45 protein-coding genes, 3 rRNA genes and 1 pseudogene are annotated in these 57,671 nt (G+C 65.5%); 12 read left to right on the top strand and 37 right to left on the bottom strand.

All coding sequences use genetic code 11. The features are described from left to right. The 20 genes and pseudogenes from rrf to infC all read right to left on the bottom strand — a co-directional run bounded on the left by rrf (nt 1) and on the right by infC (nt 25,325). Nucleotides 1-108: ribosomal RNA gene (gene rrf / locus OVA31_RS00005) — 5S ribosomal RNA — on the bottom strand. A 102-nt stretch (nt 109-210) separates the two neighbouring features. Continuing rightward, a 23S ribosomal RNA gene (locus OVA31_RS00010) occupies nt 211-3,340 on the bottom strand. A 440-nt stretch (nt 3,341-3,780) separates the two neighbouring features. Continuing rightward, nucleotides 3,781-5,299 (bottom strand): 16S ribosomal RNA (locus OVA31_RS00015). Together the 16S, 23S and 5S rRNA genes form the textbook arrangement of a ribosomal RNA operon. 445 nt (nt 5,300-5,744) lie before the next feature. Beyond that, nucleotides 5,745-7,040, bottom strand: a complete 1,296-nt coding sequence (gene tyrS, locus OVA31_RS00020; protein WP_267629131.1) for a tyrosine--tRNA ligase — start codon at nt 7,038-7,040, stop codon at nt 5,745-5,747. Nucleotides 7,041-7,094: 54 nt separating this feature from the next. Further along, the gene (locus OVA31_RS00025; RefSeq protein WP_267629132.1) at nt 7,095-7,322 is read right to left on the bottom strand and encodes a Trm112 family protein; all 228 of its coding nucleotides are present in this window, start codon (nt 7,320-7,322) and stop codon (nt 7,095-7,097) included. Between the two features lie 113 nt (nt 7,323-7,435). Further along, entirely contained in the window at nt 7,436-10,405 is a 2,970-nt protein-coding gene (locus OVA31_RS00030; protein ID WP_267629133.1) for an AMP-binding protein, read from the bottom strand. Between the two features lie 113 nt (nt 10,406-10,518). After that, on the bottom strand, nt 10,519-11,961 hold the full coding sequence (gene argH / locus OVA31_RS00035; RefSeq protein ID WP_267629134.1) for an argininosuccinate lyase: 1,443 nt from the start codon (nt 11,959-11,961) through the stop codon (nt 10,519-10,521). Beyond that, entirely contained in the window at nt 11,958-13,157 is a 1,200-nt protein-coding gene (locus tag OVA31_RS00040) for an argininosuccinate synthase (protein ID WP_267629135.1), read from the bottom strand. The genes argH and OVA31_RS00040 overlap by 4 nt, the downstream gene beginning before the upstream one ends. A 104-nt stretch (nt 13,158-13,261) precedes the next feature. Beyond that, on the bottom strand, nt 13,262-13,789 hold the full coding sequence (locus tag OVA31_RS00045) for an arginine repressor (RefSeq protein ID WP_267629136.1): 528 nt from the start codon (nt 13,787-13,789) through the stop codon (nt 13,262-13,264). Continuing rightward, nucleotides 13,786-14,709 carry an ornithine carbamoyltransferase gene (argF, locus tag OVA31_RS00050; protein WP_267629137.1) on the bottom strand — a complete coding sequence of 308 codons (924 nt, stop codon included), beginning with the start codon at nt 14,707-14,709 and terminating at the stop codon, nt 13,786-13,788. Before argF ends, OVA31_RS00045 begins: the two co-directional genes overlap by 4 nt. Continuing rightward, nucleotides 14,706-15,984 (bottom strand): annotated as a pseudogene (locus OVA31_RS00055) (aspartate aminotransferase family protein). The gene argF and the pseudogene OVA31_RS00055 overlap by 4 nt, the downstream one beginning before the upstream one ends. Then, nucleotides 15,981-16,850 (bottom strand): acetylglutamate kinase, encoded by an 870-nt coding sequence (argB, locus tag OVA31_RS00060; RefSeq protein ID WP_267631337.1) that lies wholly within the window; start codon nt 16,848-16,850, stop codon nt 15,981-15,983. The pseudogene OVA31_RS00055 and the gene argB overlap by 4 nt, the downstream one beginning before the upstream one ends. Before the next feature lie 92 nt (nt 16,851-16,942). Beyond that, nucleotides 16,943-18,208, bottom strand: coding sequence for a bifunctional glutamate N-acetyltransferase/amino-acid acetyltransferase ArgJ (gene argJ / locus OVA31_RS00065; protein WP_267629138.1), 1,266 nt, complete (start codon nt 18,206-18,208; stop codon nt 16,943-16,945). Continuing rightward, nucleotides 18,205-19,242: an N-acetyl-gamma-glutamyl-phosphate reductase gene (gene argC / locus OVA31_RS00070; protein ID WP_267629139.1), complete on the bottom strand. Its 1,038-nt coding sequence runs from the start codon at nt 19,240-19,242 to the stop codon at nt 18,205-18,207. Before argC ends, argJ begins: the two co-directional genes overlap by 4 nt. A gap of 48 nt (nt 19,243-19,290) precedes the next feature. After that, on the bottom strand, nt 19,291-21,765 hold the full coding sequence (gene pheT, locus OVA31_RS00075) for a phenylalanine--tRNA ligase subunit beta (RefSeq protein WP_267629140.1): 2,475 nt from the start codon (nt 21,763-21,765) through the stop codon (nt 19,291-19,293). A gap of 75 nt (nt 21,766-21,840) precedes the next feature. After that, nucleotides 21,841-22,872 carry a phenylalanine--tRNA ligase subunit alpha gene (gene pheS, locus OVA31_RS00080; protein WP_267631338.1) on the bottom strand — a complete coding sequence of 344 codons (1,032 nt, stop codon included), beginning with the start codon at nt 22,870-22,872 and terminating at the stop codon, nt 21,841-21,843. 186 nt (nt 22,873-23,058) lie between these two features. Next, the gene (locus OVA31_RS00085; protein WP_267629141.1) at nt 23,059-23,874 is read right to left on the bottom strand and encodes a TrmH family RNA methyltransferase; all 816 of its coding nucleotides are present in this window, start codon (nt 23,872-23,874) and stop codon (nt 23,059-23,061) included. A 34-nt stretch (nt 23,875-23,908) separates the two neighbouring features. Then, on the bottom strand, nt 23,909-24,289 hold the full coding sequence (rplT, locus tag OVA31_RS00090) for a 50S ribosomal protein L20 (RefSeq protein WP_164309435.1): 381 nt from the start codon (nt 24,287-24,289) through the stop codon (nt 23,909-23,911). Between the two features lie 74 nt (nt 24,290-24,363). After that, nucleotides 24,364-24,558 (bottom strand): 50S ribosomal protein L35, encoded by a 195-nt coding sequence (gene rpmI, locus OVA31_RS00095; protein ID WP_161058883.1) that lies wholly within the window; start codon nt 24,556-24,558, stop codon nt 24,364-24,366. 107 nt (nt 24,559-24,665) lie between these two features. Beyond that, nucleotides 24,666-25,325: a translation initiation factor IF-3 gene (infC, locus tag OVA31_RS00100; RefSeq protein ID WP_164309508.1), complete on the bottom strand. Its 660-nt coding sequence runs from the start codon at nt 25,323-25,325 to the stop codon at nt 24,666-24,668. Nucleotides 25,326-25,561: 236 nt separating this feature from the next. On the opposite strand from infC, the gene OVA31_RS00105 reads away from it, so the two are divergent. Both OVA31_RS00105 and OVA31_RS00110 read left to right on the top strand, forming a co-directional pair. After that, nucleotides 25,562-25,987 carry a DUF1844 domain-containing protein gene (locus OVA31_RS00105; RefSeq protein WP_267629142.1) on the top strand — a complete coding sequence of 142 codons (426 nt, stop codon included), beginning with the start codon at nt 25,562-25,564 and terminating at the stop codon, nt 25,985-25,987. Nucleotides 25,988-26,020: 33 nt separating this feature from the next. Then, nucleotides 26,021-26,353 (top strand): PspA domain-containing protein, encoded by a 333-nt coding sequence (locus OVA31_RS00110; RefSeq protein WP_420714119.1) that lies wholly within the window; start codon nt 26,021-26,023, stop codon nt 26,351-26,353. Nucleotides 26,354-26,410: 57 nt separating this feature from the next. On the opposite strand, the gene uvrA is transcribed toward OVA31_RS00110, so the two are convergent. After that, the gene (gene uvrA, locus OVA31_RS00115; RefSeq protein ID WP_267629143.1) at nt 26,411-29,293 is read right to left on the bottom strand and encodes an excinuclease ABC subunit UvrA; all 2,883 of its coding nucleotides are present in this window, start codon (nt 29,291-29,293) and stop codon (nt 26,411-26,413) included. Between the two features lie 271 nt (nt 29,294-29,564). Here uvrA and OVA31_RS00120 point away from each other — a divergent pair, with 271 nt between their 5' ends. From OVA31_RS00120 to OVA31_RS00135, 4 genes are all read left to right on the top strand, one after another. Then, nucleotides 29,565-30,248 carry an MBL fold metallo-hydrolase gene (locus OVA31_RS00120; protein ID WP_267629144.1) on the top strand — a complete coding sequence of 228 codons (684 nt, stop codon included), beginning with the start codon at nt 29,565-29,567 and terminating at the stop codon, nt 30,246-30,248. 130 nt (nt 30,249-30,378) lie between these two features. After that, entirely contained in the window at nt 30,379-31,443 is a 1,065-nt protein-coding gene (locus tag OVA31_RS00125; protein WP_267629145.1) for a DoxX family protein, read from the top strand. A gap of 176 nt (nt 31,444-31,619) precedes the next feature. Continuing rightward, a complete protein-coding gene (locus OVA31_RS00130) occupies nt 31,620-32,168 on the top strand; it encodes a hypothetical protein (protein ID WP_267629146.1) in 549 nt (182 codons plus the stop codon). Next, nucleotides 32,165-34,483, top strand: a complete 2,319-nt coding sequence (locus tag OVA31_RS00135; RefSeq protein WP_267629147.1) for a HelD family protein — start codon at nt 32,165-32,167, stop codon at nt 34,481-34,483. Before OVA31_RS00130 ends, OVA31_RS00135 begins: the two co-directional genes overlap by 4 nt. Nucleotides 34,484-34,526: 43 nt before the next feature. Here OVA31_RS00135 and OVA31_RS00140 read toward each other — a convergent pair whose 3' ends face one another. Then, a complete protein-coding gene (locus OVA31_RS00140; protein WP_267629148.1) occupies nt 34,527-34,970 on the bottom strand; it encodes a universal stress protein in 444 nt (147 codons plus the stop codon). 168 nt (nt 34,971-35,138) lie between these two features. Then, a complete protein-coding gene (uvrB, locus tag OVA31_RS00145; RefSeq protein ID WP_267629149.1) occupies nt 35,139-37,301 on the bottom strand; it encodes an excinuclease ABC subunit UvrB in 2,163 nt (720 codons plus the stop codon). 76 nt (nt 37,302-37,377) lie between these two features. On the opposite strand from uvrB, the gene OVA31_RS00150 reads away from it, so the two are divergent. Continuing rightward, complete coding sequence (locus OVA31_RS00150; protein ID WP_267629150.1) at nt 37,378-37,911, top strand: DUF402 domain-containing protein; 534 nt, start codon at nt 37,378-37,380, stop codon at nt 37,909-37,911. Nucleotides 37,912-37,939: 28 nt separating this feature from the next. Here the strand turns inward: OVA31_RS00150 and OVA31_RS00155 are convergent, their stop codons facing one another. The 6 genes from OVA31_RS00155 to OVA31_RS00180 all read right to left on the bottom strand — a co-directional run bounded on the left by OVA31_RS00155 (nt 37,940) and on the right by OVA31_RS00180 (nt 43,175). Continuing rightward, nucleotides 37,940-38,401 (bottom strand): hypothetical protein, encoded by a 462-nt coding sequence (locus OVA31_RS00155; protein WP_267629151.1) that lies wholly within the window; start codon nt 38,399-38,401, stop codon nt 37,940-37,942. Nucleotides 38,402-38,632: 231 nt separating this feature from the next. Then, complete coding sequence (locus OVA31_RS00160; RefSeq protein WP_267629152.1) at nt 38,633-39,112, bottom strand: hypothetical protein; 480 nt, start codon at nt 39,110-39,112, stop codon at nt 38,633-38,635. 189 nt (nt 39,113-39,301) lie between these two features. Then, on the bottom strand, nt 39,302-39,709 hold the full coding sequence (locus OVA31_RS00165) for a hypothetical protein (protein WP_267629153.1): 408 nt from the start codon (nt 39,707-39,709) through the stop codon (nt 39,302-39,304). A gap of 145 nt (nt 39,710-39,854) precedes the next feature. Beyond that, the gene (gene coaE, locus OVA31_RS00170) at nt 39,855-41,048 is read right to left on the bottom strand and encodes a dephospho-CoA kinase (protein WP_267629154.1); all 1,194 of its coding nucleotides are present in this window, start codon (nt 41,046-41,048) and stop codon (nt 39,855-39,857) included. Between the two features lie 53 nt (nt 41,049-41,101). Then, nucleotides 41,102-42,301, bottom strand: a complete 1,200-nt coding sequence (gene aztD / locus OVA31_RS00175; protein ID WP_420714180.1) for a zinc metallochaperone AztD — start codon at nt 42,299-42,301, stop codon at nt 41,102-41,104. A gap of 79 nt (nt 42,302-42,380) precedes the next feature. Next, nucleotides 42,381-43,175: a TetR/AcrR family transcriptional regulator gene (locus OVA31_RS00180; protein WP_267629156.1), complete on the bottom strand. Its 795-nt coding sequence runs from the start codon at nt 43,173-43,175 to the stop codon at nt 42,381-42,383. A 24-nt stretch (nt 43,176-43,199) separates the two neighbouring features. On the opposite strand from OVA31_RS00180, the gene OVA31_RS00185 reads away from it, so the two are divergent. Then, the gene (locus OVA31_RS00185; RefSeq protein ID WP_267629157.1) at nt 43,200-45,014 is read left to right on the top strand and encodes a DEAD/DEAH box helicase; all 1,815 of its coding nucleotides are present in this window, start codon (nt 43,200-43,202) and stop codon (nt 45,012-45,014) included. After that, on the top strand, nt 45,014-45,556 hold the full coding sequence (locus OVA31_RS00190) for a hypothetical protein (RefSeq protein WP_267629158.1): 543 nt from the start codon (nt 45,014-45,016) through the stop codon (nt 45,554-45,556). The genes OVA31_RS00185 and OVA31_RS00190 overlap by 1 nt, the downstream gene beginning before the upstream one ends. 70 nt (nt 45,557-45,626) lie before the next feature. Here OVA31_RS00190 and rpsA read toward each other — a convergent pair whose 3' ends face one another. Next, nucleotides 45,627-47,090 (bottom strand): 30S ribosomal protein S1, encoded by a 1,464-nt coding sequence (rpsA, locus tag OVA31_RS00195; protein WP_267629159.1) that lies wholly within the window; start codon nt 47,088-47,090, stop codon nt 45,627-45,629. Nucleotides 47,091-47,296: 206 nt separating this feature from the next. Here rpsA and OVA31_RS00200 point away from each other — a divergent pair, with 206 nt between their 5' ends. The 3 genes from OVA31_RS00200 to OVA31_RS00210 all read left to right on the top strand — a co-directional run bounded on the left by OVA31_RS00200 (nt 47,297) and on the right by OVA31_RS00210 (nt 49,848). Further along, nucleotides 47,297-47,857, top strand: coding sequence for a 2'-5' RNA ligase family protein (locus OVA31_RS00200; RefSeq protein ID WP_267629160.1), 561 nt, complete (start codon nt 47,297-47,299; stop codon nt 47,855-47,857). Between the two features lie 63 nt (nt 47,858-47,920). After that, complete coding sequence (locus tag OVA31_RS00205; RefSeq protein ID WP_267629161.1) at nt 47,921-49,003, top strand: class I SAM-dependent methyltransferase; 1,083 nt, start codon at nt 47,921-47,923, stop codon at nt 49,001-49,003. A 5-nt stretch (nt 49,004-49,008) separates the two neighbouring features. Next, nucleotides 49,009-49,848, top strand: coding sequence for a class I SAM-dependent methyltransferase (locus tag OVA31_RS00210; protein WP_267629162.1), 840 nt, complete (start codon nt 49,009-49,011; stop codon nt 49,846-49,848). 98 nt (nt 49,849-49,946) lie between these two features. Here OVA31_RS00210 and OVA31_RS00215 read toward each other — a convergent pair whose 3' ends face one another. The 7 genes from OVA31_RS00215 to OVA31_RS00245 form a co-directional block, all read right to left on the bottom strand. Beyond that, nucleotides 49,947-50,381 (bottom strand): hypothetical protein, encoded by a 435-nt coding sequence (locus OVA31_RS00215; RefSeq protein WP_267629163.1) that lies wholly within the window; start codon nt 50,379-50,381, stop codon nt 49,947-49,949. A gap of 3 nt (nt 50,382-50,384) precedes the next feature. Beyond that, the gene (locus OVA31_RS00220) at nt 50,385-51,158 is read right to left on the bottom strand and encodes an amino acid ABC transporter ATP-binding protein (RefSeq protein WP_324290159.1); all 774 of its coding nucleotides are present in this window, start codon (nt 51,156-51,158) and stop codon (nt 50,385-50,387) included. Then, nucleotides 51,145-52,107: an amino acid ABC transporter permease gene (locus tag OVA31_RS00225; RefSeq protein WP_267629164.1), complete on the bottom strand. Its 963-nt coding sequence runs from the start codon at nt 52,105-52,107 to the stop codon at nt 51,145-51,147. The genes OVA31_RS00220 and OVA31_RS00225 overlap by 14 nt, the downstream gene beginning before the upstream one ends. A 4-nt stretch (nt 52,108-52,111) precedes the next feature. Next, nucleotides 52,112-53,026 (bottom strand): ABC transporter substrate-binding protein, encoded by a 915-nt coding sequence (locus OVA31_RS00230; protein WP_267629165.1) that lies wholly within the window; start codon nt 53,024-53,026, stop codon nt 52,112-52,114. Nucleotides 53,027-53,157: 131 nt separating this feature from the next. After that, entirely contained in the window at nt 53,158-54,240 is a 1,083-nt protein-coding gene (locus tag OVA31_RS00235) for an isocitrate/isopropylmalate dehydrogenase family protein (protein WP_267629166.1), read from the bottom strand. Then, complete coding sequence (gene polA, locus OVA31_RS00240) at nt 54,240-56,915, bottom strand: DNA polymerase I (RefSeq protein WP_267631341.1); 2,676 nt, start codon at nt 56,913-56,915, stop codon at nt 54,240-54,242. The genes OVA31_RS00235 and polA overlap by 1 nt, the downstream gene beginning before the upstream one ends. A gap of 167 nt (nt 56,916-57,082) precedes the next feature. After that, complete coding sequence (locus OVA31_RS00245) at nt 57,083-57,652, bottom strand: GNAT family N-acetyltransferase (RefSeq protein ID WP_267629167.1); 570 nt, start codon at nt 57,650-57,652, stop codon at nt 57,083-57,085. Nucleotides 57,653-57,671: the final 19 nt, after the last annotated feature.

The raw sequence follows: 57,671 nt of genomic DNA on the forward strand, positions 1-57,671 counted from the left end.
TGTCCTACTCTCCCACACTGGTTAGGGTGCAGTACCATTGGCGCTGGAGGGCTTAGCTTCCGGGTTCGGAATGGGACCGGGCGTTTCCCCTCCGCTATGGCCGCCGTAACTTTATGAAACCCACACACAACATTGGGTTTGTTTCAACTGTTGTGTGTTGTTTCAGAAGTGTCATAGTGGATGCGAACTCATTGCAGATGAATGAGTGTTGTTAGTAAGTCCTCGGCCGATTAGTACCAGTCACCTGCATACATTGCTGTACTTCCAGTTCTGGCCTATCAACCCCATGGTCTGTGGGGGCCTTACCCCCTCGAAGGGGGTGAGAAACCTCATCTTGGAACAGGCTTCCCGCTTAGATGCTTTCAGCGGTTATCCCTTCCGAACGTAGCTAACCAGCGGTGCCCTTGGTAGGACAACTGGCACACCAGAGGTTCGTCCGTCCCGGTCCTCTCGTACTAGGGACAGGTTTCCTCAAGTTTCTGACGCGCGCGGCGGATAGAGACCGAACTGTCTCACGACGTTCTAAACCCAGCTCGCGTGCCGCTTTAATGGGCGAACAGCCCAACCCTTGGGACCTACTCCAGCCCCAGGATGCGACGAGCCGACATCGAGGTGCCAAACCATCCCGTCGATATGGACTCTTGGGGAAGATCAGCCTGTTATCCCCGGGGTACCTTTTATCCGTTGAGCGACACCGCTTCCACTTGCCGGTGCCGGATCACTAGTCCCGACTTTCGTCCCTGCTCGACATGTACGTCTCACAGTCAAGCTCCCTTGTGCACTTACACTCAACACCTGATTGCCAACCAGGCTGAGGGAACCTTTGGGCGCCTCCGTTACATTTTGGGAGGCAACCGCCCCAGTTAAACTACCCACCAGGCACTGTCCCTGAACCCGATCAGGGTCCGAGGTTAGAAGTCCAATACGATCAGAGTGGTATTTCAACAACGACTCCATGAACACTGGCGTGCCCACTTCACAGTCTCCCACCTATCCTACACAAACCGAACCGAACACCAATACCAAGCTATAGTGAAGGTCCCGGGGTCTTTTCGTCCTGCCGCGCGTAACGAGCATCTTTACTCGTACTGCAATTTCGCCGAGTCTGTGGTTGAGACAGCAGAGAAGTCGTTACGCCATTCGTGCAGGTCGGAACTTACCCGACAAGGAATTTCGCTACCTTAGGATGGTTATAGTTACCACCGCCGTTTACTGGGGCTTAAATTCTCAGCTTCGCACCCCGAAGGGCACTAACCGGTCCTCTTAACCTTCCAGCACCGGGCAGGCGTCAGTCCGTATACATCGTCTTACGACTTCGCACGGACCTGTGTTTTTAGTAAACAGTCGCTTCTCTCTGGTCTCTGCGACCACACCCAGCTCATGAGGAAAACTCAATCACCAGACATGGTCCCCCTTCTCCCGAAGTTACGGGGGCATTTTGCCGAGTTCCTTAACCACAGTTCTCTCGATCGCCTTAGTATTCTCTACCTGACCACCTGTGTTGGTTTGGGGTACGGGCCGTGTACCAACTCGCTAGAGGCTTTTCTCGGCAGCATAGGATCATGGAATTCGCCTCAACGGCTACGCATCACCTCTCAGACACATGAACGACGGATTTACCTATCGTTCGTCCTACAGGCTTACACCAGTATTACCACTGACTGGCCCCACTACCTTCCTGCGTCACCCCATCGCTTGCCTACTACCAGCCAAGGTCCCATGCAGCCGGCTCACGTTTCCCGAAGGAAATCGATCACCATTTGGATGGTTAGTACAGCTGATTCAGCATGGACGCGGATACACGGGTACGGGAATATCAACCCGTTGTCCATCGACTACGCCTGTCGGCCTCGCCTTAGGTCCCGACTCACCCTGGGCGGATTAGCCTGGCCCAGGAACCCTTGGTCATCCGGCGGCAGAGTTTCTCACTCTGCTTTCGCTACTCATGCCTGCATTCTCACTCCCACACCCTCCACACCTAGCTCACGCCGGTGCTTCCAGGGATGCAGGACGCTCCCCTACCCACCCCACCCACTACCTCCACCCCCGTAAGGGTGAAGGGATGTATTGGTGAAGTGCCGCGGCTTCGGCGGTGTACTTGAGCCCCGCTACATTGTCGGCGCAGGATCACTTGACCAGTGAGCTATTACGCACTCTTTCAAGGGTGGCTGCTTCTAAGCCAACCTCCTGGTTGTCTCTGCGATCCCACATCCTTTTCCACTTAGTACACGCTTAGGGGCCTTAGCCGGCGATCTGGGCTGTTTCCCTCTCGACTACGAACCTTATCGCCCGCAGTCTCACTGCCACACTCTCACTTACCGGCATTCGGAGTTTGGCTGACGTCAGTAACCTGATAGGGCCCATCGGCCATCCAGTAGCTCTACCTCCGGTAAGAAACATGCAACGCTGCACCTAAATGCATTTCGGCGCGAACCAGCTATCACGGAGTTTGATTGGCCTTTCACCCCTACCCACAGCTCATCCCCTCCATTTTCAACTGAAGTGGGTTCGGGCCTCCACGACGTCTTACCGTCGCTTCACCCTGGCCATGGGTAGATCACTCCGCTTCGGGTCTAGACCCGGCGACTCCACGCCCTATTCAGACTCGCTTTCGCTACGGCTACCCCACACGGGTTAACCTTGCCACCGAGCACTAACTCGCAGGCTCATTCTTCAAAAGGCACGCCATCACCCACCCACCGAAGTGGCACAGGCTTTGACGGATTGTAAGCGTCCGGTTTCAGGTACTATTTCACTCCCCTCCCGGGGTACTTTTCACCTTTCCCTCACGGTACTTGTCCGCTATCGGTCACCAGGAAGTATTCAGGCTTACCGGGTGGTCCCGGCAGATTCACAGCAGATTCCACGAGCCCGCTGCTACTTGGGCATCCATCAAGCAAGACCACATGTTTTCAGCTACCGGACTCTCACCGTCTACGGCAGACCATTCCAGGCCACTTCACCTAACACGCAGTTTTATCACTCGCCCCCAGCACGGCAGCACTGAGAAGATGAACCCCACAACCCCACACACACAACCCCTGCCAGGTATCACATGCGCATGGTTTAGCCTCCTCCGCTTTCGCTCGCCACTACTCACGGAATCACAATTGTTTTCTCTTCCTATGGGTACTGAGATGTTTCACTTCCCCACGTTCCCTCCACACCCGCTATACATTCACAGGTGGGTAACACGACATCACTCGTGCTGGGTTTCCCCATTCGGACACCCTCGGATCACAGCTCGTTTGACAACTCCCCGAGGACTATCGCGGCCTACCACGTCCTTCATCGGCTCCTGGTGCCAAGGCATCCACCGAACGCCCTTAAACACTTACAACAACACCTACAAACCACCCCCACACCACCAACCACCCACAAGGACAGCCAGCCGGCGAGGATCGAATGTAGACATCACCTACAAAACTTTTATCTCGTTCAACCACAAACACCGAAGTGTTCATGACAAATAAAGATGCTCGCATCCACTATGCACTTCTCAAACAACACACACCCACACGCGACCAAACCTCGAACTCCCACCACAGAAGCCGTCACCGATCCGACCCGACCATGCAGGCACCAAGACAACACACACACATGTGTGTTCCCTCAGAACCCCGATAGTGTGCTGACAACGCCACCCACCTCACAGTGAGCAACCACCCACGCCACCCGAACACTCGGACAACCTGAGCCTGCCTGATGTTTCACCCTCGAACACACACCCACCGCACGGACACATGCCGGCAGAAATGGGTGATGTTGTGTGCTCCTTAGAAAGGAGGTGATCCAGCCGCACCTTCCGGTACGGCTACCTTGTTACGACTTCGTCCCAATCGCCGATCCCACCTTCGACGGCTCCCTCCACAAGGGTTAGGCCACCGGCTTCGGGTGTTACCGACTTTCATGACGTGACGGGCGGTGTGTACAAGGCCCGGGAACGTATTCACCGCAGCGTTGCTGATCTGCGATTACTAGCGACTCCGACTTCACGGGGTCGAGTTGCAGACCCCGATCCGAACTGAGACCGGCTTTAAGGGATTCGCTCCACCTCACGGTATCGCAGCCCTCTGTACCGGCCATTGTAGCATGTGTGAAGCCCTGGACATAAGGGGCATGATGACTTGACGTCATCCCCACCTTCCTCCGAGTTGACCCCGGCAGTCTCCTGCAAGTCCCCGGCATAACCCGCTGGCAATACAGGACAAGGGTTGCGCTCGTTGCGGGACTTAACCCAACATCTCACGACACGAGCTGACGACAGCCATGCACCACCTGTACACCAACCACAAGGGGGGCTATATCTCTATAGCTTTCTGGTGTATGTCAAACCCAGGTAAGGTTCTTCGCGTTGCATCGAATTAATCCACATGCTCCGCCGCTTGTGCGGGCCCCCGTCAATTCCTTTGAGTTTTAGCCTTGCGGCCGTACTCCCCAGGCGGGGTACTTAATGCGTTAGCTACGGCACGGATCCCGTGAAAAGGAACCCACACCTAGTACCCACCGTTTACGGCGTGGACTACCAGGGTATCTAATCCTGTTCGCTACCCACGCTTTCGCTCCTCAGCGTCAGTTACTACCCAGAGACCCGCCTTCGCCACCGGTGTTCCTCCTGATATCTGCGCATTTCACCGCTACACCAGGAATTCCAGTCTCCCCTGTAGTACTCAAGTCTGCCCGTATCGCCTGCACGCCTACAATTGAGTTGCAGAATTTCACAGACGACGCGACAAACCGCCTACGAGCTCTTTACGCCCAGTAATTCCGGACAACGCTCGCACCCTACGTATTACCGCGGCTGCTGGCACGTAGTTGGCCGGTGCTTCTTCTCCAGGTACCGTCACTCACGCTTCGTCCCTGGTGAAAGAGGTTTACAACCCGAAGGCCGTCATCCCTCACGCGGCGTCGCTGCATCAGGCTTCCGCCCATTGTGCAATATTCCCCACTGCTGCCTCCCGTAGGAGTCTGGGCCGTGTCTCAGTCCCAGTGTGGCCGATCACCCTCTCAGGTCGGCTACCCGTCGTCGCCTTGGTAGGCCATTACCCCACCAACAAGCTGATAGGCCGCGGGCCCATCCCCAACCGCAAAAGCTTTCCACCACACCCCATGCGAAGTGCAGTCATATCCGGTATTAGACCCAGTTTCCCAGGCTTATCCCAAAGTTGGGGGCAGATCACCCACGTGTTACTCACCCGTTCGCCACTCGAGTACCCCCGAAGGGGCCTTTCCGTTCGACTTGCATGTGTTAAGCACGCCGCCAGCGTTCGTCCTGAGCCAGGATCAAACTCTCCATGAAAATCATACAAAAAACACCAACACAAAGGCCAGCATCTTTCAACACAATCTCAGCCAGAGAGAAAAACAAACCTGACCATAACAAAAACTAGCAACACCCACCCACACGGGCAGATGCCACAAAAACAATCCATCTCATATCCAAAATCCAAAGAACTTGGACACACGATGCCAAACAAATGGCATCAGACAATTCATCAACACACTATCGAGTTCTCAAAGAACACACACCCACCAGACGCATCCGTTTCCAGACCCGGCTCCGATGAGCCTCCCGAGAGCGCAGCGAACCGCACTCTTGTTCTTGGGAGTGGCCCCGCACAGTCGGCCCGAACCAGTGGCTCGGGCACTTCAGTTTCCCCGGTCCTTGCTGGCCCCGGGGGACTTGCTCTCTGCGGTGCATCGATTAAGTTACACAGGCGAGAACACAGCGTCAAATCGCCTGGTCAGAGCGATATTCTTGCGCCGGCAAAGCTCTTCTTCCCGCGCCGGATGACCAACCAGCTGCCGTGCAGCAGATCCGAGGCCTCCGGACGCCACTGCGGGTCGGTGATTTTCTCGTTGTTCACGTACGCGCCACCCTCACCGATGGCGCGGCGAGCAGCCTTGTTGCTCTCCGACAGAGCGGTGTCCACCAAGAGTTCGACGATGGTCGGCTGCGTGCCGGCGTAGTCGGCCACGGTCGTCTCACCGACCGCGGCGGCCAGGGTCTGCTCATCGAGGTCGGCCAGTTCGGCGCGTCCGAACAGCGCCTGGCTGGCCAGTTCGGCGGACTCGGTGTGGTGTTCACCGTGGATCAGCGTGGTCATCTCGGCGGCCAGGCGCTTCTGCGCCGTCCGCAGGTGCGGCGTCTCCTCGGTGGCGCGCTCGAGTTCCGCGATCTCCTCGCGCCCGAGGAAGGTGAACCACTTCAGATAGCGCACGACATCGGCGTCTGCGGTGTTCACGAAGTACTGGTACCAGGCATACGGGCTGGTCAGCTCCGGATCGAGCCACAGACTGCCGCCACCGGTCGACTTGCCGAACTTCTTGCCGTCCGAAGACGTCACCAAGGGCACGGTCATCGCGTGCAGGGTGGAGCCGTCGACACGTCGGGCCAGGTCGACCCCGCCGACGATGTTCCCCCACTGGTCGGAACCGCCGATCTGCAGCGTGCAGCCATGCCGGCGGTGCAGCTCGACGAAGTCGTTGGACTGCAGCAACAGGTAGCTGAACTCGGTGTAACTGATGCCGTCGGCTTCCAGTCTCCGACGAACTGTCTCCCTGGCCAGCATGACGTTCACCGAGAAGTGCTTGCCGATGTCTCGGAGGAACTCGATGGCCGACAGTTCGGCCGTCCAGTCCATGTTGTTGACCGTCAGTGCACCGTTCGACGAGTCGTCGATCCGCACGAAGCGACGGAGCTGCGCGTCGATCCGACCGGCCCAGTCCGCGACGGTGTCGGCCGTGTTCATCGTGCGTTCACCGACCTCACGAGGGTCGCCGATCAGCCCGGTCGCCCCGCCGGCGAGCACGATCGGTCGGTGGCCGGCCTGCTGGAACCGGCTCAGGGTCAGCAACGGCACCAGGTGTCCCGCATGCAGGCTCGATGCCGTGGGGTCGAAGCCCGCATAGAGCGTGATCGGCCCACGGGCCAATTCGGCGCGGAGCTCATCGAGGTCGGTCGACTGGGCGATCAGGCCACGCCACGCGAGCTCGTCGAGGATGTCGGTGGTCGGGCGGTCAGACGTCTCGGCAGTCACCCTTCGATCTTGTCATCCAGGGCGTCAGTGGGCGTCGACCACCTGCATCGCGATCTATTCGGGCTTCGGCGCCGGGGTGGTCAACGCAGCGTGTTCGGCATCGTCCACGCTGCGCGCCTCGTCGGCGAGCATCACCGGGATGCCGTCGGAATCGATCCGGTAGGCCACCCGTAGCCGAGGGTTGTAGAGCTCGTCACCGGCGTCGAGCAAGGGCTCATGGTCCTGCGGGCACACCAGCCGCTCGCGTGTGATCGGGTCGATGGCTGCGGCACGTGACGTCACGTCTGCTCCCACTTTCTTGTCGCTACTACCGGCCCGAGGGCTCGGACTGCCACTCTAGTCTGTCTGCCTGCGGCAGGCCGGCGTATGCCGGGCACGCGGTACTTACTGCGAAATCATGCCCAATTACCTTCTACGGCAACATTTCTCGTGTATCGCCGATAGCCTCCGTCGTTATCCCGGTACCAGACCCGGGCACCTGGCCGGGGCAACCCCGTCCTCGCGAACCGGGCGGCCAGCGGCCGATAGGAATCGGAGACCGGGATCTCGTCGACCACCCAGATCAGATGTGGACGTTCCTCGGCCGGTAGGGCGCCGAGCCCGATCCGCAAGGCCGAGACGGTCAGGGATTCCGGCCTGTCCCCTCGTCGACGGGTCGTCACGGCGGCCACCGCGATCTCGTGACCGGGTTCGCCGACTCCGTACACGGCGACCTGGTCGACACCGCGTACCTGCGACAACGCGAATTCGATCGGCGGGATGTAGATCGGCCCCATGGTGCTGCGGATGACCGACTCGACCGAGCCGAAGAACCAGAGATCGCCGTTGGCGTCCCGTTGGAACAGATGGCCCGACACCTCCCAGCGGTCCCGCTCGGCGAACACATCGCGCAACACCGTCGTCGACGTCTCGAACCGCTGACGCGCCTTGGCCATCAGCAACCCGACCTCGCCGACACCCGCCTTGCGGACAAACCCGGAGTCGTCGATGTCGAGCCGTCCTGCGTCGACGTCGAAAGCCGCGACCTCGACCGGATTGGTCTCCGGCAACGCCTGCCCCATCGAACCGACCTTGTCACCGGAGACGTTGGCCAAGATCGCCGAACCATCGGCGGTGGCGAAGAACTCCAGAACCCTGGCCCGCGGGAACCCTTCGAGGACCTCCGCCCAGAGACCCGACGGCATCCCCGAGCCGATGAACAGACGGATGGGGTTGTACTGGTTGATCTGGAAATCCTCGGAGCGGACCACCTGCCGCAGCATCGACCAGGTGTAGGAGACGACCGTGACGCCATAGCGGTGGACCTCGGCCGCAAACGTCTCGGCGTCGATCCGTTCCGACAACGCGATGCGGGACCGGCCGACGACGGTCGCACCCAGAGTGGTGAGCAGGCCCGATGCGTGATGCAGAGGTGGCAGGCAGTAGACCGTGTCCCGGTCGGTCAGGCCGGCCGCCGAGGCGGCCCCGAACGCCGACATCGCGAAGCGGTGATTGGTGACGGGCCACGGAGCGAGGTTTCCGCCCGCTCGGGTGAAGAGGATGAAGGCGAGATCGCCTGCCAATCCGGGATCGCGGCGGTACCAGGACGGTATCCGGACCTCGTCGGGATCGATCTCCTCCATGTCGATGATCGTCCGGCCGTCCGCGGCGTGGATCGCGCGCGCCTCCGCGCTACCACCACCGAGCACCAGGACTCGGTCGGTGTGCTTGGCGGCGGCGTCCAGGTGATTCGGATCGGTGATCACGATCGAGCACTCGCCGAGGCGCAGCATCTCGGGGATGTCGCCGTCGGCGGCCAGCAGGACCGCGACCGCACCCAGTCGAGACAGCGCCGCGACCACGACGAGCGCACTCGGCCGGGTCTCCATGAGTACCCCGACGTGCACTCCTGGCCGGACACCGCAATCGATCAGACCCGCGACCACGTTGTCGATGCGGGCGTTGACCTGGGCGTGGGTCAGGACGCGGTTCTCGAACAGGAACAGTTCGTTGGCGGCCGCGCGCTTGCAGTTCTCCGACATCAACTTGCCAAGCGATATCCGCGTGCCGGACTGGATCTGTCCGAGCCGCAACAATCTGGGCACCGTCCGCACCGATTCCTGGGCCACCGCCCGCGAGGTCCGCTGCAGTGAGCTCGCAAGGGACATCAACTCGCGAGAGACACCCGCGCCTGCATCGGTCATCGAACCGAGTCCGTGCGTGATCCGTGACGAGATGCTGACCCCGGTACCGTTCGGGTCGAGGGTCTCGGGCATCTCCTCGACCAGCGGCGGGCGGTCGCCCTTGCCGGACTGCCACAATACCCATTCCGACGTGGTCGGCCAGGTGTGCCCACCGGCGGTGCTGCCCACCACCAGCCCGAAATGTCCTACCGGCACGCGAGATTCGTACACATCTGCCACCGGCGCGGCCTGCACGATCCCGCGAACCGCGAGCGGTTGCCCGATGTCGTCGGCCTCGCCGATGAATGCCAGTATGGGACAAGTGATCTCGGTCAGCGTGACGAGATCACCGTTGATGACGAAGCCGCCGGACATCATGCGGTTGTGCACCACGAACTGGCGCAGCAGCTCTGCGACGGCAGGCCCGGACCAGGCCACCCAGCCCTCCGCCTCGATGAACCGACGCTGGTCCTCCCGCGGCAGCAGCGCGTCGCGATCGTGCAGCTTGCGGAGGAAATCCACCCGGCTGCGTGCGGTTTTGACCGGGTCGACGAGCTGGAAACCGGCTCGCGCCATCCAGCCGGGTACCCAGAGTCGGTTGAAGACCTTGTCGGCCAGCAGTTCCGCTCCCGGCACCACCAGATTGGCGGGAAGTCCGAGAGGAAGGGCGGCCAGGACGTCCACCGGGCTGCCGAAGGTGATGAGGCTTGCGATGCCGGCGGAGCGTCGGTAAGCGGCCGTCTGGTAGGCGAACATGCCACCCTGCGAATAACCGGCCAGGTGGACGTCACGCCCGGTCGCCTCGATGATCAGGTCGATCGCCCTGCTGACCGCCACCACGTGATCGGCCAGGTTGCGCTCCATCCCGCCTTCCTCGGAGTCGGGCGAGCCGAAATCGATAACCCAGGGGGTGATCCCGTTCCGATGCAGGATGGACACTGCACCATTGAGGTCGGTGACGTCATAGACGTTGGCGGACACCATCATCGGAGGCACGAGAACGATCTGCGGCCCGTCGGTGGACGTACCCGGGAAGTAGCGGCGCAGCCGGAACATCTTCTCGGTCTCCACCACCGTGTACGGCGCGGGCTCGGTGCCGGTGTCGAAGCCCCCGAATCTCAGTACCTCGAGGCCGTTCTGAGCGGTCGCGAGTACCCGGTCGACCGCCGCCCCGATGTCTGGCAGCGCAGGAAGACCCACCATCGCGCTGTCCCCCTCCCATCCGTCGAGTGATACATGTCCGAGTGATGCGTGTCACTGTACCGACCTCCCCGCGGGCGGTGTCCTGAGCGCGCCGCAGCGCATCGGCCAAAGACTCAGCCAGGCCAGCGGTCCCGTCGCGTGCGCACCTCGGCCTGCAGGTCGGACAGCTGTCGACCGACGGCCACCGATGCGGTCCCGCCGTGCGCATTGCGCGATTCGATCGATCCCCGCACTGTCAGCACGTCCCGCACCTCGGGTCGCAGGTCCGGGCTGATCGAGGCCAGGGTCTCGTCGTCGAGATCGGCGAGCCCGACACCACGCTCTTCGGCCGCGCGGACACTCGCACCCGCGACCTCATGCGCCACGCGGAACGGAACCCCTTGGCGCACAAGCCATTCCGCGATATCAGTAGCGAGAGTGAACCCGGCAGGGGCGAGTTCTGCCATGCGGTCCTCGTGGAATTCGAGTGTCGCGACGAGCCCGGTGATCGCAGGCAACAGCAATTCCAGTTGCGCGATCGAGTCGAAGACCGGCTCCTTGTCTTCCTGGAGGTCCCGGTTGTACGCGAGCGGCTGAGCCTTGAGCGTGGCCATCAGGCCCGTCAGGTTGCCGATCAGGCGACCCGACTTGCCGCGCATCAGTTCGGCGACGTCGGGGTTCTTCTTCTGCGGCATGATGGAGCTCCCGGTCGACCAGGCGTCGGCGAGGGTCACGTAGCCGTATTCCGGGGTGCTCCACAGGATGACCTCCTCGGACAGCCGCGACAGGTCGACAGCGATCATCGCCAGGACGAAGGCTCCCTCGGCGGCGAAATCGCGTGCCGACGTCGCATCGATCGAGTTCTCGGCGGGCCGGTCGAATCCCAGATCCGCCGCGATCGCAGCCGGGTCCAGCCCGAGCGATGATCCGGCAAGTGCACCGGAACCGTAGGGAGAGACCGCGGTCCGACGATCCGCGTCGGCGATACGATCCACGTCCCGGATCAGCGGGTGCGCATGCGCGAGGAGGTGATGGGCGAGCAGGACCGGCTGCGCGGCCTGCAGATGGGTCTTGCCCGGCATCACCGCATCCGGATGCGCCTGGGCCTGGGCGATCAGCGCATCGACGACGTCGAGCACCCCCACGGCCACACGGCCCATCGCCGCGCGCAACCACATCCGGAACAGGGTCGCGACCTGATCGTTGCGCGATCGACCGGCGCGGAGCCTGCCGCCGAGTTCCGGTCCCACCCGCTCGATCAAACCGCGCTCGAGCGCCCCGTGAACGTCCTCGTCTGATTCGGCAGGACCGAACGAACCGTCTGCGACGTCGGCCGAGAGCCGCGAGAGACCGTCCAGCATCGCGGCGAGATCGTCGTCGGTGAGCAGGCCGGCTCGATTGAGCACCCGAGCGTGCGCCTTCGACGCCTCGACGTCGAACGGCGCGAGCGCCCAGTCGAAATGCGTCGACTTGCTGAGCGCGGCCATCGCCTCGGCAGGTCCGCCGGCGAAGCGTCCACCCCAAAGCGATCCCTCGTTGGTGGCTCGCGGCGCGGGTCGATCAGGGCCGTTGCTCACAGATCGAGATCCCGCCTCGCCGCGATCTTCGACGACAGCCCGTGCAACTCGACAAATCCGCGTGCCGCGGACTGGTCGAAGCTGTCGCCCTCGTCGTAGGTGGCGAGGTTGAAGTCGTAGAGCGACTCCGGGCTGCGCCGGCCGGTCACGGCGATGTGACCGCCATGGAGAACCAGGCGGATGTCGCCGGTGACGTGTTCCTGGGTGGACGCGACGAACGCGTCGAGCGAGCGGCGCAGCGGCGAGAACCACAATCCGTCGTACACCTGTTCGGCCCACTTCTGGTCGGTGAGCCGCTTGTAGCGGCCCAGTTCACGTTCCAGGGTCACATGTTCGAGTTCCTCGTGCGCGCGGATCAGGACCATCGCACCGGGGGCCTCGTAGACCTCTCGGCTCTTGATGCCGACGAGTCGGTCCTCGACGACGTCGAGTCGGCCGACGCCCTGCGCACCGGCGCGCCGGTTCAGTTCCACGATCGCCTCGAGGACGCTCACCGGCCGCCCGTCGATGGCGATCGGACGGCCCTTGTCGAAGGAGATGATGACCTCGTCGGGAGACTGCCAGTTGACCGTCGGATCCTCGGTGTAGCTGTAGACGTCCTTGGTCGGCGCGTTCCACAGATCCTCGAGAAAGCCGGTCTCGACGGCGCGGCCCCACACGTTCTGATCGATCGAGAACGGCGACTTCTTGGTCACGTTGATCGGGATGTCGTTCTCCTCGGCGAAGCTGATCGCCTTCTCCCGGGTCCATGCGTAGTCGCGCACGGGGGCGAGAACGTCGAGATCGGGTGCGAGCGAGGCGAATCCGACCTCGAACCGCACCTGGTCGTTGCCCTTGCCGGTACAGCCGTGGGCGACGACGGTGCCACCATGGTCGCGCGCCGCAGTCACCAGGTGCTTCGCGATCAGAGGGCGCGAGATCGCCGACACCAGCGGGTACCGGTCCATGTAAAGCGCATTGGACGTGATCGCCGGCAGGCAGTACTCGTCGGCGAACTCGTCGCGGGCGTCGACCACCACGGCCTCAACCGCACCGCAGTCCAGTGCTCGTTGGCGCACCACGTCCATGTCCTCGCCACCCTGACCGAGGTCGAGCGCGACGGCAACCACCTCCTTGCCGGTCTCCTTGCCGATCCAGCTGATCGCAACCGAGGTGTCCAGTCCGCCCGAGTACGCGAGTACGACGCGTTCCGCCATGATTCTCTCCTGTAGTTCTTCCGCACCCGCGGCGTAATCCTGTGCCGACTCCGGTGCCTTGTGATTGATTGTGTCTGAAAGGCCGAGCTGTGGGGCCACGTGGTCTACACGAGGCCCTCGATTCGTCGGGACAACTCGGCGCCGTCCGCCGGTTCGCGTGCGACGACGAAGATGGTGTCGTCGCCGGCGATGGTGCCCACCACATCGGGGAGGCTGGCCCGGTCGATGGCGCTGGCCAGGTAATGGGCCGCCCCGGGCGGCGTCCGCAGGACGGCGAGATTGCCGCTGCTGTCGCTCGACACCAACAGTTCCGACAGCAGGCGCGCGAGCCGGTCGGTGCCGCCGAACACCCCGCGGACGGGTGATCCGTCCTCGGGCACCACGTACACGCCTGCGCCGCCGTCGGCCGCGCGGAGCTTCACCGCGCCGAGTTCGTCGAGGTCACGCGACAACGTCGCCTGTGTCGCGTCGATGCCTGCGTCGGCGAGCAGGCGCTGCAACCCGGACTGGCTCCGCACCTGGTGGGTGGACAGGATGTCGATGATCCGCGCGTGACGGCCTGCCTTGGTGGCGGCGAGCTTGGTCTCGCCGTGCTCCGCGGCAGGCCTGGTGGAATCGCCCGTGGTGGTCATCGCTGCTCCAGCAACCAGATCAGCAGCGCCTTCTGGGCGTGCAGGCGGTTCTCCGCCTCGTCCAGGACGACACTGGCCGGGCCGTCGAGGACGTCGTCGGTGATCTCCTCGCCACGGTGCGCGGGCAGACAGTGCAGCACGATTGCCGCGGGGTCCGCATGCGCCAGCAACTCGTGGTTGATCTGATACGGGACGAACGGTGCCTGCCGGTCCTTGCCGTCACTCTCCTGGCCCATCGAGGTCCAGGTGTCGGTGACCAGGACGTCGGCGCGGCCCACGGCCTCGACCGGGTCCGTCACGATCCGCACCGATCCGCCGGTGAGCTCGGCTCGTCGCCGCGTCGCCTCGACGACATCGGCGTCCGGTTCGAAACCCGCAGGCGCACTGATCGTGACGTGCATGCCTGCGGTGACACCCCCGAGAGCGAGCGAATGGGCCATGTTGTTCGCCCCGTCGCCGAGGTAGGTCATCGACAACCCGGTCGTCTTCCCTTTGCGTTCGATGATCGTCTGCAAATCGGCGAGCACCTGACACGGGTGGAAGGTATCCGACAGTGCGTTCACGATCGGGATGGTGGCCGTCGACGCCATCGCCTCGAGGCGGTCCTGACCGAAGGTCCGCCAGACCACCGCGTCGACGAACCGCGACAGCACACGACCGGTGTCCTCGATCGTCTCGTCGCGGCCGAGTTGGGTCGTGGTGCCGTCGACGACGACCGCGTGCCCGCCCATCTGTGCGATGCCCATCTCGAAGGAGAATCTCGTCCGAGTCGAGTTCTTGTCGAAGATGACCCCGACGCCCCGCGGACCCTCGAGCGGACGATGCGCGAACGGCGCGGCCTTGACCTCGGCGGCGAGCGCCAGCACCTGTGCTTGTTCGTCCGGAGTGAGGTCGTCGTCGCGTAAGAAATGGCGGGTCATGCGGTCTTCCCCTGCGGGTCGTCGGACGATGGAGTCGGCGAGGTGGCCGTGTCCAGGATCGCGGGCAGCGCAGCGACGAAGGCCGCGCCCTGTTCCTCGGTGAGGATCAACGGTGGCGCGAGACGCAGGACGTCGGGTCCCGGAGCGTTGATGAGGAATCCTGCCTCCCGTGCCGCCAGTTCGGTCTTGGCGGCGACGGGATTGTTCAACACCACACCGAGCAGCAGACCCGACCCACGTACGTGCGACACCTGGGGATGGCCGAGGTCCTCGATTCCGGTCGCGATCGACTTACCCAGGGACGCAACGTGGTCGACGAGGCCGTCCTCGTCGATCACGCGCAGCACCGCCAGGGCCGCCGCGGTACAGGTCGGATTGCCGCCGAAGGTGGTGCCGTGCTGACCCGGTTCGAAGAGATCGGCCGCCGGTCCCGAAGCGATGCACGCACCGATCGGCAGTCCGCCACCGAGACCCTTCGCCAACGTCATCACGTCGGGGACGACACCCGCGGCCTGATGAGCGAAAAACGAACCGGTACGGGCGATCCCGGTCTGGACCTCGTCGAAGATCAGCAGTGCGCCGCGTTCGGAGGTGATCCGCCGGGCGGCGGCCAGATATCCCTCCGGCGGCACGACGACGCCACTCTCGCCGAGGATCGGCTCCAGGATGACCGCCGCGGTGTTCTCGGTGACCGCGGCCTCGAGTTCCTCGACGTCGCCGTACGAGACGAAGCGCACCCCCGGCGGCATGGGCTCGAAGGGCGCCCGTTTGGCGGGTTGGCCCGTCATCGCGAGTGCGCCCATGGTGCGGCCGTGGAAGGCACGCTCGGCCGCGTTTGGCGGGTTGGCCCGTCATCGCGAGTGCGCCCATGGTGCGGCCGTGGAAGGCACGCTCGGCCGCGACGATCTCCGGACGCCCGGTTCGCCGCGCGAGTTTGAACGCGGCCTCGTTCGCCTCGGTACCCGAATTGCAGAAGAACACGCGGCCCGGGTGGCCGAACTTGTCCAGCAGGCGCTCGGCGAGTTCGACTGCGGGCGCACTGATGTAGAGGTTGGACACATGCCCGAGGGTCTGGAGTTGGGTGGTCACCGCATCGATGATCGCCGGGTGCGCATGTCCCAGCGAGTTGACGGCGATCCCGCCCAGCAGGTCGAGATACTCCTTCCCGTTCGCGTCACGGACGACGGCTCCCGATCCGCTGGTCAGTGCGATCGCGGGCGTGCCGTAATTGTTCATCAGCGCGGCCGACCACCGCTGCTGCAATGGCTCGGTCATGACGGGCCCCCTGGGTTGTCGGAGTCGGCGACGACGGTCGTCCCGGTCGAGCTCTCGGTCAGCAGTTGTGCGAGCACCGAGTGCGGTACCCGTCCGTCGATCACATGGGCTTGACGCACACTGCCGTTCACGGCCCGCAGACACGCCTCCATCTTCGGCACCATGCCTGCGTCGAGGGACCCGAGAAGGGCGTCGACCTCGGACGTGGTGATCTTCTCCACCAGCGAGGTGCGGTCCGGCCAGTCGGTGTAGAGACCTTCGACATCGGTGAGCATCACCAACCGCGACGCTCCGAGCGCATCGGCGAGTGCACCCGCCGCGGTGTCGGCGTTGATGTTGTGGACCACCCCATCGCGGTCGGGGGCGATGGTCGAGACCACCGGGATACGGCCGGCCGCCACCAGGTCGAGGACCGCGGAGGTGTTCACCGAGGTGATGTCACCGACGAGACCGATGTCGGTGGCGACGCCGTCGACGAGAACCGTTCGGCGAGAAGCGGTGAAGAGGTGCGCATCCTCGCCCGTGATGCCCACCGCGTAGGGGCCGTGAGCATTGATGAGCCCCACCAGCTCCCGCCCGACCTGCCCGAAGAGCACCATCCGCGCGATGTCCATCACCTCGGGGGTGGTGACCCGGAATCCGCCACGGAACTCGCCCTCGAGCCCGAGGCGCTTCAGCATCGCGGAGATCTGGGGACCGCCGCCGTGCACGACCACCGGGTGGATACCGCACGCGCGCAGGAAGACCATGTCCGTCGCGAACGCGCGCTTGAGATCGTCGTCGATCATCGCGTTGCCGCCGTACTTCACCACCACGGTGGCGCCGTGCAGCGCCTGCAGAGCCGGAAGCGATTCGGCCAGCACCATCGCCTTGTCGAGCGCGCTCAGAGCGGTCCCACCGACCGTGCCGTCTCCCCCGCTGATCGAGCCGTCTCCCCCGCTGATCGAGCTTGTCGAGATCATGACGAATACGCCGAGTTCTCTTCGACGTACCCGTGGGACAGGTCCGTGGTGCGGATGTCGGCGGTGGCGTCGCCCAGTCCGAGTTCGATCCGGACCGCGATGTCGGCGCCGGACAGGTCGACGTCGCGCGCTCCAGGTGCTCCGCACCCGTTCACGCACACCGGCTTCCCGTTGAACGACACCGTGATCCGATCCGGGTCGATGGTGACCGGCGCGATTCCCACAGCTGCGAGGACCCGACCCCAGTTGGGATCCGAGCCGAAAAGTGCGGTTTTCACGAGCGAATCCCGCGCCACCGTCCGGGCGACGGTCACGGCATCGTCCTCGGTGACCGCTCCACTGACGGTGATCACCACCCTTTTGGTGACACCCTCGGCGTCGGCCATCAGCTGGGCGGCGAGGTCGTCGCACACCGCGAACACCGCGGCGTCGAGGTCGTCCTGGTCGACCGGGATCTGGCTGGCTCCCGAACTCAGCAAGAGCACGGTGTCGTTGGTGGAGCTCGATCCGTCCACGTCCAGGCGGTCGAGGGTACGAGCAGTCGCCTTGCGCAGCGCCGCATCGAGCTGTCCCGCGGTGGCCTTCGCGTCGGTGGTCAGGACGACGAGCATCGTCGCCAGCGATGGTGCGAGCATGCCCGCCCCCTTGGCCATCGCACCGACGTTCCATCCCTTGGGATGGTGCAGCGCAACTTGTTTCGGCACCGTGTCGGTGGTCATGATCGCGTGCGCAGCGTCGGTACCTCCGGAGAGACCGCCGCCCATCTCGTGCACGATCTCGGTCACGCCGGCAAGGACCTTGTCCATCGGCAGCCGGTCACCGATCAGACCGGTCGAGCAGACCGCGACCTCGACCGCACCGGTTTCGGTACCCCAGTTGCTCAACGCCTCGGCGACCGCCTCGGCCGTGGCATGGGTGTCCTGGAAGCCCTCGGGCCCCGTACATGCGTTGGCGCCGCCCGAGTTGAGGATCACCGCACGCAGGCGACCCGTGGTGAGGGCCTGCCGACTCCACAGGACCGGCGCGGCCTTGACCTGGTTACGCGTGAAGACGCCTGCCGCCGCGTAGTCGGGGCCCTCGTTGAAGACGAGAGCGAGATCCTCGGCGCCGGAGGCCTTGATACCGGCCGCGATTCCCGCCGCACGGAACCCCAGGGGCGCGGTCACGCCCTGATCGCGGACCAGCCGTGGCGCATCCAGTGGCGCGCCCGGCGTGATCCGGTCGTCGCCGGACGGAGCATTCGACTCCGATGAGGTCGTCACGGTGCCACCCCCACGGTGCTCAGGCCCTCGGCCTCGTCCCAGCCGAGCGCGAGGTTCATCGATTGCACCGCGGCGCCGCCGGTGCCCTTGGTCAGATTGTCGATGGCGGCGACGGCCACCATCGTCCCCGCACGTTCGTCGACGGTGACCGCGATCTGGACGGCATTGCTGCCGATCACCGATCCGGTCGTCGGGAGCACCCCTTCCGGGAGCACGTGAACGAAGGTCTCGTCGCCGTAGGCCTTCTCGTAGGCTGCCCGGATCTCGGTGGCCGATGCGCTCGTACGGGCCGTGCAGGTGGCGAGGATGCCACGCGCCATCGGCACGAGGACGGGCGTGAACGAGACGGACACCGGAAGGTCGGCCGCCGCCGAGAGCGCCTGCGCGATCTCCGGCGTGTGCCGATGCGCACCACCGATCCCGTACGCCCGCGCGGAACCGATCACCTCGGACGCCAGCAGATCGATCTTCGGTGCGCGACCGGCTCCGGAGGCCCCGCTCACCGCGACGACGCTGACCAGAGGCTCGACGAGACCGGCGGCGACCGCCGGACGCAGGGCGAGGACGGACACCGTCGGGTAGCAGCCGGGCACCGCGATCCGGCTCGCATCACGAAGGATGTCCCGGTTGCCTGGCAACTCGGGAAGGCCGTACGGCCAGGTGCCGGCATGCTCGCTGCCGTAGTAGTCGACCCAGTCCTGTGCGTTCTGGAGGCGATGATCGGCGCCGCAATCGATGATCAGCGTGGTCGGCGGCAGCGCATCGGCGATCTCGCCGGACTTGCCATGCGGGAGCCCGAGGAACACGACATCGTGGCCGGCCAGCACGTCGGCAGTGGTCTCCTCGAGTTCCCGGTCGGCGAGTGGCAGGAGGTGTGGATGCAGCGAACCGAGCGTGCTGCCCGCGTTGCCGCCTGCAGTGAGCGCACCGATCTCCAGGTCCCCCGATCGCAGGCGGGGATGCCCACACAGGAGTCGAAGGATCTCTCCGCCCGCATAGCCGCTCGCACCGGCGACTGCCACCTTGATCGTCATGCGATCATTATGCATGCCAATGCAAATCAATTCACGGGCGGGTGGGACCTACCGTAGCCGGGCGCCGAGCTGTTCGCCCGCGTGCGCGACGGCCGCGAGCTTCGCCTCGTTGGCCTCGTCCTCCGTGAGCGTCCGGTCGGGCGCGCGGAACCGCAGCGCGAAGGTGAGGGACTTGCTGCCGTCGCCGACCTGCTCACCGGTGAACACGTCGAACAGGTCGATGGCCTCGAGCAGTTCACCGGCTCCGACGCGCAGCGCAGCGGCGACGTCGCCGGCAGACACGCTGTCCGCGACCACGACCGCGACGTCCTGCAGCACGGCCGGGAACGGCGAGACGCGTGGCGCGGGCAGGCGCTCGACAAGGGGCATCGCGTCGACGTCGATCTCGACGGCGCACAACCGCTTGGGCAGACCGGCACGTTCGAGCACCGCCGGGTGCAGCTCTCCCGCGTACCCGACCCGCACACCGTCGACACTGAGTCGCGCGCAGCGGCCGGGATGCCACGGCCGTTCGTCGGCGGCCGACAACACCAGTTCGACACCGGCGGCTCGACCGATGGTCCGGGCCGCCTCGAAGGCGTCGACATGGTCGGCGGTACGTCCCGGGCCCCACGGGCCCGCGGGATCGCGGAGCCCGGTCAGAACCACCGCGACATGCAAAGGCTGATGCGGCAACGACGCATCGAGGGCTGCGATCTGTTCGTCGGTGGGCCTGCGCGTGACGTCGATCGCATCAACCGCGGCGACGTGATCACCCGCCAGTACGACCTGACCGACGGTGAACAGCGACAGGTCCCGCTGGCCGCGCGCGATGTTGCGGGCGGTCATCTCCAGCAGACCCGGCAGCAGGGTGGTGTTGAGTTCCGGACGATCGGACTCCAGCGGATTGAGCACCTTGACGGTGCGCCGACGCTCGTCGTCGGCGGGCAGATCCCAGACGTCGAAGACCCCCGCGGGCATGAACGGGTACGGCAGGACCTCGACATAGCCGTCGAGAGCGAGGGTCCGCCCGATGCCGCGACGGCGACGCTGCGCCGCACTCAGGCCGGTACCGGCCGGCGCCCGTGGCACCACGGCCGGAATGTCCTCGAGCCCTTCGAGGCGCAACACCTCCTCGACGAGATCCGCGCGTTCCCGCAGATCGGGACGCCACGACGGCGGAGTGACAGTCAGGGGATCTGCGCCCGCGATGGTGCAGCCCACCTCGGCCAGACGTGTCGCGGTGGTCCCGGCCGGATACGGAATCCCGGCGGTGCGGTCGGGCTCGTCGAGGGCGATGGTGATCGGCGGCACCGCGGTCTTTGCGACCCGGGCCTCGCTCAGAGGCGAGGCGATGGTGCCCCCGGCGATCTCGACGATCAGTCGCGCCGCCCGGTCCGACGCCACCGCGGTGACGTCCGGATCCACCGTGCGCTCGAATCGCTTGCTCGCCTCCGACGTCAGTTTGTGCCGTTTTCCGGTACGGAACACCCGCACAGGGTCGAAGGTCGCCGCCTCGAGCAGCACCGACGTCGTTTCGTCGGCGACCTCGGTGGATGCCCCACCCATCACGCCGGCCAATGCGACGGGTCCGCTGTCGTCGGCGATCACGACGTCTTCGGGATCGAGGACGCGCACGACATCGTCGAGGGTGGTCAGTTTCTCGCCTGCCTGTGCGGGGCGAACCGTGATGGTGCCGGCGAGTTTCTCCGCGTCGAAGGCGTGCAACGGCTGCCCGAGCTCGATCATCACGTAGTTGGTGACGTCGACGATCGCGGAGATGGGCCGGATACCCGCCACCAGCAACCGCTTCTGCATCCACCACGGAGAGGCGGCGGTGGAATCCACACCGGATATGACCCGTGCGGTATATCGCGTGGCCGACGAGCCCTCGTCGATCGCCACCGGCCACGCATCGCCCGCAGCGGAGGCCAGTGCGGCCGCACCGATGCCCGGATCGACGAAGGGCACCCCGAAGCTGCCGGCGAGTTCACGGCCGAGTCCGCGCACCGAGAATGCGTAGCCACGGTCGGGTGTGACGTTGATGTCGATGGCGGTGTCGTCGAGACCCAGGACCTCGCGGGCGTCGTCGCCGGGTTCGGCGGTATCCGGCGCGAGCACGAGGATTCCACTGTGGTCGTTACCGATCCCGAGTTCGGACACCGAACAGATCATGCCATCGGAGACACGTCCGTAGGTCTTGCGCGAGGCGATCTCGAAGGGCCCGGGCAGCACCACCCCCGGCAGCGCAGCCACGATCAGGTCGCCGACGTCAAAGTTGCGTGCGCCACAGACGATGCCACGCGGCTGCTCCTCGCCGACCTCGACGGTGCAGAACCGGATCGGCTTCTTGAACTCGGTGAGCTCCTCGATGGTCTCCACCCGGCCGATCACCAGCGGACCCGTGATCACCGGGAACGGCTCGACATCCTCGATCTCGAAACCGACGCGGACGAATCCCTGGTCGATCTCCGCGGCCGTCGCCGACCACTGGGGGTCTCCTTGGCGGAGCACCTCGGTGAACCAGGACTGTGGGGCACGCACGTCAACCAACTACTTTCATCGATCGGGCTTGTCGCGGATATGGAGTTGCCGGTGGTCGGGCTCGGTGACGGTCGATCAGACCGCCGGGCCGAACGGGACGGTGAAACGGATGTCCCCTTCGACCATGTCACGCATGTCAGAGATGCCATTGCGGAACTGCAGGGTTCGTTCGAGGCCCATCCCGAAGGCGAAGCCCGAGTACACGTCTGGGTCGATTCCACTAGCGCGCAACACATTCGGGTTGACCATGCCGCAGCCACCCCACTCGACCCAACCCGCTCCACCCTTCTTGCCGGGGAACCATACGTCCACCTCAGCCGACGGCTCGGTGAACGGGAAGTAGCTCGGACGCATCCGGGTGGTGGTCTCCGGACCGAACAGCGCCCGCGCGAAGACCTCCAAGGTGCCGCGCAGATTCGCCAGCGTCAGGCCCTTGTCGACGGCCAGTCCCTCGATCTGATGAAAGACCGGCGTGTGGGTGGCGTCGAGCTCGTCGGTGCGGAACGTCCGCCCGGGGCATGCGACGTAGATCGGCACATCGCGGCTCAGCATGGACCGCACCTGCACCGGAGATGTGTGCGTCCGCAGCACCTGTCGCGAGCCCTCGGGTGCGATGTAGAAGGTGTCCTGCATCGAACGAGCCGGATGGTCAGGCAGGAAGTTGAGCGCATCGAAGTTGTAGTGCTCGGTCTCCACCTCCGGCCCCTCGGCGACCTCCCAACCCATCCCGATGAACACATCGGCGACCTGTTCTGCGATGACCGTGATCGGGTGCCGCGCGCCGACGCGTCGGCGCCCGCTGGGCAACGTGACGTCGACGGCCTCCGCCACCAGCACGGCCGCATCCCGTTCGGCCTGCAGCGTCGCCATCCTGAGGTCGAATGCCGCGGTGACCCGCCCGCGGACCTCGTTGACCGTCTTTCCGGCGGCCGAACGCTGGTCTTTCGGGATCGCGCCCAGCGCCCGCCGAGCGAGTGCTATCGGGGACCGATCACCGAGGTGCGCTGTCTTGGCGTGTGCGAGTTCGTCGAGGTCTGCGGCCGCCTCGAACGCGGCGACGGCCGCCGCGGCTGCGGCGTCGAGTTCGTGCGGTTCGGGGAACCGCATCTCTTGGGCGTCGTCGGCAGGGCTGGCCACGGTCGGCGATCTCCTCGGTCTGTCGAAAAAGTGGGATCTCGGGTGACCACGTTCCTTCCGGACACCCGAGCTACCAGCCTAGACGACCTACGGATCGCGCTGAGGCGCAGGTGGGCGCTGCTATCGGGTCAGCCGGCGCAGTCACCCGTCGTGGGGTCATCGCCCATCGCCTGCCGGACCCGACGCGCGGACACGTGCGCTCGCGTACAGACAGATGGCCGCCGCGGCCGCCAGATTGAGGCTCTCGGCGCGACCGCGGATGGGGATCGACACCCGATGATCTGCGCGTCCGGCCACCGCGTCGTCGAGGCCGTGCGCCTCGTTGCCGAACATCCATGCGCACCGCCCGGCAAGGACGTCGTCGGCGTCGTCGAGGGACAGTTCGCCGTCGGCCGCGGTCGCCAGCACGCTGATGCCCGCAGCCCCGATGGTGGCCAGACCCGCGGCGACCTCCCGCTCGCGCACGATCGGCACATGGAACACGCTGCCCGCCGAGGACCGCACACATTTCCCGTTGTGCGGATCCACCGACTCGCCGAGCAGGATCACCGCATCGGCGCCCATCGCATCGGCACACCGGATGAGGGTGCCGAGGTTTCCCGGCTCACGCGGCTCCACCGCGACGGCCAGCAAGCCCGGTGACAAGTCCAGCACGTCCGGGAGCGATCGATCGAGCAGCGCGGAGATCGCGAACACGCCGGGAGCGGTGGTGGCCTCCGTCAGCTTGGCCACCGCCCGCTCGGACAGGATCTCGACGGGGAGGCCACTCGTGCGTGCAGTGTCGACGAGAGAAGCGAACCGCTCGACATCGCCGTCGCGCACCAGGATTCGCTGAGCCCGTCGAGTTGCGAGCGCCGATTCGACGGCGTTCGCACCTTCCACGAGGAACCGTCCCTCGGTGCGCCGCACCGACGAGCGATGGAGCTTTGCATACGACACGACCCGTGATGATCGTTCGGAGAGAACTTCCATCACGGGTCGTGGGATGCCGTCGGACGCGCCGGTGTCAGGCAGCGGGCGCGTTCACATCGTCCGGCAGCGCCTTGCGCGCGACCTCGACGAGACCGGTGAAGGCCTCCGGGTCGGTGACGGCGATGTCGGCGAGCACCTTGCGGTCGACCTCGACACCAGCGGCCTTCAGGCCCTGGATGAAGCGGTTGTAGGTGATGTCGTTGGCGCGGGCGGCAGCGTTGATACGCGCGATCCACAGCTTGCGGAACTCACCCTTACGGGCGCGACGGTCCCGGTAGGCGTAGGTCATCGAGTGGAGCTGCTGCTCCTTCGCCTTGCGGTACAGACGCGAACGCTGTCCGCGGTAACCCTTGGAAGCCTCCAGGGTCGAACGACGCTTCTTCTGGGCGTTCACCGCCCTTTTCACGCGTGCCATGCTTCAAATCCTTTGTTCGTCAGATGTCTGGTGGGTCCCCGGCCTCCGGCGGCGGGGCGCAGTCTTCGGTCGCGTCAGCGGTTGAGGAGCCGCTTGATGCGAGGGGTGTCGTTCTCGCTCACGACGGCGATCCCGTCGAGACGGCGAGTACGGCGCGACGACTTGTGCTCCAGGAGGTGGCGACGATTGGCCTTCTGGCGAACGATCTTGCCGCTGCCGGTCACCTTGAATCGCTTTGCGGTGCCTTTGTGGGTCTTGCTCTTCGGCATGTTCTTCCTTCGTTCGAGCGAGCGGAAGCCCACCCGTGGTGACCGGGTGGTTCTCGCGCGCTGATGGTCAGTGCTCAGTGGCGGACGGTGTTACCCATCCCCCTTCGCTATTGGTTGGTCTCGGCGTCTTGCGCGGCGGCGTCGGGGCGCGGTCCACGGTCGCGGCCCTGCTGAGCCTTCTGCCGGGTCTTCGCACCCTTGTGCGGCGCCAGCACCATCGTCATGTTCCGGCCGTCCTGCTTGGCGGAGGTCTCGATGAAGCCGTAGTCGGCGACGTCGTTGCCCAGGCGCTGCAGAAGTCGGTAGCCGAGTTCGGGGCGCGACTGCTCGCGACCACGGAACATGATGGTGACCTTCACCTTGGACCCGGCCTCGAGGAACCGTACGACGTGACCCTTCTTGGTCTCGTAGTCGTGGTCGTCGATCTTCGGGCGGAGCTTCTGCTCCTTGACGACGGTCATCTGCTGGTTGCGACGCGATTCGCGCTGTTTCTGCGCGGCTTCGTACTTGAACTTGCCGTAGTCCATGATCTTGCACACGGGTGGCCGTGCGTCGGGGGCGACCTCGACCAGGTCCAGGTCGGCCTCGATGGCCAGGCGAAGCGCATCTTCAACACGCACGATGCCCACCTGCTCCGAGTTCGGTCCGACGAGTCGGACCTCAGGGACGCGGATGCGCTCGTTGATGCGGGTCTCAGTGCTGATGGGGCCTCCTAGATCAGTGTTCTCTGGTGACCGCGGCCCAGGATCGCTGGGATGCGCAAGCAGGTGGCTCTCCAGCAGAAGAGCCCCGCGACGCTGATGGCGTCCGCAGGGCTCCGTTACCGACCGGTTCTCCGACGCACTCGTCGGACCGACGAATCTGCGCTGCTCGAAGCGGCGAGACCTCGGTATGAACCGGACCGTACAACTGCGGGTGAAACCGCGTCGTGACGGTGGGAGCGGAACTCCACTTGCGACCCCGGCGCAAACCGGGGCGGTCGTGCTATGGGAGTCTAACAGCCATGACCGAGAACTCCTATTCGTCACCTGCACAGATGCCCGGTGAGGGCGCCGCTGACAGTGGCGAGGGAATCGTCGGTCCGGAGCAGACCGATATCGACAACGTCCGCGACCTGGCCGATATTCCGGCCATCGAGGTGGTCACCAAGGCGATCGTGCTGCTCATGAGCGCGGCCGCCGAGAAGCTGGGCCTGGCCGAGGGAGCCGACGAGGACTCCGTCGACCTTGATGAGGCACGACGGCTCATCACCTCGCTGGCCGGCCTCGTGCAGGCCTCCACCGAATACCTCGGCATCCACGCGGCCCCGATCCGCGACGGCCTCAAAGGCCTTCAGCTGGCGTTCCGCGAGGCGAGCGCGCATCCGGACGAGCCGGGCGAGGGTCCGGGCGAGAAGTACACCGGGCCGGTCCGCGCGCCACGCCGATAGACCCTCGCGCTCGCGCGTGCGACGTAGGCTGGAGTGGTGAACTCGGACAAACGCGAGGAGCCCCAGCCCGACGTCGTCGACGGCGAGGTTGTCCTGCCGGAACCAGCATCCCCGACGTCGGTGCCGGCGCCGCCGGGTTACGCCACGGGCGCTGCAATCCCCGACCCGGGCTACAACCAGTCGGGCGTACCGACCTTCGACTTCGTCCGCGACAAGATCGAGAACCGGGTCACCACGGCGATCGGTTCCGAGGAGCTGGCAGAGGCCTCGCCCGAGGGGCAACAGGTCGACGAGATGATGCGTAAACGCGACGAGGCGGCCAAGAAGAAGCTCGATGAGATCCGGAAGTCGATGGGCAAGGGCTGACGACCCGCCTTTGTAGCAATAAACCGCGCTGGGCACGGATTATTGCTACAAGCCGACTCAGCCCGCCGAGGCCACGTCCTCATCGAGCTCGAGGATGTCGGCCAGGAATTTCCCGGTGTGGCTCTCCGGCACCGCCGCGATGTCTTCGGGCGTTCCCTCGGCCACCACGGTGCCGCCGCCCGTACCCCCCTCGGGACCCATGTCGATCACCCAGTCCGCCGTCTTGATGACGTCGAGGTTGTGCTCGATGACGATGACGGTGTTGCCCTTGTCGACCAGGCCGCTGATGACGCCGAGCAGCTTCTTGATGTCCTCGAAGTGCAGGCCGGTGGTCGGCTCGTCGAGGATGTAGGCCGTCCGACCGGTCGAACGCTTTTGGAGTTCGGCGGCCAGTTTCACGCGCTGCGCCTCGCCGCCGGAGAGCGTCGGCGCCGGCTGGCCGAGTCGCACGTACCCGAGCCCGACGTCGACCAGCGTCTTCAGGTAGCGGTGGATGGACGTGACCGGCTCGAAGAACTCTGCGGCCTCCTCGATCGGCATGTCGAGGACCTCGGAGATGGTCTTGCCCTTGTAGTGGACCTCGAGCGTCTCGCGGTTGTACCGCGCACCGTGACACACCTCGCACGGCACGTAGACGTCGGGGAGGAAGTTCATCTCGATCTTGATCGTGCCTTCACCGGTGCACGCCTCGCAGCGCCCGCCTTTGACGTTGAAGGAGAACCGGCCCGGCTGATAGCCGCGCACTTTTGCCTCGGTGGTCGCGGCGAACAACGTCCGGATCTTGTCGAAGACGCCGGTGTAGGTCGCCGGATTGGAGCGCGGTGTGCGGCCGATCGGCGACTGGTCGACCTGGACGAGCTTGTCGAGGTGATCGAGGCCCTTCACGCGCGTGTGCCGACCGGGCACCTGTCGCGCGCCGTTGAGCTTGTTGGCCAGCACGGTCGCGAGGATGTCGTTGACGAGCGTCGACTTGCCCGAGCCCGACACTCCGGTGATGGCGGTGAGCACGCCGAGCGGGAAGGGCACGTCGATACCGCGCAGGTTGTGTTCACGCGCACCGACGACGGTGAGCTGCTTGCGCCGGGAGATCGGCCGTCGGATCGGCGGCACCGGCAGCGTGTCCCGGCCGGACAGGTAGGCGCCGGTGAGCGATCGGCGGTTGCGCAGCAGATCCTTGTAGCTGCCGCTGTGCACCACCTCGCCACCGTGTTCGCCGGCCCGTGGGCCGATGTCGACGATCCAATCCGCCGATCGGATGGTGTCCTCGTCGTGCTCGACGACGATCAGGGTGTTACCGAGATCCCGCAGGCGCGTGAGGGTTTCGATGAGACGCCGATTGTCGCGCTGATGGAGCCCGATCGACGGCTCGTCGAGGACGTAGAGCACGCCTGCGAGACCGGAGCCGATCTGGGTCGCCAGGCGAATACGCTGCGCCTCACCGCCCGAGAGCGAGCCCGCCGCCCGCGACAACGACAGGTACTCGAGCCCGACGTCGAGCAGGAAAGTGATGCGGGCCTGGACCTCTTTGAGGACCCGTCCGGCGATGGCCTGCTGGCGTGCATCGAGTTCCAGGCCGTTGAGGTACTCCGCGCATTCCGACACCGACAACGCACACACCTCGGCGATCGACTTCGGGCCGAAGGTCGGATGGTCGAGGGTGACGGAGAGGATCTCGGGCCGCAGGCGTGCGCCCTGACATGCCGGGCACGGCACGTCGCGCATGTATCCCTCGTACCGCTCCTTCATCTGCTCGGACTCGGTCTGATCCATGCGCCGGGCCAGGAATGACAGCACACCTTCGAATTCGGTGTAGTAGGAGCGAGTTCGCCCGTACCGATTCCGGAACTTCACATGAACCTGGTGGTCGCTGCCGTTGAGGATGGCGTTGCGCGCCTTGGCGGGCAGTTTCCGCCACGGGGTGTCGACGTCGAAGCCCATCTGATCGGCCAGGCCACCCATGAGCCGCAGGAAGTAGTCGGCGTTGTGCCCGCCCGACCACGGGGCGATGGCGCCGTCGGCCAGTGAGAGGTCGGGGTCGGGAACCACCAGCTCCTCGTCGACCTCCTTGCGGATGCCGAGGCCGTCGCATTCCGGGCAGGCACCGTAGGGCGAGTTGAACGAGAACGACCGCGGTTCGAGGTCGTCGATGGCGATCGGGTGCCCGTTCGGGCATGCCATGCGCTCGGAGAACCGGCGTTCCCGATGGGGATCCGACTCGTCGAGGTCGACGAAGTCGAGGACGACGATGCCGTCGGCGAGGCGTAGCGCGGTCTCGATGGAGTCGGTCAGACGCTGTTTGGCGCTCGACTTGACCGCGAGGCGGTCCACGACGACCTCGATGTCGTGTTTCTCCTGCTTCTTCAGCTTCGGCGGATCGGTCAGCTGGTGAACGGTGCCGTCGACACGTGCGCGGGAGAACCCCTGGGTCTGCAGTTCGGCGAACAGGTCGACGAACTCGCCCTTGCGGGTGCGGACGACGGGGGCGAGCACCTGGAAGCGCACACCCTGGTCCATCTCGAGGACCTGATCGACGATCTGCTGCGGAGTCTGCTTGGCGATCAGCGCGCCGCACTCCGGGCAATGCGCACGGCCGGCGCGGGCATAGAGCAGGCGGAGGTAGTCGTAGACCTCGGTGATCGTGCCGACCGTGGACCGCGGGTTGCGGTTGGTCGACTTCTGGTCGATGGAGACGGCCGGCGAGAGCCCCTCGATGAAGTCCACGTCGGGCTTGTCCATCTGACCGAGGAACTGGCGCGCGTACGCCGACAGTGACTCGACGTAGCGGCGCTGCCCCTCGGCGAAGATCGTGTCGAACGCGAGCGACGACTTCCCCGATCCCGACAGCCCGGTGAACACGATGAGGCTGTCCCGCGGGAGATCCACGTCGATACCGCGCAGGTTGTGTTCACGGGCGCCGCGGACGACGAGACGGTCAACCACTTGGAGTCCTCATTCGTTGCTGACCCGGCGTTCGCTCGGGTGCTGGTGTGTGAGCTGGCTGGACGCGATCCAGGCCATGGCCGGACCGCACCGCGCACACCCTAACGACGACCACCGACAAGATCGGAGGGCTCGGCCGGCCTCCCGTTGCTGGAGAGATCTCGACGCAGGGCATGTTCGATGGTCAGTCGACCAATGCTCCACGATACTCTCGCCGATCGACCGACGATCTCCGTCGCCCGGCCCGTCGTCGTGGCATAACCTGACGGCCATGAGCCCCCAGGACGTTTCCCTCAGCGACACCTACACCGGCGATCTCTCGGAGTCCCCTCGGCCTCAGCTGCGGACCCTCGGGTCGGCGACGATCGTGAAGATGTCCGTCGGACCGATGGACAACAACGTGTACGTGGTCACCTCCACAGCGACCGGTGACCAGCTGATCATCGACGCCGCCAACGATGCCGACCGCATCCTCGAGGTGGTCCGGTCGTTGCCGGGCACCCCGAAACTGATCTTCACCACACATCAGCATTTCGACCACTGGCAGGCCCTGACCGACGTGGCCGGCGAACTCGGCGTGCCGACGGCCGCCGGGCGCCTGGACGCCCACGAGCTGCCCATCGCTCCGGACCGGCTGATCGACGACGGCGACACCGTCGTGGTGGGCGACCTCACCTTCGACGCGATCCATCTCGTCGGCCACACCCCCGGCTCGATCGCGCTCGCGTACTCCGACGACGACGGCGTGCACCTCTTCACCGGCGACTGTCTGTTCCCCGGCGGCGTCGGCAAGACCTGGGAGCCGGGCCACTTCGAGACCTTGATCGACGATGTGTCCGCGAAGGTCTTCGATCGCTACCCGGATTCGACCGTCGTCTATCCCGGACACGGCAAGGACACCACACTCGGTGCCGAGCGCCCGTCGCTGCCCGAATGGCGTCAGCGCGGCTGGTGACCGAGCGGCACGCGGGTGCCACCGGGCGCCTGCGTGCCTGCGATCGCTCTCCGAGCCCGGTAGCCTCGATGAGGTTCACCACTCAAGACAAGGGGGTGGACATCCGAGTTCTGTCACGAGGAGGCCGTCAATGTTGATCCGCCGAATTGCCCGACCCATGCTGGCCACCGCGTTCGTTGCCTCCGGCATCGACGCCCTACGCAATCCTCAGCCCAAGGCCGACATGTCGCGCGATCTCGTCGACAAGTCGGTCCAAGCCCTTCCGAACAGCGTCACCGACAACGTCCCGACGGAGCCGGAGATCCTCGTGCGCGTCAACGGTGCGATCCAGGTCGGCGGAGGAATTCTTCTCGCGACGGGCAAGTTCCCACGATTCGCCGCACTGGGTCTGGCCGGTTCGCTGGTCCCGACAACGCTGGCCGGACACGCGTTCTGGGAGGAGACGGATCCCGACGTCCGGGCTCGGCAGCGCACCCAGTTCTACAAGAACGTGAGCCTGCTCGGCGGGCTGCTCATCGCCGCCGTCGACACCGAGGGCAAGCCGTCACTCGCGTGGCGCGGTCGCCGGAAGGCCGGTGAGGCGAGCCAGGCGATCACCGCGGCGCTGCCGATCGGTGTCGCCGCATCGGAATCGACCTGGGGCACGCTCCGTGAACGCTCCGCGGAGGGCGCCCACGTGCTCGGCGAGCGCTCCGCCGAGGCCGCCGAGGTCATCAAACATCGTGCGCCCGAGATCGCCGAGGCCGCTCGCGAGCGTTCTGTCGAGGCAGCCGAGGTCATCAAGCACCGCGCGCCCGAGATCGCCGAGGCGGCACGTGACCGGTCCGTCGAGGCCGCCGAGATCATCCGGCAGCGCGCACCGGAGCTCGCCGACGCGGCCCAGAAGCGCTCCGCGGACTTCGCCGAGGTGGCCCAGAAGCGTTCGGACAAGGCCGCGAAGGTCGCCCAGAAGCGCTCCGAGAAAACCGCGAAGAAGCTGCAGAAGCGCGCCGACAAGGCCGCCGAGCGCATCATCGACCGTGCACCTGAGCTGGCCGAGGCCATTCGCGAGAAGTCCTCCGACGCCGCACAGGTCGTCAAGAGCCGTGGGCCTGAGCTCGCGGATCAGGCGTCCGCGCTGGCGACCACGGCGAAGGACAAGGCAAGCGAAGGCGCAGACGAGGGCCGGCGGCGCTGGCGAGAGGCCCGCTCATAGACCCGCTTCCCGACCCCCGCCACCCGAGCGGGCCGAGCACCGACAACAGGACGGCATTCCCCGCCCACGCTTATCCGTGGGCGACGCCCGACGACGTCGACGATGAACTCCTCGAGCCGGATTCGCTCGCCGGCCGTGAACTCGTCGTCGCCGTCGGGTCCAATGCGTCACCCATCGTGCTACGCACAAAACTCGCCGCGGTGATCGGTGACGTGAACCCGCCGATGGTCCGCCTGACGGTTTCCCATCTCGCCGTCGGACACTCCGCGCACGTCTCCGCTCGTGGATACATCCCCGCGGCGCCGTATTTCTCCCCCGGGGCACAGCTGCACACCGTCGGCGCATGGCTCACCGACGACGAGACCGCTGTCCTCGACCACACCGAACCGAATTACGATCGTATGATGCTTTCCACCGCCGACCACCCGGTCGTTGCAGCAACCGTTGTCCCCCAGACGTTCTCGCTCTACGTGTCCCGGCACGGCGTTCTCGGTGACCCGCGGACCGCGAGTCCCCTGCCGCTGGGCTCGCAGGGCGACGCCGTCGAATGGCTCGGCGCACGCCTGGCCCATCCGGCGTTGGGCGGACCCACAGATGCCGTGTGCCGCCGGCTGGCGGAGCCTGCGGTGGGCGCGCGGATCACCACCTCGTTCCGGTCGGCGGACCTGGCCCGCGACGCCGGATTGGCATCGACCCCATCTCGCGAAGGCATGGCCCGACGGTGAGTTCGACAGACACGGAACACCCTGAGACCGACGTGGACTCGCGGATCACCGAAGAACAGGCCCACCTCGACCAGGTCTATGGGCGACTCGATCGCATGCGCGCCAACACGCAGCGTCGCCTCTCCTCGACGTTGCGCGAGAAGGGCGGCACTCCGCAGGCGCGGTCCGAACGCGAGTCGTATGAACGGCTCTACACCGATGATCTCGCCAAGTTCGATGCCGCCGAACACAATCTGTACTTCGGCAGACTCGATCTCGACGACGGGGAGATCCGGCGGATCGGCCGGATCGGCGTCCTCGACGACGACGACACGGACACCACCCTGCTGCTCGATTGGCGTGCTCCCCTCTCACGTCCGTTCTATCTGGCCACGCCCGCCGCACCCGAGGACGTCGACCGCCGACGGCATGTCCGGACCCGGAGCAGACGGGTGCGGGCGGTCAACGACGAGTACCTGACTCTCGGCGACGCGTCGCCCGACGACGTCGGGCACGGGGACGTGGTCAACGAGACCGCTCTGGTCGCCGCGCTGAACGCCGCGCGCACCGGTGAGATGACCGACATCGTCGAGACGATTCAGCGCGAGCAGGATCTGATCATCCGCTCCCCACATCGCGGGGTCACGGTGATCCAGGGCGGACCCGGTACCGGGAAGACGGCCGTGGCGCTGCACCGTGCCGCGTACCTGCTGTACACCCACCGGGACATCCTGTCGCGCAGTGGCATTCTGATCATCGGTCCCAACGACGACTTCCTGACCTACATCGGCCAGGTTCTCCCGTCGCTCGGCGAGTCGGGTGTGCTGCTGTCCACCATCGGCGACCTCTATCCCGGCGTCCACGCGACCGCGACCGAGACCCGCCACGCCGCAGCGGTGAAGGGCGACCCCCGCATGGTGGATCTGCTGAAACGTGCGGTGCGGGCCCGGCAGTCACTGCCACCCAAGCCTGTTCCGGTGGACTTCGACACCTATCAGGTGATGATCGACTCCGCACTGATCAAGGCGGCACGAGCGAAGGCACGGAGTTCGCGGCGCGCACACAATCTCGCGCAACCGGTCTTTCTCCGCGCCGCGCTGGACGGATTGGCTCAGGCCCACGCGCGCGCGATCGGCTCGAGTCTGCTCGACGGCTCCCAATTGCTCAGCGGCGCCGACATCACCGACATCCGCGACGAGATGGGCCAGGATCCTGAGATCCGCCGCGCACTCCTGCGCTACTGGCCGTCGCTGACGCCCCAGGCGATGCTGCGTGAACTCCTCGCCGACCCCGCCGCGGTACGGAAGGCCTCACCCGGCTGGTCCGACGAGGATCGCAACGCTCTGCATCGCAGGTCCCCGCGGCCGCGAACCGATGGCGGTGATCTCACCCCCGCAGACGTGCCACTGCTCGACGAGCTCGCGGAGCTGATCGGCTACGGCACCGACGACGCCGAGCGCGCGGAACGTGAACGCTGGCGCCGTCAGCTCGCCGACGCCCAGGACGCACTGGACATCCTCACCGGCTCCGCGCCGCAGGATCTCGAGGACGAGCTCGATCCGGAGATCCTGATGGCCTATGACCTCATCGATGCCGAGCAGCTGGCCGCCCGCCAGACCGAGACGCAGCGGCTGACCACCGCCGAACGCGCGCACGGTGACCGGAATTGGGCCTTCGGGCATGTCATCGTGGACGAGGCGCAGGAGTTGTCGGCGATGGCGTGGCGAATGGTGATGCGCCGCATACCGAACCGGTGGATGACGATCATCGGTGACACCGCCCAGACCGGAGATCTGGCCGGCACGCGATCGTGGGGGGATGTTCTGTCACCGTATGTCGCGGACCGCTGGCATCTGCGTGAACTGACCGTCAACTACCGGACACCCGCAGAGATCATGACCTATGCGACCCGCATGCTCGCGCAGATCAGTCCCACGCAGTCCCCGCCGACGTCGTTGCGGAGCAACGGGATCGATCCGGTCGCGATCCACACCGACGTCGCCAAGCGTGCACAGATCGCCGTCGAGGCGGCAGCGCGTCCCGAACTCACCGGTGTGACCGCGGTGATCGTGCCCACACGGCTCCACGACGACGTGGTGGCCGAGATGAGCGACATCGACTCACCGCCACGTGTTCTCACGGTCGGCGCCTGCAAGGGTCTCGAGTTCGACAACATCGTCGTGGTCGAACCCGCGGCGATCATCGCCGACTCCCCACGCGGCTACTCGGATCTCTATGTGGCACTGACCCGGGCGACGCAGCGGCTGACGGTGGTCCACTCCGACGAACTGCCCGAGGAGCTGCGTGACGTGACGAACGCCCCCGACACCTGGTGACGGTGTCGAGGGCGTTCGGCTGTCGGTGATCGCGCGGAAATCGCTACGTCGTGTGCACGATCAGTACGTCGCAGGCGGACTTTCGTGCAACATCGGCCGGAACCGAGCCGAGCAGTCGCCCGGCGATCGAGTTCAAGCCGCGGTTTCCGACGACCAGCAGATCCGCGTTGACGTCGGCGACCAGCTGCAGCAAAGCGTCGACCGGCGCTCCCTTGACCGAACGGGCGTCGATGTTGCCTGCGCCCGCGATGGTCGCACGCTCCTTGGCCGTGCGCAGGATCTCTTCGGTCGGCGACGATCCGGTGATCTGATACGCCTCGTCCTTCAGCACATCGGCCGCGCCGCCCGCTCCACGATCGTTCGGAAAATAGGCGCACGCGATGACCAGCGACGCAGACTCGCCTGCCAGCGCCCCCGCACGCTCGACCGCCCTCAACGACGACTCAGAGCCATCGGTGCCCACGACGACCGTCTTGTATGCGCTCATCCCAACCTCCACGAGTCAGTCTGCCCCGCAGTCACGAGGCAGGTGTCATCCCCACACTGTAGAACCCCTGACCCGGCAGAGTAGTTGGCGGCGTGCCGGTTTGTCCGCACTTCGTGGTTATCCGCACATTCCGCGCAACGGTGGGATCCACCACCCACGGCCGGCGGGTCACTTGATGCCGGCCGCGTCCATGCCCCGTAGTTCCTTCTTCAGGTCGGCGATCTCGTCGCGAAGCCGACCCGCGAGTTCGAATTGCAGGTCGCGTGCGGCACTCATCATCTGATCGGTGAGCTGGGCGACCAGGTCGGCGAGTTCGGCCCGCGGCATCGACGACGTATCGCGTTTCTCGATGACGCCTGCACTGCCGCCCCTGGCCTTGGAGACCTCGCCCTGGGCCCGGCGTCCCCGGCTCGCGTTACGACCCGAACCACCCACCGCAACCGCCTCGTCCTCGGCTTCCCGATAGACCTGGTCGAGGATGTCGGCGATCTTCTTGCGCAACGGTTTCGGGTCGATGCCCATCTCCGTGTTGTAGGCGACCTGCTTCTCCCGGCGACGTTCGGTCTCATCGATCGCGTTGCGCATCGAATCCGTGATCTTGTCCGCATACATGTGCACCTCACCGGACACGTTGCGGGCGGCACGGCCGATGGTCTGGATCAGCGACGTCGTGGACCGCAGGAAGCCCTCCTTGTCGGCGTCGAGGATGGCGACCAACGACACCTCCGGGAGGTCGAGGCCCTCGCGGAGCAGGTTGATGCCGACCAGCACGTCGTATTCGCCGGATCGCAACTGACGGAGGAGTTCGACGCGGCGCAGCGTGTCGACCTCTGAATGCAGGTAGCGCACCCGGATCCCGAGCTCGAGCAGATAGTCGGTGAGGTCTTCGGCCATCTTCTTCGTCAGCGTGGTCACCAGGACTCGCTCGTCACGCTCGGTGCGTTCCCGGATCTCGTGGACGAGATCGTCGATCTGCCCCTTCGTCGGCTTGACCACCACTTCCGGGTCGATCAGACCGGTGGGCCGGATCACCTGTTCCACGAATTCACCGTTGGCCTGACCGAGTTCATACGGGCCCGGTGTCGCCGAGAGGTACACCGTCTGTCCGATCCGGTCGACGAACTCATCCCACGTGAGTGGTCGGTTGTCGACCGCCGACGGCAACCGGAACCCGTAGTCGACGAGATTCCGCTTACGCGACATGTCACCTTCGTACATGCCACCGATCTGCGGCACGGTCACATGGGATTCGTCGATGACCATGAGGAAGTCGTCCGGGAAATAATCGATGAGGGTCGCGGGCGCGCTACCCGCGGAGCGCCCGTCGATATGGCGCGAGTAGTTCTCGATACCGGAGCAGAAACCCACCTGCCGCATCATCTCCAGGTCGTACGAGGTGCGCATCCGGAGTCGTTGTGCCTCCAGCAGTTTGCCCTTCGACTCGAGCTCGGCGAGCCTGGCCTCGAGCTCCTCCTCGATACCCTTCATCGCCTTTTCCATGCGTTCCGGTCCGGCGACATAGTGCGTGGCCGGAAAGATTCGCAGCGAATCGACCTGACGCACAACGTCTCCGGTCAGCGGATGCAGGTAGTAGAGCGATTCCACCTCGTCGCCGAAGAACTCGATGCGCACGGCCAGTTCCTCGTAGGACGGGATGATCTCGACCGTGTCGCCACGCACGCGGAAGCTGCCCCGGGTGAAGGCCGTGTCGTTGCGGGTGTACTGCACGTCGACGAGGAGCCGCAACAGGGCGTCCCGGTCGATCTCGTCACCGACGGACATCTCGACCGATCGGTCCATGTACGACTGCGGCGTGCCGAGGCCGTAGATGCACGACACCGAGGCCACCACGACCACGTCCCGGCGCGACAACAGATTGGAGGTCGCCGAGTGGCGCAGGCGTTCGACGTCGTCGTTGATCGACGAGTCCTTCTCGATGTAGGTGTCGGTCTGCGCGATGTACGCCTCGGGTTGGTAGTAGTCGTAGTAGGAGACGAAGTACTCGACGGCGTTGTTGGGCAGCATCTCGCGCAGCTCGTTGGCGAGCTGGGCGGCCAACGTCTTGTTCGGCGCCATCACCAGGGTCGGACGCTGAACCCGCTCGATGAGCCACGCCGTGGTGGCCGACTTACCAGTGCCGGTGGCACCGAGCAGGACGATGTCCTTCTCGCCCGCCGCGATCCGTTGTTCGAGGTCATTGATGGCGGTGGGCTGGTCACCGGCCGGTTCGTACTCGCTGACCACCTCGAACCGGCCTTCGGTGCGCTCGATCTCCCCGATCGGCCGGAACTCGGAATGCGCGAGGACCGGATGTTCTGCTGCAAAAGCCATAGTGCCAGGGTAAACGCGCGGTACGACAATTGTGTTCCGTCGGCGGCGTCGGCATCCGCGACATAGGGTGACGGCCATGAGGGGAGCTCCGCATCCGCCCAAGCGCGAAGTCTTCGACGTGCCGGCCATGACCAACACCGACAACAAGGGGTTCGTCCGGCCGGTCGAACGGTATGAGGTCACCGATCACGGCCTCTACATGTCCCGGCCGGCCGATCACCCCCGGTTCTTCCACCTCGAGTCATGGCTGCTGCCCGACCTCGGGCTGCGGGCGAACATCTTCCACTTCACCGCAGGCCACCGGGACGGCCAGCGCCTCTATCTGGATGTCGGGCGGTTCGATTGGCCCGACGACGACGGTCGCTGGCATGCCGAGGACTGGTATCTCGACCTCGTCGACGTTCCAGGCCATCCGCTCGAGTTGGTCGATGTCGACGAACTGTTCGAGGCGCACGCCGCAGGCCTGCTCGACACCACCGCCTGCGAGGAAGCCGTCACCATCGCGACGAGGGCACTCGTCGGCGCCGCCGAACACGGTCACGATGTCCAGGCGTGGCTGGACGCGACTGTCGCCGGGTCGGTCTACTTTCGTGACCGACCCGGCCACTGAGCCAGTCGGCGTTGGACTCGGTTACGAATCAGGGGAACACCACGACGCACGTGCCGTCGCTGGAGTTCGGGAGGGCGAAGCCGGAACCGACCCGGACCTTCTTCATCACCCAGGTCTCCTGCTTGTTCGCGTCCTTGTTGTCATTTTGCCGCGCCATCAAGGTCCACCTGCCGGGCCGGGTCGGCTTCCACGTGAAGCTCGCCTTGGTTCCGGATGCCTTGGCCTTCTGCATCGGTGTGACGACGCCACTCGTGTGCCTCGAGACGAACTGCACGTCTTCGCGGGGGCGGGCGTTGTTGATGGTCACCGCAACTTTGTACTGGCACCCGGCGCCGTACACGTTTTGAGATGAGCCGAATCCGGATGGCGTGGTGATCGCGACCCCGATCGCCGCGGCGTCGGCCGGTGCGGCCATCACCAGACCCGCGGCACCGACGCTGACAAGCGCGGTGGCAACTCCAAGGATACGGCGGCTTGTGCTTGCAGGCATTGCTATCTCCTCTGTGAGATTCGTGCTCTCGGTCGCCTCTCGGCGTTTGCAGCCCTTGTCCGGTATTTCACAGTTGATAACAATCGGGCAACCTTCATAATCGTCAACCACATCTTTGTCCTGACGTATTCGCGGCCCGTGACCCACTTCACACAAAGACGAACCGGGCGTTGCGGACCATGGTCCGCAACGCCCGGTTCGTCAGTTCAGGAACTCACGTTCCCACGATCGTCACGGGGCGAGAATGATGCACGAATCGCTGAACGGGAGTTCGACCGATCCGGTATCGGGGGTCGCGATGGCACGACCGACCTGGACCTTCTTCTCGACCCACGTTTCCTGATTCTGGTCGTTCACGTTGTCGATCTGCCGAGCTTGCAATGTGTATTCACCGGGAACCGTCGGCTTGAATTCGAAGGTCGCTGTCGTCCCGGATGCCTTCTTTGTACCGACGTTGCTGGCCTTTCCATCAGGCCCCTGCGCGATGTAGGACACATCGCTTCGAGGGCGTGCATTGTTAATGGTCACTTCGACGTCGTACTCACAACCCACGCCGTAGCGATCCGCCACCGAGCCATAGCCCGACGGCGTGGTGATCTGCAGACTGGTGACCGCGGCACTGGCCGGCGCGGCCATGACGAGAGCTGCAGCTCCGGCGCCGACGAGGGCAGTGGCGGCTCCGACAACACGACGACCCTTGGTGAATGCCATGTGGTGATCTCCTTGAAGTTTGTGGATACGGCCGTATCCCAAATATTCACGACCACTCTCAGGTATTCCACAGTTACCGCGCATGAGCAACCTCTACGGTTCGAGATCCCCAATTCGATCCACGGAATTCATTTCACCCACGTGGCAGGTCATCAACGATTCCGGGCCGCCCGGGTTGCCCTGATCGAATCAGATGATGATGCAGGAACTTCCGGTGTAAACAGCCTGCACGACCGTGAGTTCGCCGGTCGTCTTTGTCGAACTCCCCTGCTTGGCAGTGATCGTGTACTTGCCCGGCAGCAGCGGAATCCAGCTGTATACCGCCTTGTTGTCCTGCGGGGTGACCGACTGCGAGGCGGGCACCGTGCCGGTGACCGTGAACTGAACGGGCTCATCCGAATTCACGGTCGCGATGACGCCGTATCCACATCCCGCGCCGTACCGGTTCTCCCCGACCGATCCGAGCAGTGCTGAATTGTCTATCTGAAGATCGCTGATGGCCGCGTTCGCCGGCGCGGCGAGCACGGCTCCCGCTGCCGCGACACTCGCGAACGCGACGGCCGCCGACACGGCGCGGCCTCTCGTGGATACACCCATGGCTGTTCTCCCTCGACTCAGAGCAGTGACGTAGGTCGCACCTACCAGGTGCGGGCTTCACGCTAGCAAAGCTCGACAAGCACAGCCGGACGAAGCGGCAAATCTGGCCACGGACGTATCCAGAGTTCATCCGATCACGGGACAGCTACCCGTCGGCGCGCTCGCGCTTCCACTCGGCGACACGGCGGTAGGCGTCGTCGAACCACGGTTCCTTCGCCCCCACGTACCTGTCGAGATCGCCGTCCGCCCCGGCCATCGCCGTCTTCTTGATCTGTGCGTACTCGTCGCGTGCAGCATCGTCGGCCCGTAGCCAGTCACGGAAGTCGATCGCGAACGCGCCGCCCGGCGAGCCGGCGGGCCGTAGGTGCACGTTGACCGGACGCCCCGGGTCCGCCGAGGCGTGAAAGCGCTTCCCCCACAGACCTTCGTCAACAGATCCCGTGGCCGGGTCCGGCTTGGGACGGTCGCCGTCGATGCCGGGGACGCGCGGAAACCCGCCGTCGGCGAGCACGTCGACGAGCGCATCGGCCACGCCGAGGTCAGCCACGGTGACCTGGACGTCGATGGTCGGTTTCGCGGCCAGTCCGGGGATCGCGGTGGAGCCTATGTGGTCGATGGCCGTGGCCTTGTCCCCGACCACCGCCCATAATCGGTTCACGATGCGAGCACCCTGGGCCGCCCACGCCGGGTCTGCATCCGCCAGCATGACCGGACCCCGCACCCTGGTCCGGGACCGGACATTCTCATCGAAGGGCACCAGACGGTCGTCCCACAGCTCGGCGGCCGCGGCGGCGAGATCCTCTGGTGTACCCGAGTTGTCGAGCCACACGTCGGCGACCGCACGCCGCTGTTCATCGGTGGCCTGCGCTCCGATCCTTGCCCGGGCGTCGGCCTCCGGCATGCCACGTGCCGTGGTCAACCGCGCAATCCGCACCTCCGCGTCCGCATGCACGATCACGACCAGGTGGAAGAACGGGGCCATGTTCCCCTCGACCAACAGAGGGATGTCCTGCACGACGATCGCGTCGTCGGGAGCCGCGTCGAGGAGTTCCTGGGTGCGCTTCCCGACCAGCGGATGCGTGATCGAATTGAGCTTGGTGCGCTGCTCGTCGTCGACAAATGCCTTGGCCGCAAGTGCCGGCCGGTCGAGGGTGCCGTCGTCGGCGAGGATGTCGTCGCCGAATGCCTCCACCAGCGCCGCCAATCCGGGCGTCCCGGGCTCGACCACCTCACGGGCGATCTTGTCCGCGTCGATGTGGTACCCGCCTCGATCGATGAAGGTCTTCGCCACCGTCGATTTCCCGGCACCGATGCCGCCGGACAGCCCGAGTCTGATCACCCGACCAGTCTCGCAAACCGTGCGACGCCGGTTCCGTCGGGCCACTGCTCGGGTCAGCCGGTGACGCCCGTGAGTTCGATCGTCGACCGGGGAAGTTCTGCCTGCGCCTGCTTCTCCCCTGTCACGAGATCGACTGCGATCACTGACTTGGCAGTCGGATCCGCGACGAAGGCGATGCCGTCCTGGACGTGCACATTCGGCATCGCCGTCTGCCACTCGTCGGGCTCGGTCCACGCTCGGATGACGTCGATCTTCCGCGTCTCGGTGGCGGTGACCGGGTCGTACACGTGAAGCGCGCCGTCGGTGCCGAGGATCACCGCCGAGCCGTTCGGACCGCGCTCGATGGACCGGAAGCTGTAGCTCGCCGGGAAAGGCACGACGCGCAGCTGACCGGTCCTCGTGTCGGTGAGCGTGAATCGGTTCGGGCGCTCGAGTTCGGCGTCTTTGTCGGTCTTGTAATCGCCCAGCACGACCGGCGTCTCCTCGCTGCCCGCCTGGTTGCCGATCCGCCCGTAAGAGTCCGGGCTCGGCACCTTCTGGATCTCGTTGCCGCGCACGATCAGCATGCCGTCCTCGCATCCGAACGTGAGCACTCCCTGCGCGGCCGCGGCCTCACCGTGGACACCGGGACACTGGTCGTTGCGGGCAATCTCCTCGCGATCCTTGTCCAGGATGACGATGCCCGCGCGGGCTTCCTCGTTGCCCGACGTCACCACCAGCGACCCGTCGCCGCGCGCCACGGCGACGCCGTGATGCGGCTCCGGAACCGTGTACTCGGAGGATTTCGCATTGCCTCGCAACAGCTCTGCCGGTTCGGCGATATCGACCTCGCCGGTGCCGTCGGTGAACAACGTGATGCGGGAGTCGTGAGGCACCACGTGGCCCGGCTCCTCCCCACCGAAGCGCATGTCCGTCATCGTCGGCGACGCGGTGTAGTGATGTCCGTGGTCGCCGTGCTGCCGCGTCCAGGTGCCCATGTCCAGAACTCGGAATCCACCTGTCTCCGAGACGAACACGTGGCGGCCGTTGTCGGCGCTGTGGAGACGGATGAATCCGTCGGCCGGGATGTCGGCCACCTGCTGCAGCGATTGCGCGTCGAGGACGAGGATGCCGCCGTCGTAGCTCAGCGCCAGTCGCGGTGTCGCGCTCTGCTGTTCGACCGGTGCCGAACTTGCCGGCGCACTACTGGTGGCCTGCGATTCCTCCGAGTCAGCACCGCAGGCGGCGAGGGCGAACGACGACGCGACAACCATCGCGACGATCTGTGTCAGTTTTGTCGGTTGTGATTGCACGCGGGACAGTCAACTTCTTGATGAAAATTATTGTCAATAGCTAATGGGTGACATCACTCGTTCCGACGCCACGCACGCGACCTGCGAGCAACGCCCGCACCCCGTCGACGATGCACGCCAGCCCGAACTCGAATGCACCCGCGGTGTCGCCGGGCCCCTCGTAGAGTTGACCCACCACGGATCCAACTCGTCCGGCCAAGGGGAACTCGCCATCTCCGATCACCGCATCCAGTTCGGGACCGACGACGTCCCACCACTCGCTGTCCGACATCCCGCTGCGCGCAACCTCCCACCCGGCATCGCGAGCCTCTCGCGCGCTGCCTGCCGCCAGGTCGGTCACGAGCGAGATGACCCGATCCCGCTCGACATCGGTCAGGGGGTGGGCCTCGAGCAAAGCGAGTTGTCGATCGAAGCGTGCGAGTCGGTGCGGCCCCAACACCGACCGCCAGCGCGAGGCATCCAGCAACCACGGGTGGCGGGCGTGCTCGTCCCGGAGCGCGCGACCGATGGCGGCCACGGCCTCGTCCAGATCGGGCGCCTGCCCGAGATCGAACGGCCGATCCTCGGCTGCGACCTCGTCGATCATCAGGGCCACCAGGGCGTCCCTGTTCGGGACGTAGGTATACAGGCTCATCGGCCCGACTCCCATGCGGTCGGCGAGAGCCCGCATCGACACCGCGGCCAGGTCGCGGGCATCCGCGAGATCGATCGCGGCCCGGATCACCCCGTCCACGGTGACGCGCTGTCGCGGACCCCGACGCGGCGTGCGCGGATCACCCACCCGATGACGCCACAGCAGGCGCACGAGGACCCGGGCATCGTCCGACGCCGACACACGCACCACCTCTATTCCCGTACGGTGTACGATGTTGTAACTCCGTACACCGTACAGGGTTCTCGTCTCCGCCGACAGAGGGGCCGCATCCTGCCCACGCAAGCCACCTACCTCCCCGACGTGCACCTCTTCGCCGTCTGGTCGTCGCACGCCACGAATGATCCCGAACGCCACCATCAGGTCCGACTGGCGGTGCCCGCCGACGATGGTCCAGGTCTGGTCGCCACCCCGGTGCGCTGTGATCTGATCGAACCGACCGCCCTCGGCGACCTCCCGCCCGGACACAGCCGATCGGTCGACGCCTGGCAATCCATCGCACGGGGCTCGGAGCGCGCTCTCCCCGTGGCCGCGCACGCCGTCGCCGATCCGACCGGCACGGCGCTGACCTCCGCCGCACACGCCCGTGCGGCGTTCCGTACTGCTCAGGCTCTGCCAGAGCCGGTGGCCGCAGGGCTGCGCGCGGACCTCCGCCCATACCAGGCGCGGGGAATCGCCTGGCTGGACGAGACCGTCACCCGCGTAGGCGGGGCCGTATTGGCGGACGAGATGGGCCTCGGTAAAACCGTGCAGGCCATCGGCCTTCTCCTGTCCCGAGCAGCACTGGGTCCGCAGGTCGTGGTCTGCCCCAAGAGTCTGATCAGCAACTGGCTCCGGGAGATCCGACGATTCGCGCCGTCGCTGCTCGCGTCGTCGGCGTCCGGCGCGGACGCGACCCTGCGAGCAACCCAGGTCGTCGTCATGTCCTATCCACAACTGCGCGCCGGGTACCGCGGATTGACGGAGACCCCTTGGTCTACAGCCGTTTTCGACGAGGCGCAAGCGCTGAAGAACACCCGCACGCAACTCACGCGCGCGGCGCGAGCACTCTCGGCCGCAGCGAAGGTGGCACTCACCGGAACTCCGGTCGAGAACGATCTCGATGAGCTCTGGTCGATCCTGCACGTGGTGGCACCACGAATCTTCCCCCATCGAGCCGTGTTCCGCCGCAGGTTCTCCCGTGCCGTGGCCGACGGGGACGCGGGCGCTCTCGATCGACTCCGGGTCGCCACCAGGCCGGCCATGTTGGCGCGCAGCAAGAACCAGGTTGCGGTGGCGTTACCGCCCAAGATCGTCGTTCCCGTGCTCTGCGACCTCACCGATGAGCAGGCCCGGATCTACGACGAGTGCCTGGATGCTGTCGTCGACAACGGATTCGGCTCGGGCATCGAACGACACGGCCGAGTACTGGCGACCCTGACCCGACTCAAGCAGATCTGCAACCACCCGGGCCTGGTGACGGGTGACCTGCACGAGTTGTCGGGACGGTCCGGCAAACTCGACGCGTGCACCGAGGTGATCCGATCGAATCTCGACACCAACTCCCCCACTCTGGTGTTCACGCAGTACCGCGCCACCGGGGAACTGCTGCGACGGCACTTCGCCGACGAGGTGCGGATCGATGCACCCTTCTTCCACGGCGGTCTCACCGACAGCCAACGGCACGGGATGGTCAGCGACTTCCAAGCCGGGCTCTCGGGCCCGGTGATGATCCTCAGCCTCAAAGCCGGTGGGGTGGGCCTGAATCTGACCCGGGCCTGCGACGTGGTGCACTTCGACAGGTGGTGGAATCCCGCGGTCGAATCCCAGGCATCCGACCGCGTCCATCGCATCGGCCAGGACCGACCGGTCACCGTCACGACGCTCACGACCGCGACCACCCTCGAGGAACACATCGCGTCGATGCACGACCGCAAGGCCGCGCTCGGTGCCCACGCCGACGACACATCGATGATCGCCGATCTCGCCCGACTGAGCGACGAACGACTTTTCGACGTGCTGCGCCGATCCCGGGAGTCCTGATGCCCACCAACGAGTTCGGGTACACGCCATGGGGTGCCGACCTGGTGCGCATCGCGGAACCCATCGCCACGCGCGAACCCAACCGATGGGCGCCCAGGGCGCGCAGCATCGCACGCAACAACGGGGTGGACCTCACCGTCGACGGACGCCTGGTGAAGGCGGTCGTCCACCGGGGGGCCGACGCATCCGTCGCGCACATCGAGTTCGGTCAGATGCCACCGGCGACAGCGCGGGCCGTCGGTGAACTCATCGGTTCCGCCGGCGAGCCCGACGAGGAGGTGCACCGGAACGCGACCGGCTCCGGACACCACCCCGGCCCGGTGATCGACAACTGTGACTGCTCCTGCACCGCTCGCTCGACGATGTGTGTGCATGTCCTCGCGACGCTCTATGCGCTCGCCGCGGCGATCGATCTCGATCCGCGGATCGCATTGCGACTCCAGGACTTCGGCGACCGACCAGGAGCCGCTCTCGAAGACGATGCGGTGATACCCCAGTGGATACCGTTGACCGCGTTCGACTCTCGATCCTATTACGGCTGACCCGCCGGCCCGACACAAAACAGCTCCCCGGCTCGAACGAGCCGGGGAGCTGTTGGTACTGCTGTGCTTGTCAGGCGTTACCCGCAAGCTTCTCGCGCAGTGCGGCGAGCTGCTCGTCGCTGGCCAGCGAGCCACCGGTCGAGGCCGGAGCGTTGCTCGCGCTCGAGCGACCCTCCGATGCCGACGAGTAGTCCGACGGGGCCTTCTCGGCCTCGGCGGCGGCAGCCGCGAACTTCTCGATCTGGGCGGTGTGCATCTTGTGGCGACGCTCGGCCTCGGCGTACCGGGCCTCCCATGCCTCACGCTGCTTCTCGAAGCCTTCGAGCCATTCGTTGGTCTCGGCGTCGAAGCCCTCCGGGAAGATGTAGTTGCCCTGCTCGTCGTAGCTGTCGGCCATGCCGTACTTCGAGGGGTCGAACTCCTCGGTGTAGTCCTCGTTGGCCTGCTTGAGGCTCAGCGAGATACGACGACGCTCGAGGTCGATGTCGATGACCTTGACCATCGCGTCGTCACCGACGGCGACAACCTGATCCGGCACCTCGACGTGGCGCTCGGCCAGCTCGGAGATGTGGACCAGACCCTCGATGCCCTCGTCGACGCGGACGAACGCACCGAACGGAACCAGCTTGGTGACCTTGCCCGGCACGATCTGACCGATCGCGTGGGTGCGGGCGAACTGACGCCACGGGTCTTCCTGGGTCGCCTTGAGCGACAGCGACACACGCTCGCGGTCCAGGTCGACGTCGAGGACCTCGACCGTGACCTCGTCGCCCACGGCGACGACCTCGGACGGGTGATCGATGTGCTTCCAGGAGAGCTCGGAGACGTGCACCAGACCGTCGACGCCGCCGAGATCGACGAACGCGCCGAAGTTGACGATCGAGGACACGACGCCCTTGCGGACCTGGCCCTTCTGCAGCTGGTGCAAGAACTCGCTGCGAACCTCGGACTGGGTCTGCTCCAGCCATGCGCGGCGCGACAGCACCACGTTGTTGCGGTTCTTGTCGAGCTCGATGATCTTGGCCTCGATCTCCTTGCCGATGTAGGGCTGGAGGTCGCGGACGCGACGCATCTCCACCAGCGACGCCGGGAGGAAGCCACGCAGGCCGATGTCCAGGATCAGGCCGCCCTTGACGACCTCGATGACGGTGCCCTTGACGGCCTCGTCCTTTTCCTTGAGCTCCTCGATGGTGCCCCAGGCGCGCTCGTACTGGGCGCGCTTCTTGGACAGGATCAGGCGGCCTTCTTTGTCCTCCTTGGTGAGGACCAGTGCCTCGACCTCGTCACCGACGTTGACGACCTCATTGGGGTCGACGTCGTGCTTGATCGAGAGTTCACGGGAAGGGATGACGCCTTCGGTCTTGTAACCGATGTCGAGCAGAACCTCGTCGCGATCGACCTTGACGATGGTGCCCTCGACGATGTCGCCATCGTTGAAGTACTTGATCGTGGAGTCGATGGCGGCGAGAAAGTCCTCGGCCGAGCCGATGTCATTGACGGCTACTTGCGGCGAGGTGATCGTGGGGGACGACATATGTTGAGTTGCTCCGGACAGGTGTGTAGTAGGTACAGTTTTTTCGAGTCTGTGGAACGGCATGACCGCCTCCGTGTGATTCGACCGACGCGCAGTCGTCCACCGGATTGGCATGCTGAACCGCGCGTTATCGAGCACACGCGCGTGAGCAAGCGTACTCCAGGGCCGCTGTACTGGGCAAATACGTGCCACAAGGAGGTCGACGCGTGGTCCATTCTCTCGAGTTGCTCCTCGACGAAGCCTCTGACCAGTACATACGTGACGAATGGCACACGTTGGACAGCGCAGGCCTGCCGAATCAGAGCACCATCCGATCCGGCACCAACCGGCCGCACGTGACGCTCGCGGCCGCGAAGCACATCGCCGGGTCGGCCGACGCGGCCCTGACCCCGGTGAGTCTGCGACTGCCGTTCACCGCCGTCATCGGGGCGCCGATCCTGTTCGCCCAGGGTTCCCGCATCACGCTGGCACGGCTCGTCGTCCCGTCGACCGAACTGCTGTCGGTGCACGCGCAGACGATCCGGTTGGTCGCCGATCACCTGGGCGACGGTGGTGCAGGCGACATCGGGCCGGCGATGATGCCGCACAGCGCGCCCGGGCGCTGGACACCACACGTGACGCTCGCCCGCCGGCTGGATCCGGAACAGCTGACCCGCGCGCTCGCCGCCCTTGACCCCCGAGCCACCATCGACGGCTCGTTCGTGGGGCTACGGCATTGGGACGGTGACGCGAAGATCGAGCACGTTGTGGGCGGACGCGCCTGCTGACAAACGAATGACCAGCGAGATCAGTGCTGGCCCTCGTCGGCGGCACCGGAGCATCATTGATGCATGACCACCTCAGCGGGCAACGTCAGCGCGGATGAGTTCGCGGAACGTCTCTTCTCGTCAGCTCTCGCGACCGCAGAGACGATGAGCGTCTACCTGGGCGACCGGCTGGGTTGGTACTCCACTCTCGTCCAGCGCGGGCCGCTCACCGCCGACGAACTGGCCGAACACAGCGGAACCAACGCCCGCTATGCGCAGGAGTGGTTGGAGATGCAGGCCGCGTTCAGCATTCTCGATGCCGACCTGACCGCCGATCCCGTCCGGTTCTCGATCTCCCCCGGGGTGGCCGAGGTCCTCACCGACCGGTCCAGCCTGTCGTTCCTGGGGACCGTCCCCCGGATGTTCGCGGCGTCATTCACTCATCTGCCCGAACTGCTCGAGGCCTATCGCACCGGCGGCGGCGTCAGCTGGGAGCGGCTCGGCGTGGACGCCCGCGAATCCCAGGCCGGGATGAACCGACCATGGTTCGACCGGCAACTGGCTCCTGCACTTGCCGGTGTCGAGCATCTGCACACCCGGTTGTCGCGGCCGGGTGCCCGGATCGCCGATATCGGGTTCGGTGGCGGCCACTCCACCGTCGCGCTCGCGAATGCGTACCCCGAGGCCACGTTGGTCGGGCTCGACATCGACGCGGAATCGGTGGAGATGGCCAGGCGCACCGCATCCGACGCAGGGGTTACCGACCGGGTGGAGTTCCTGCTCGCCGACGGGGCCGACGCGTCCACCCGGGGCCCGTTCGATGTCGCGTTCGCCTTCGAGTGCCTGCACGACATGCCGCGTCCCGTCGACGTCCTCTCGGCCGCACGTGCCTCGCTCGCGCCCGGCGGCTCGATGGTCGTCATGGACGAAGCGGTGTCCGATGAATTCACCGGCCCTGCAGACGATCTGGACAAGATCATGTACGGGTTCTCGCTGTTCGTGTGCCTGCCCGATTCGATGAGTTCGCCACCTTCGGCTGCGACGGGGACGGTGATGCGCCCGTCGACACTGACGTCGTACGCACACGAGGCGGGCTTCACCCGGGTGGACACCCTCCCGATCGAGGACTTCAGCTTCTTCAGGTTCTACGAACTCGTGACAGACTGAGGCCGATGATCGAGGACGACACCACACAGGAAGCTTCTGTGCGGCCGCCACGGCTGCTGACCGGCGTCGATTCGACGACGAGCGACCGCGCGAATCGGTGGTGGTGGGATCACGATGCCGAGAACTACCACGCCGAACACGGCGATTTCCTGGGGACCTTCGCCACCGGCGGTGATTTCTTGTGGTGCCCCGAGGGCCTCCGCGAGGCCGACATCGGACTGCTCGGTGACGTGGTGGGCCGCGACGTCCTGGAGGTCGGGTGCGGGTCGGCGCCCTGTGCGCGATGGCTGGCGGGTCAGGGTGCCCGCGCCGTCGGGGTCGACCTGTCGCGACGCATGCTCGGCATCGGGCTGGCCGCGATGGCCGCCGACGGCACACACGTTCCGCTCGTCCAGGCGACGGCCGAGTCGCTGCCCTTCGCCGACGGATCGTTCGACGTCGTGTGCTCGGCGTTCGGTGCCGTTCCGTTCGTGGCGGATTCGGCCGGGGTGATGGCCGAGGTCGCCCGCGTCCTGCGCCCTGGCGGGCGGTGGGTGTTCGCCGTCAATCACCCGATGCGCTGGATGTTCCTCGACGACCCGGGGCCGGACGGGTTGACCGTTCGTATCCCCTACTTCGACCGCACGCCGTACACCGAGGTCGACGACACCGGCGCGATCACCTATGTCGAACACCACCGGACCGTTGGCGACCGGGTACGCGAGATCCGTTCCGCCGGTTTGCTTCTCGACGACATCGTGGAACCGGAATGGCCCGAGGGATTCGACAAGGAATGGGGCCAGTGGAGTCCGTTCCGTGGTCAGTACTTCCCGGGAACCGCGATCTTCTGTTGTCGTAAGCCGTAGCTGTCGGCGGGTCGGGCGCGTGCCTCGGCGGCAGCCACCTCGCCTCGATGACACCACCCTGGCCGAACCAAGGTGGTTAACCGAGTCCGGGTGGATGTTCAGGCGGCCGCCGGTGCGATCAGCCGCCGGACCCGGGCAGCGAGCCCGTCCGCTTCGTCGACGTCCGACCATCCCCAGTGGATCGCCCGGTTACCTGCCTCGACGATCGCGTCGGAGCGGCCCTTCTCTTTGCGCAACACCGCAACTCCGCTCTGTCCGGCATACTTCGACTCGCCATCGGCCTCGCCGACGGTCCGATGCTCGCGCCAGTAGAAGTCGACGCGAGCGATCCACCGCCCCGAGTTGTCGTACAGGTTGACCTGCAATTCGGGCATCGGCAGACCGCGATCGACGAGCTCGATCCGGCTGCGTGACTCCAATACGGATTCGGCGAGTCCGTTGAGCTCCGACACCACCAGCCGCGCCCGGGCCGCCCCGGTCATCTTCGAGATGAGGTCGAGTTCGTTCTGCAGTTCGTCGACGCTGCACCGCAACGCTCACAACAGCTTCGACAAGAACCCTTTCGTCCGCTCGTGTTGCGGATTGGCCAGCACGTCTCGGGGGACACCCTGTTCCACCACGACACCGGCGTCCATGAACACCAACTGATCGGCGACCTCACGCGCGAACCCCATCTCGTGGGTCACCACCACCATCGTCATGCCGGTGGCGGCCAACTCGCGCATCACGCCCAGAACCTCGCCGACGAGTTCCGGATCCAACGCCGAGGTCGGCTCGTCGAACAGCATGAGCTTGGGATCCATGGCCAACGCACGGGCGATCGCGACGCGTTGTTGCTGTCCGCCCGACAGCTGCGCCGGGTAGGTGTCGGCCTTCTCCGACAAACCCACCCGTTCGAGCAGATATCGCGCCCGCTCGACGGCGTCCTTCTTGCTCTGCTTCTTCACCTGCGTCGGCGCCTCGATCACGTTCTCCAACGCGGTTCGATGCGGGAACAGGTTGAAATGCTGGAACACCATGCCGATGTCGCGGCGCTGCTTGGCGGCATCCTTCGGACTCATCTCGTGGAGCTTGTCCCCGCGCTCCTGATAGCCGATGAGATCCCCGTCGACGTAGAGCCTGCCCGCATTGACGACCTCGAGATGATTGACGCACCGAAGGAACGTCGACTTCCCGGAGCCGGACGGACCGATGAGGCAGAGCACCTCCCCGCGGCCGACCTCCAGCGTGATGCCCTTGAGGACCTGCAGCGAACCGAAGTTCTTGTAGACCCGGTCGGCCTGCACCATCGGGCGCTCAACGACGCTCATCGCTCTCCCCATCCACGATCGGCGCATTCTGCACGGCGGCCATGGCTTTCAGCTGCCGGGCCGTCATCTGTTTGCTCGCCCCCTTCGAGTAATAGCGCTCCAGGTAGTACTGGCCGACCATCAACACGCTCGTCACGATCAGATACCAGGTCGATGCCACCATCAGCAGTGGGATCGGCTGGAAATTGACGCCCGAGATATCGCGGGCACGACCGTAGACCTCACCGGTGAACGGCACGGCCGCCACGAGGCTGGTGGTCTTGAGCATGCTGATCACCTCGTTGCCGGTGGGCGGGATGATCACGCGCATCGCCTGGGGCAGCACGGTCCGACGCATCGTCTGCGCCCATGACATACCCAACGCCACCGATGCCTCCGACTGTCCCTCTCCGACCGAGGAGACACCGGCCCGGACGATCTCGGCCATGTACGCGGCCTCGTTGAGGGCGAGACCGATCATCGCGAAGGTGAAGGCGGCGTTGAGCGATTGGATATCGAAGTGAGCGAACTGGTACACGAACGGGATCCCCAGGTCGATCTGCTTGTAGATCGACGGGAACAGCCCCCAGAACACCAACTGCACGTACACCGGTGTTCCGCGGAACACCCAAAGGTAGACCCACGCGGTGTACCGCAGTACCGGGTTCGGTGACAGACGCATGATCGCGAGCAGGACACCCAAGATGATCGCTATGAGCATCGCGAGCACGGTCAGGGCAAGCGTGTACCAGACACCGGACAGTATGCGGGTGTCGAACAGGTACTTGGCATACGTGTCCCATGCGTAGGCGGCGTTGGTGGCCGCGCCGTAGACGAACAGAGCGGCCAGCACCAGCACGATGGCCGCGGCGGCCCACTGACCGGGATGACGCAAGGGCACGGCTTTGATCGGGTCCGGATCGGTGGGGTCGGCCCCGGTCGGTTGCGGACCCGTGGACGGAGAGCTCACGTGCCTAGCTGACCGCGCCGTTGATCACCGCGTTCGGGATGGTGCCCGACTGCACGCCCCAGTTCTCGGCGATCTGCTTGTACTGGCCGTTGTCGATGAGATGCTGCACAGCCTTCTGCAGGGCCCCGGCCAACGGCGATCCCTTGGCCACCGGGTAGCCGTACGGAGCGGACTCGAAGACCCCGCCTGCCGGCTCGAGCGCGCCCTCGGACCGCTTGATCGCGTAAGCGGTCACCGGCGAATCCGCCGACATCGCGTCGACCTTGCCGAGCACCAGAGCGTTGACCGCCTCATCCTGCGAATCGAACTTGGTCTTCTGGATGGCAGGCTTACCCGCGTCCGTGCAGGCCTTGCTCTTGGCCGGGACCTCGACGGTGTCCTCGACGGTGGTCGACTGCACGGCGACACGCTTTCCGCAGGCGTTGTTCGGGTCGATGGACCCGCCCTTCTGCTGGGCCCACTGGATACCCGCGCTGTAGTAGGTGACGAAGTCGACCTGCTTCTCACGCTCCTTGCTGTCGGTGAACGACGACATGCCCACGTTGTATGTCCCCTGCTGAACCGCCGGAATGATCTTGTCGAAGTCGGCCTCCTTGAACACCGGCTTCAACCCGAGCACCCCACCGATCGCGTTCATGAGATCGACGTCGTAGCCGATGATGTTGCCGCTGGAGTCCTTGAACTCGTTGGGCTGATACGGCACGTTGACCCCGACGATCAGCTGGCCCGACTCCTTGATGTTGCCGGGTACCAGATCGGCGATCTCCTGGACCTTGGTCGCCTCCACCTTCGCCGACGACGACGCGGGACCCGACGACTCGGAATCCTCGTTGTTGGAACACCCCGCCAAGGCGAGAGCCAGGACCGCGAAGAGTGCCACCAGCACTCCACCCAGTCGGGAAGATCGCAGAAAACGCATCACACACCCCATCTGTTCAAAATTCTCCATGCATCTGCATGTTCGGCGCACGACGGCACAGGCGGCCGTCGTCGACGCACATGACGAACTTAATGGCTACCAAGCCGATCCACCGGCTAGTTACCAGAGATTTACCGGATGCTCGGTCGACGCCCCGGGCCTCGGATCCGCTCGACCACTGTCTCCGTGAACTCACGGGTCGTCGCCGTGCCGCCGAGATCTGCCGTGGCCGTCGACTGCGCGAGGGTGTCGGCGACCGCCGCTTCCATCCGCCCCGCCACCGCGACGAGCCCACCATCGGATGACGCCACACCGTGTCGGCGCATCGCCATCGCCGTCGACAGGATCATCGCGACGGGGTTCGCCAACCCACGGCCGGCGATGTCGGGGGCCGCGCCATGGGTGGCCTGTGCCATCACCTTGGTGTCCGAACAGTTCACCGACGCAGCCAGTCCCAGCGAGCCTGCCAACTCGCCCGCAAGATCAGACAGGATGTCGCCGAAGAGATTCTCGGTCACGATCACGTCGAAATCGGATGGGCGCCGGACGAGGTGGGCGGCCATCGCGTCGACGTGCTGTTCGTCGACGACCACGTCGGGGAAGTCTGCGGCCACCTGCAGACACACGTCGCGGAAGAGTCCGGTGGTGAGACGCAGGACATTTGCCTTGTGCACGATGGTCACGTGTGAAGAACGGCCGCACGCGGCCTCGAAGGCCACCCGCGCGATCCGTTCCGATGCTTGTCGCGTGATCACCCCGACCGAGAGCGCCACGTCGGGAGTGGGCATGAACTCACCGCTGCCGGCGAACATGTTGCGGTCGGCATAGAGCCCTTCGGTGTTCTCCCTGATGATCAGCACGTCGATGTCCCTCGCGGTGGCGCGCACTCCTCGGAAGGCGCGCGCAGGCCGAAGGTTGGCGAACAGCTCGTAGCGGGTACGGATCACCGCGCCGGGAGTTCGCTCGGCGTGCGGAGTGGGATAACTCGCGGAGTCATGCGGCCCCATCACCCACACGTCGAGATCGTCGAGAGCACACAATGTCTCGTCGGGAACCGGATTGTCGTGACTGTCGATCGCGGTCCGCCCGAAGGGCAACTCGACCCATTCGACACCGATGCCCTCGGCACCGGCCGCAGCCTGGGCAACCGTGATGGCCGCCGGTACGATCTCGGGTCCGATGCCGTCGCCGGTCAACACCCCGATGCGTGTCATCAGTGCGCCGCGTCGTCCCAGGAACGACCGAACCCGACCGAGACCTCCAGTGGGACAGACAGACTGATTGCGCTGCCCATCTCCTCACGCACCACGGCCTCGACCGCGTCGCGTTCGCCTGCGGCGACCTCGACGACCAGTTCGTCGTGGACCTGCAGGAGCATGCGCGACCGCAGTTCCTCACGCTCGAGACGTCCGTAGACGTTGATCATCGCGACCTTGATGATGTCCGCCGCGGTGCCCTGGATGGGAGCGTTGAGCGCCATCCGCTCCGCGGATTGACGGCGTTGCCAGTTGTCGCTGTTGAGATCCGGCAGATACCGACGCCTGCCGAACAGCGTCGCGGTGTACTCGTTACGACGGGCCTCGGCGACGACGTCGTGAAGGTAGTCACGGACACCGCCGAACCGCGCGAAGTAGGCCTCCATCTGTTCCTTGGCGTCGTCGCGGCTGATCTTCAACTGTGCGGCGAGGCCGAAGGCGCTGAGTCCGTAGGCGAGGCCGTACGACATCGCCTTCACCCGATGGCGCATCTCTGTGGTGACCTGGTCGATGGGAACCCCGAACGCGCGCGATCCCACGAAGTTGTGCAGATCCTCGCCGGTGTTGAAGGCCTCGATCAGTCCCGCGTCTTCCGACAGGTGCGCCATGATGCGCATCTCGATCTGGCTGTAGTCCGCGGTCATCAAACAGTCGTAGCCGGTACCCGCGGAATCGGCACCGACGATGAATCCCTTGCGGATCTGCCGCCCGGCCTCGGTCCGCACCGGGATGTTCTGCAGGTTGGGTTCGGTCGACGAGAGCCGACCGGTCGCGGCGACGGTCTGGTTGAACGTCGTGTGGACGCGTCCGTCGTCGGCCACGGATTTGAGGAGGCCGTCGACGGTGACCTTCAGTCGGGTCGCGTCGCGGTGCTCGAGCAGATGCGCGAGGAAGGGATGCTCGGTCTTCTCGTACAGGCTCTGCAACGCGTCGGCGTCGGTGGTGTAGCCGGTCTTGGTCTTCTTGGTCTTCGGCATGTCGAGCTTGTCGAACAGCACCGTCTGCAACTGTTTGGGCGAACCGAGGTTGATCTGCTCGCCGATCACCTCGTACGCGGCGTCCGCGGCGGTGCGGATGCGTTGGGCGAAGTCACTTTCCAGCTCCCCGAAGTGGTCGACGTCGACGGCGATCCCCGCCGCCTCGAGCTGAGCGAGCACGAACAGGAGCGGCAGCTCCATCTCGGTGAGCAGTGGCTTCGAATCGATCTGCTCGAGCTCGGTGTCCAGCGTGTCGGCGAGTTCGGCGACCGCCCGCGCCTCCAGCATCTGATGCTCGGCATGCTTGGCGTCGCCTGCGTCCTCGTCGAGCAGTGACATCTGTCCGTCGTCGGGTGCGGCATCGTCGCGGAGTTCCCGACGCAGATACCGCAGGGTGAGGTCGTCGAGATTGAACGTGCGCTGCCCGGGGCGGACGAGATAGGCCGCCAGCGACGTGTCGCTCGTGACCCCCGCCAGGGTCCACCCGCGCGCCCGGACCGCGTGGATCGCCCACTTCACCTCGTGCAGCGCCTTGGGCCGTTCGGTGTCCGCGAGCCACGCCCCCAGGGCTTGTTCGTCGTCGGCGTCGAGCCCGGTGACATCCAGGTAGGCCGACGTCCCGTCGGCGGCGGCGACGGCGATGCCGGTGGCATCGGCGCCCACCACCTGACGTGGCGACGTCACGGCCACGCCGCTGCGGCCGGTTGCGGTGTGCTCCTGCAGCCATGCGCGGACCTCGCCTGCACCGAGAATTGTCCCGTCGAGGTCGAAACCCGATTCTGCCTCGGGCTCAACGGAACTCAATGTCGAGAACAGCCGGTCGCGGAGCACCCGGAACTCGAGGTCGTCGAAGAGCTGATGGATACGGTCCCGGTCCCAGCCGACCATCGCCAACTCGTCTGGCCCGGCGGGCAGCTGCATGTCACGGACGAGTTCGGTGAGTTGTCGGTTGGTCTGCACCGAGGCCAGGTGAGCGCGCAACGCATCGCCGACCTTGCCCTTCACCTCGTCGACATGGTCCACCAGCGACGCCAGCGATCCGTATTCGCGAATCCACTTCGACGCGGTCTTCTCCCCCACGCCGGGGATGCCGGGCAGATTGTCACTGGGATCGCCGCGGAGGGCTGCGTAGTCGGGGTACTGCGTGGGGGTGAGACCGTACTTCTTCTCGACCTCGTCCGGGGTGAATCGGGTCAGTTCCGAGACCCCCTTCTTGGGATAGAGCACGGTGACCGAATCATCGACGAGCTGCAGCGAATCACGGTCGCCGGTCACCACCAGAACCTGATAGCCCTCGGCCTCGGCCTGGGTTGCCAGCGTCGCGATGATGTCGTCGGCCTCGTAACCCTCGATGGCCATCACCGGGATACCCAGCGCATCGAGAACCTCTTTGGTGAGATCGACCTGCCCGTTGAACTCGTCCGGCGACTTGGAGCGCTGGGCCTTGTACTCGGGGAACATCTCGGAGCGGAACGTCTTGCGTGACACGTCGAAGGCCGCGGCGACGTGGGTCGGCTCCTCGTCGCGCAGCAGGTTGATCAGCATCGACGTGAAGCCGTAGACGGCGTTGGTGGTCTGACCGGTCGCTGTCTTGAAGTTCTCGGCCGGGAGCGCGAAGAACGCCCGATACGCCAACGAGTGCCCGTCGAGCAGCATCAGGACCGGCTTGCGTTCCGTGCCTGACGAGGCTTTCGCCGGGCCTGACGAGGCTTTCGCCGGGCCTGACGGGGCTTTCGCGGGCGCTGTCGAACTCTTCGCGGGACTCACCCCAGCGAGTCTAATGACACCGCCCGACAGCTCGAGGGGGTGTTCGACCCGGATGGTCAGCCTCGCCGATACATCGGCCAGACCGTCGGACCGCCATAGGGCAACGTCACCTCGGTGGTCACCACGAATCCGTACCGCTCATAGAGCGGGATGTTTGCCTCGTTCGAACTCTCGAGATAGGCGGGCGCGTCGACGCGATCCAGTCCTGTGGTAAGCAGAGCACTCCCGACCCCGACGCCCTTGACCGCGGCACCGACCTGACCGAGGTACCAGTGCGGCTCCTTCGGGCGCACCTTGCCGAACTCCTGTTCCAGGATCGAGCCGTAACGGATCCGCCCGCGCAGCGCGCGGACGAAACCCAGGACAGAACCGAGCTGCTGGGTGACGGTCAGGCGATGGCCGGGCGCATCCCACACCGCGACACCGATCGGGACCCCGTCACGGGTGGCGAGGTCGATCGACGCCGCGTCGCCGTGCACCCATCGCAGCAAGGTGTGGAAGATCTGCTTGTCGTGCCTCGGGTCCGGGCACAGCCAGCGGATGACCGGATCCTCGACGAAGGCCTGCGCGAGCAGCGAACTCACCAGCTCCCGGTCGTGGCTCGAAGTTACTGCGATGGCCGGCATGGGCCGAGCCTAGACGATG

It is taken from the genome of Gordonia sp. SL306, assembly GCF_026625785.1.
Lineage (GTDB): Bacteria > Actinomycetota > Actinomycetes > Mycobacteriales > Mycobacteriaceae > Gordonia.

What these genes read in the sequence shown, in the direction of transcription:
- OVA31_RS00205 (WP_267629161.1), top strand. Translation starts at nt 47,921, where the DNA reads ATGACCACCTCAGCGGGCAACGTCAGCGCGGATGAGTTCGCGGAACGT.
- argC (WP_267629139.1), bottom strand. Translation starts at nt 19,242, where the DNA reads ATGACGATCAAGGTGGCAGTCGCCGGTGCGAGCGGCTATGCGGGCGGA.
- OVA31_RS00030 (WP_267629133.1), bottom strand. Translation starts at nt 10,405, where the DNA reads ATGGTGGGTCTTCCTGCGCTGCCAGACATCGGGGCGGCGGTCGACCGG.
- OVA31_RS00045 (WP_267629136.1), bottom strand. Translation starts at nt 13,789, where the DNA reads ATGACCACCACGGGCGATTCCACCAGGCCTGCCGCGGAGCACGGCGAG.
- argF (WP_267629137.1), bottom strand. Translation starts at nt 14,709, where the DNA reads ATGACCCGCCATTTCTTACGCGACGACGACCTCACTCCGGACGAACAA.
- OVA31_RS00245 (WP_267629167.1), bottom strand. Translation starts at nt 57,652, where the DNA reads ATGCCGGCCATCGCAGTAACTTCGAGCCACGACCGGGAGCTGGTGAGT.
- OVA31_RS00120 (WP_267629144.1), top strand. Translation starts at nt 29,565, where the DNA reads ATGAGCCCCCAGGACGTTTCCCTCAGCGACACCTACACCGGCGATCTC.
- OVA31_RS00220 (WP_324290159.1), bottom strand. Translation starts at nt 51,158, where the DNA reads ATGAGCGTCGTTGAGCGCCCGATGGTGCAGGCCGACCGGGTCTACAAG.
- OVA31_RS00155 (WP_267629151.1), bottom strand. Translation starts at nt 38,401, where the DNA reads ATGCCTGCAAGCACAAGCCGCCGTATCCTTGGAGTTGCCACCGCGCTT.
- OVA31_RS00210 (WP_267629162.1), top strand. Translation starts at nt 49,009, where the DNA reads ATGATCGAGGACGACACCACACAGGAAGCTTCTGTGCGGCCGCCACGG.
- OVA31_RS00235 (WP_267629166.1), bottom strand. Translation starts at nt 54,240, where the DNA reads ATGACACGCATCGGGGTGTTGACCGGCGACGGCATCGGACCCGAGATC.
- aztD (WP_420714180.1), bottom strand. Translation starts at nt 42,301, where the DNA reads ATGGTTGTCGCGTCGTCGTTCGCCCTCGCCGCCTGCGGTGCTGACTCG.
- argB (WP_267631337.1), bottom strand. Translation starts at nt 16,850, where the DNA reads ATGGTGCTGGCCGAATCGCTTCCGGCTCTGCAGGCGCTGCACGGCGCC.
- polA (WP_267631341.1), bottom strand. Translation starts at nt 56,915, where the DNA reads ATGCTGCTCGACGGGCACTCGTTGGCGTATCGGGCGTTCTTCGCGCTC.
- OVA31_RS00165 (WP_267629153.1), bottom strand. Translation starts at nt 39,709, where the DNA reads ATGGGTGTATCCACGAGAGGCCGCGCCGTGTCGGCGGCCGTCGCGTTC.
- OVA31_RS00190 (WP_267629158.1), top strand. Translation starts at nt 45,014, where the DNA reads ATGCCCACCAACGAGTTCGGGTACACGCCATGGGGTGCCGACCTGGTG.
- OVA31_RS00105 (WP_267629142.1), top strand. Translation starts at nt 25,562, where the DNA reads ATGACCGAGAACTCCTATTCGTCACCTGCACAGATGCCCGGTGAGGGC.
- rpsA (WP_267629159.1), bottom strand. Translation starts at nt 47,090, where the DNA reads ATGTCGTCCCCCACGATCACCTCGCCGCAAGTAGCCGTCAATGACATC.
- OVA31_RS00085 (WP_267629141.1), bottom strand. Translation starts at nt 23,874, where the DNA reads ATGGAAGTTCTCTCCGAACGATCATCACGGGTCGTGTCGTATGCAAAG.
- rpmI (WP_161058883.1), bottom strand. Translation starts at nt 24,558, where the DNA reads ATGCCGAAGAGCAAGACCCACAAAGGCACCGCAAAGCGATTCAAGGTG.
- OVA31_RS00040 (WP_267629135.1), bottom strand. Translation starts at nt 13,157, where the DNA reads ATGGCGGAACGCGTCGTACTCGCGTACTCGGGCGGACTGGACACCTCG.
- OVA31_RS00160 (WP_267629152.1), bottom strand. Translation starts at nt 39,112, where the DNA reads ATGGCATTCACCAAGGGTCGTCGTGTTGTCGGAGCCGCCACTGCCCTC.
- OVA31_RS00125 (WP_267629145.1), top strand. Translation starts at nt 30,379, where the DNA reads ATGTTGATCCGCCGAATTGCCCGACCCATGCTGGCCACCGCGTTCGTT.
- uvrB (WP_267629149.1), bottom strand. Translation starts at nt 37,301, where the DNA reads ATGGCTTTTGCAGCAGAACATCCGGTCCTCGCGCATTCCGAGTTCCGG.
- OVA31_RS00150 (WP_267629150.1), top strand. Translation starts at nt 37,378, where the DNA reads ATGAGGGGAGCTCCGCATCCGCCCAAGCGCGAAGTCTTCGACGTGCCG.
- OVA31_RS00140 (WP_267629148.1), bottom strand. Translation starts at nt 34,970, where the DNA reads ATGAGCGCATACAAGACGGTCGTCGTGGGCACCGATGGCTCTGAGTCG.
- pheS (WP_267631338.1), bottom strand. Translation starts at nt 22,872, where the DNA reads ATGCGGTTCCCCGAACCGCACGAACTCGACGCCGCAGCCGCGGCGGCC.
- OVA31_RS00230 (WP_267629165.1), bottom strand. Translation starts at nt 53,026, where the DNA reads ATGCGTTTTCTGCGATCTTCCCGACTGGGTGGAGTGCTGGTGGCACTC.
- rplT (WP_164309435.1), bottom strand. Translation starts at nt 24,289, where the DNA reads ATGGCACGCGTGAAAAGGGCGGTGAACGCCCAGAAGAAGCGTCGTTCG.